This is a genomic window from Xanthomonas sacchari, assembly GCF_040529065.1.
Classification (GTDB): domain Bacteria; phylum Pseudomonadota; class Gammaproteobacteria; order Xanthomonadales; family Xanthomonadaceae; genus Xanthomonas_A; species Xanthomonas_A sacchari.
Genome location: NZ_CP132343.1, coordinates 1,309,389 through 1,365,482, shown reverse-complemented (window position 1 = coordinate 1,365,482; position 56,094 = coordinate 1,309,389). Strand labels below are relative to the sequence as shown.

51 protein-coding genes and 1 other RNA gene (1 of these 52 cut by a window edge) are annotated in these 56,094 nt (G+C 70.4%); 28 read left to right on the top strand and 24 right to left on the bottom strand.

Going from position 1 to position 56,094, the window contains the following annotated elements:
• Nucleotides 1-11 precede the first annotated feature (11 nt).
• From rpoZ to RAB71_RS05830, 3 genes are all read right to left on the bottom strand, one after another.
• Nucleotides 12-311: a DNA-directed RNA polymerase subunit omega gene (rpoZ, locus tag RAB71_RS05840; protein WP_010343101.1), complete on the bottom strand. Its 300-nt coding sequence runs from the start codon at nt 309-311 to the stop codon at nt 12-14.
• 112 nt (nt 312-423) lie between these two features.
• Nucleotides 424-1,050 carry a guanylate kinase gene (gene gmk, locus RAB71_RS05835; protein WP_010343100.1) on the bottom strand — a complete coding sequence of 209 codons (627 nt, stop codon included), beginning with the start codon at nt 1,048-1,050 and terminating at the stop codon, nt 424-426.
• 110 nt (nt 1,051-1,160) lie between these two features.
• Nucleotides 1,161-2,021 (bottom strand): YicC/YloC family endoribonuclease, encoded by an 861-nt coding sequence (locus tag RAB71_RS05830; protein ID WP_010343099.1) that lies wholly within the window; start codon nt 2,019-2,021, stop codon nt 1,161-1,163.
• A 107-nt stretch (nt 2,022-2,128) separates the two neighbouring features.
• On the opposite strand from RAB71_RS05830, the gene rph reads away from it, so the two are divergent.
• The 7 genes from rph to pepQ all read left to right on the top strand — a co-directional run bounded on the left by rph (nt 2,129) and on the right by pepQ (nt 9,595).
• Nucleotides 2,129-2,854, top strand: coding sequence for a ribonuclease PH (rph, locus tag RAB71_RS05825; protein WP_010343098.1), 726 nt, complete (start codon nt 2,129-2,131; stop codon nt 2,852-2,854).
• The gene (locus RAB71_RS05820) at nt 2,851-3,240 is read left to right on the top strand and encodes a VOC family protein (protein ID WP_010343097.1); all 390 of its coding nucleotides are present in this window, start codon (nt 2,851-2,853) and stop codon (nt 3,238-3,240) included. The genes rph and RAB71_RS05820 overlap by 4 nt, the downstream gene beginning before the upstream one ends.
• On the top strand, nt 3,237-3,848 hold the full coding sequence (gene rdgB, locus RAB71_RS05815) for an RdgB/HAM1 family non-canonical purine NTP pyrophosphatase (protein WP_010343096.1): 612 nt from the start codon (nt 3,237-3,239) through the stop codon (nt 3,846-3,848). The genes RAB71_RS05820 and rdgB overlap by 4 nt, the downstream gene beginning before the upstream one ends.
• A 132-nt stretch (nt 3,849-3,980) precedes the next feature.
• Entirely contained in the window at nt 3,981-5,210 is a 1,230-nt protein-coding gene (gene hemW, locus RAB71_RS05810; RefSeq protein WP_010343095.1) for a radical SAM family heme chaperone HemW, read from the top strand.
• A gap of 75 nt (nt 5,211-5,285) precedes the next feature.
• Nucleotides 5,286-7,670 (top strand): DUF1631 domain-containing protein, encoded by a 2,385-nt coding sequence (locus RAB71_RS05805; protein ID WP_104609505.1) that lies wholly within the window; start codon nt 5,286-5,288, stop codon nt 7,668-7,670.
• Nucleotides 7,667-8,008, top strand: a complete 342-nt coding sequence (locus RAB71_RS05800; protein ID WP_010342812.1) for a PilZ domain-containing protein — start codon at nt 7,667-7,669, stop codon at nt 8,006-8,008. The genes RAB71_RS05805 and RAB71_RS05800 overlap by 4 nt, the downstream gene beginning before the upstream one ends.
• Nucleotides 8,009-8,272: 264 nt before the next feature.
• On the top strand, nt 8,273-9,595 hold the full coding sequence (gene pepQ / locus RAB71_RS05795; protein WP_010342811.1) for a Xaa-Pro dipeptidase: 1,323 nt from the start codon (nt 8,273-8,275) through the stop codon (nt 9,593-9,595).
• A gap of 67 nt (nt 9,596-9,662) precedes the next feature.
• Here pepQ and RAB71_RS05790 read toward each other — a convergent pair whose 3' ends face one another.
• Both RAB71_RS05790 and RAB71_RS05785 read right to left on the bottom strand, forming a co-directional pair.
• Entirely contained in the window at nt 9,663-11,045 is a 1,383-nt protein-coding gene (locus RAB71_RS05790) for an aminopeptidase P N-terminal domain-containing protein (protein ID WP_010342810.1), read from the bottom strand.
• The gene (locus RAB71_RS05785) at nt 11,045-11,590 is read right to left on the bottom strand and encodes a YecA family protein (RefSeq protein ID WP_010342809.1); all 546 of its coding nucleotides are present in this window, start codon (nt 11,588-11,590) and stop codon (nt 11,045-11,047) included. The genes RAB71_RS05790 and RAB71_RS05785 overlap by 1 nt, the downstream gene beginning before the upstream one ends.
• A 210-nt stretch (nt 11,591-11,800) precedes the next feature.
• On the opposite strand from RAB71_RS05785, the gene RAB71_RS05780 reads away from it, so the two are divergent.
• The 10 genes from RAB71_RS05780 (at nt 11,801) to RAB71_RS05735 (ending at nt 19,245) form a co-directional block, all read left to right on the top strand.
• Nucleotides 11,801-13,984: a bifunctional diguanylate cyclase/phosphodiesterase gene (locus RAB71_RS05780; protein WP_010342808.1), complete on the top strand. Its 2,184-nt coding sequence runs from the start codon at nt 11,801-11,803 to the stop codon at nt 13,982-13,984.
• Nucleotides 13,985-14,051: 67 nt separating this feature from the next.
• Entirely contained in the window at nt 14,052-14,273 is a 222-nt protein-coding gene (locus RAB71_RS05775; RefSeq protein WP_010342807.1) for a TIGR02449 family protein, read from the top strand.
• Entirely contained in the window at nt 14,270-14,563 is a 294-nt protein-coding gene (locus RAB71_RS05770) for a cell division protein ZapA (protein WP_010342806.1), read from the top strand. The genes RAB71_RS05775 and RAB71_RS05770 overlap by 4 nt, the downstream gene beginning before the upstream one ends.
• 98 nt (nt 14,564-14,661) lie before the next feature.
• A non-coding RNA gene (ssrS, locus tag RAB71_RS05765) (6S RNA) lies at nt 14,662-14,846 on the top strand.
• A gap of 160 nt (nt 14,847-15,006) precedes the next feature.
• Complete coding sequence (locus RAB71_RS05760; RefSeq protein WP_010342805.1) at nt 15,007-15,786, top strand: thioesterase family protein; 780 nt, start codon at nt 15,007-15,009, stop codon at nt 15,784-15,786.
• Between the two features lie 73 nt (nt 15,787-15,859).
• A complete protein-coding gene (locus RAB71_RS05755; protein WP_010342804.1) occupies nt 15,860-16,453 on the top strand; it encodes a 5-formyltetrahydrofolate cyclo-ligase in 594 nt (197 codons plus the stop codon).
• Nucleotides 16,450-16,920, top strand: a complete 471-nt coding sequence (locus RAB71_RS05750) for an EVE domain-containing protein (protein ID WP_010342803.1) — start codon at nt 16,450-16,452, stop codon at nt 16,918-16,920. Before RAB71_RS05755 ends, RAB71_RS05750 begins: the two co-directional genes overlap by 4 nt.
• Before the next feature lie 92 nt (nt 16,921-17,012).
• Nucleotides 17,013-17,660 (top strand): ribose-5-phosphate isomerase RpiA, encoded by a 648-nt coding sequence (gene rpiA, locus RAB71_RS05745; protein ID WP_010342802.1) that lies wholly within the window; start codon nt 17,013-17,015, stop codon nt 17,658-17,660.
• A 168-nt stretch (nt 17,661-17,828) separates the two neighbouring features.
• Nucleotides 17,829-18,281: a DUF192 domain-containing protein gene (locus tag RAB71_RS05740; RefSeq protein ID WP_029562067.1), complete on the top strand. Its 453-nt coding sequence runs from the start codon at nt 17,829-17,831 to the stop codon at nt 18,279-18,281.
• 118 nt (nt 18,282-18,399) lie between these two features.
• Nucleotides 18,400-19,245 (top strand): SirB1 family protein, encoded by an 846-nt coding sequence (locus RAB71_RS05735; protein WP_010342800.1) that lies wholly within the window; start codon nt 18,400-18,402, stop codon nt 19,243-19,245.
• Nucleotides 19,246-19,512: 267 nt separating this feature from the next.
• Here the strand turns inward: RAB71_RS05735 and RAB71_RS05730 are convergent, their stop codons facing one another.
• Entirely contained in the window at nt 19,513-19,704 is a 192-nt protein-coding gene (locus RAB71_RS05730) for a rubredoxin (protein ID WP_040901878.1), read from the bottom strand.
• Between the two features lie 72 nt (nt 19,705-19,776).
• Here RAB71_RS05730 and thiE point away from each other — a divergent pair, with 72 nt between their 5' ends.
• Nucleotides 19,777-20,400, top strand: a complete 624-nt coding sequence (gene thiE, locus RAB71_RS05725; RefSeq protein ID WP_010342798.1) for a thiamine phosphate synthase — start codon at nt 19,777-19,779, stop codon at nt 20,398-20,400.
• Between the two features lie 385 nt (nt 20,401-20,785).
• On the opposite strand, the gene RAB71_RS05720 is transcribed toward thiE, so the two are convergent.
• Nucleotides 20,786-23,947 (bottom strand): TonB-dependent receptor domain-containing protein, encoded by a 3,162-nt coding sequence (locus tag RAB71_RS05720; protein WP_029562065.1) that lies wholly within the window; start codon nt 23,945-23,947, stop codon nt 20,786-20,788.
• Nucleotides 23,948-24,256: 309 nt separating this feature from the next.
• On the opposite strand from RAB71_RS05720, the gene hemL reads away from it, so the two are divergent.
• On the top strand, nt 24,257-25,549 hold the full coding sequence (gene hemL / locus RAB71_RS05715; protein ID WP_010342796.1) for a glutamate-1-semialdehyde 2,1-aminomutase: 1,293 nt from the start codon (nt 24,257-24,259) through the stop codon (nt 25,547-25,549).
• 223 nt (nt 25,550-25,772) lie between these two features.
• Nucleotides 25,773-28,544, top strand: a complete 2,772-nt coding sequence (locus RAB71_RS05710) for a LuxR C-terminal-related transcriptional regulator (RefSeq protein WP_010342795.1) — start codon at nt 25,773-25,775, stop codon at nt 28,542-28,544.
• A 136-nt stretch (nt 28,545-28,680) separates the two neighbouring features.
• Here the strand turns inward: RAB71_RS05710 and azu are convergent, their stop codons facing one another.
• The 6 genes from azu to RAB71_RS05680 all read right to left on the bottom strand — a co-directional run bounded on the left by azu (nt 28,681) and on the right by RAB71_RS05680 (nt 35,973).
• Nucleotides 28,681-29,121 (bottom strand): azurin, encoded by a 441-nt coding sequence (gene azu, locus RAB71_RS05705; RefSeq protein WP_050946571.1) that lies wholly within the window; start codon nt 29,119-29,121, stop codon nt 28,681-28,683.
• A 166-nt stretch (nt 29,122-29,287) separates the two neighbouring features.
• Nucleotides 29,288-30,475: a pyridoxal phosphate-dependent aminotransferase gene (locus tag RAB71_RS05700; RefSeq protein ID WP_010342793.1), complete on the bottom strand. Its 1,188-nt coding sequence runs from the start codon at nt 30,473-30,475 to the stop codon at nt 29,288-29,290.
• A 32-nt stretch (nt 30,476-30,507) separates the two neighbouring features.
• Entirely contained in the window at nt 30,508-31,017 is a 510-nt protein-coding gene (locus RAB71_RS05695; RefSeq protein ID WP_010342792.1) for a RidA family protein, read from the bottom strand.
• Nucleotides 31,018-31,065: 48 nt separating this feature from the next.
• Nucleotides 31,066-31,473 (bottom strand): cytochrome c, encoded by a 408-nt coding sequence (locus tag RAB71_RS05690; protein WP_029562063.1) that lies wholly within the window; start codon nt 31,471-31,473, stop codon nt 31,066-31,068.
• Between the two features lie 17 nt (nt 31,474-31,490).
• Nucleotides 31,491-33,065 carry an NAD(P)/FAD-dependent oxidoreductase gene (locus RAB71_RS05685; RefSeq protein ID WP_010342789.1) on the bottom strand — a complete coding sequence of 525 codons (1,575 nt, stop codon included), beginning with the start codon at nt 33,063-33,065 and terminating at the stop codon, nt 31,491-31,493.
• 211 nt (nt 33,066-33,276) lie between these two features.
• Nucleotides 33,277-35,973 (bottom strand): TonB-dependent siderophore receptor, encoded by a 2,697-nt coding sequence (locus RAB71_RS05680; RefSeq protein WP_100224020.1) that lies wholly within the window; start codon nt 35,971-35,973, stop codon nt 33,277-33,279.
• Nucleotides 35,974-36,260: 287 nt separating this feature from the next.
• On the opposite strand from RAB71_RS05680, the gene RAB71_RS05675 reads away from it, so the two are divergent.
• Entirely contained in the window at nt 36,261-36,878 is a 618-nt protein-coding gene (locus RAB71_RS05675; protein ID WP_041500745.1) for an HAD-IA family hydrolase, read from the top strand.
• Nucleotides 36,879-37,386: 508 nt separating this feature from the next.
• Here the strand turns inward: RAB71_RS05675 and RAB71_RS05670 are convergent.
• A complete protein-coding gene (locus RAB71_RS05670) occupies nt 37,387-38,619 on the bottom strand; it encodes an acetylornithine transaminase (RefSeq protein ID WP_010343360.1) in 1,233 nt (410 codons plus the stop codon).
• A 152-nt stretch (nt 38,620-38,771) separates the two neighbouring features.
• Between RAB71_RS05670 and RAB71_RS05665 the strand changes: the two genes are divergently transcribed.
• Complete coding sequence (locus RAB71_RS05665; RefSeq protein ID WP_010343361.1) at nt 38,772-39,641, top strand: ion transporter; 870 nt, start codon at nt 38,772-38,774, stop codon at nt 39,639-39,641.
• Nucleotides 39,642-39,645: 4 nt separating this feature from the next.
• Here RAB71_RS05665 and RAB71_RS05660 read toward each other — a convergent pair whose 3' ends face one another.
• The 4 genes from RAB71_RS05660 to RAB71_RS05645 all read right to left on the bottom strand — a co-directional run bounded on the left by RAB71_RS05660 (nt 39,646) and on the right by RAB71_RS05645 (nt 43,134).
• Nucleotides 39,646-40,068, bottom strand: a complete 423-nt coding sequence (locus tag RAB71_RS05660) for a VOC family protein (RefSeq protein WP_010343362.1) — start codon at nt 40,066-40,068, stop codon at nt 39,646-39,648.
• Between the two features lie 115 nt (nt 40,069-40,183).
• Nucleotides 40,184-41,344, bottom strand: coding sequence for an ROK family transcriptional regulator (locus RAB71_RS05655; protein WP_029562141.1), 1,161 nt, complete (start codon nt 41,342-41,344; stop codon nt 40,184-40,186).
• Nucleotides 41,345-41,530: 186 nt separating this feature from the next.
• Nucleotides 41,531-42,346: an NAD(P)-dependent oxidoreductase gene (locus RAB71_RS05650; RefSeq protein ID WP_010343364.1), complete on the bottom strand. Its 816-nt coding sequence runs from the start codon at nt 42,344-42,346 to the stop codon at nt 41,531-41,533.
• 125 nt (nt 42,347-42,471) lie between these two features.
• A complete protein-coding gene (locus tag RAB71_RS05645; RefSeq protein WP_010343365.1) occupies nt 42,472-43,134 on the bottom strand; it encodes a serine/threonine-protein kinase in 663 nt (220 codons plus the stop codon).
• A 332-nt stretch (nt 43,135-43,466) separates the two neighbouring features.
• Between RAB71_RS05645 and RAB71_RS05640 the strand changes: the two genes are divergently transcribed.
• Nucleotides 43,467-45,479 carry a bifunctional DedA family/phosphatase PAP2 family protein gene (locus tag RAB71_RS05640; RefSeq protein WP_010343366.1) on the top strand — a complete coding sequence of 671 codons (2,013 nt, stop codon included), beginning with the start codon at nt 43,467-43,469 and terminating at the stop codon, nt 45,477-45,479.
• A gap of 72 nt (nt 45,480-45,551) precedes the next feature.
• Here RAB71_RS05640 and RAB71_RS05635 read toward each other — a convergent pair whose 3' ends face one another.
• From RAB71_RS05635 to RAB71_RS05620, 4 genes are all read right to left on the bottom strand, one after another.
• Nucleotides 45,552-46,028: a protease inhibitor I42 family protein gene (locus tag RAB71_RS05635; protein ID WP_010343367.1), complete on the bottom strand. Its 477-nt coding sequence runs from the start codon at nt 46,026-46,028 to the stop codon at nt 45,552-45,554.
• 275 nt (nt 46,029-46,303) lie between these two features.
• Nucleotides 46,304-46,885 (bottom strand): LON peptidase substrate-binding domain-containing protein, encoded by a 582-nt coding sequence (locus RAB71_RS05630; protein WP_010343368.1) that lies wholly within the window; start codon nt 46,883-46,885, stop codon nt 46,304-46,306.
• A 28-nt stretch (nt 46,886-46,913) separates the two neighbouring features.
• Complete coding sequence (mpl, locus tag RAB71_RS05625; protein ID WP_010343369.1) at nt 46,914-48,353, bottom strand: UDP-N-acetylmuramate:L-alanyl-gamma-D-glutamyl-meso-diaminopimelate ligase; 1,440 nt, start codon at nt 48,351-48,353, stop codon at nt 46,914-46,916.
• A gap of 535 nt (nt 48,354-48,888) precedes the next feature.
• Complete coding sequence (locus RAB71_RS05620; RefSeq protein ID WP_010343370.1) at nt 48,889-49,452, bottom strand: adenylate kinase; 564 nt, start codon at nt 49,450-49,452, stop codon at nt 48,889-48,891.
• A 145-nt stretch (nt 49,453-49,597) separates the two neighbouring features.
• Between RAB71_RS05620 and RAB71_RS05615 the strand changes: the two genes are divergently transcribed.
• Both RAB71_RS05615 and RAB71_RS05610 read left to right on the top strand, forming a co-directional pair.
• Nucleotides 49,598-50,854: a 6-phosphofructokinase gene (locus RAB71_RS05615; RefSeq protein ID WP_010343371.1), complete on the top strand. Its 1,257-nt coding sequence runs from the start codon at nt 49,598-49,600 to the stop codon at nt 50,852-50,854.
• Between the two features lie 187 nt (nt 50,855-51,041).
• Entirely contained in the window at nt 51,042-51,359 is a 318-nt protein-coding gene (locus RAB71_RS05610) for a DUF6434 domain-containing protein (protein WP_010343372.1), read from the top strand.
• 174 nt (nt 51,360-51,533) lie between these two features.
• On the opposite strand, the gene RAB71_RS05605 is transcribed toward RAB71_RS05610, so the two are convergent.
• Complete coding sequence (locus RAB71_RS05605) at nt 51,534-51,974, bottom strand: hypothetical protein (RefSeq protein WP_175300605.1); 441 nt, start codon at nt 51,972-51,974, stop codon at nt 51,534-51,536.
• 356 nt (nt 51,975-52,330) lie between these two features.
• Between RAB71_RS05605 and RAB71_RS05600 the strand changes: the two genes are divergently transcribed.
• The gene (locus RAB71_RS05600; RefSeq protein ID WP_010343374.1) at nt 52,331-54,358 is read left to right on the top strand and encodes a sodium-translocating pyrophosphatase; all 2,028 of its coding nucleotides are present in this window, start codon (nt 52,331-52,333) and stop codon (nt 54,356-54,358) included.
• Between the two features lie 58 nt (nt 54,359-54,416).
• Here the strand turns inward: RAB71_RS05600 and RAB71_RS05595 are convergent, their stop codons facing one another.
• Entirely contained in the window at nt 54,417-54,905 is a 489-nt protein-coding gene (locus RAB71_RS05595; RefSeq protein WP_029562143.1) for a hypothetical protein, read from the bottom strand.
• A gap of 198 nt (nt 54,906-55,103) precedes the next feature.
• Between RAB71_RS05595 and ppa the strand changes: the two genes are divergently transcribed.
• Together ppa and RAB71_RS05585 are read left to right on the top strand one after the other, a co-directional pair.
• Complete coding sequence (ppa, locus tag RAB71_RS05590; protein WP_010343376.1) at nt 55,104-55,637, top strand: inorganic diphosphatase; 534 nt, start codon at nt 55,104-55,106, stop codon at nt 55,635-55,637.
• A gap of 158 nt (nt 55,638-55,795) precedes the next feature.
• On the top strand, nt 55,796-56,094 hold the beginning of the coding sequence (locus tag RAB71_RS05585) for an HDOD domain-containing protein (protein ID WP_010343377.1). It continues 817 nt past the right edge of the window; 299 of the gene's 1,116 nt are visible here — the first part of the coding sequence; its start codon is at nt 55,796-55,798; the stop codon falls past the right edge of the window.

Below are 56,094 nucleotides of genomic sequence, written 5' to 3'. Positions count from 1 at the left end.
GCGGGACGCGATCAGTCGTCGTTCTTGGACATGTCCTCGTCGGCCACCACTTCGGCCGCGGCCCACTCCAGGGCTTCGCGCTCGGCGCGCTCGCGCTCGGCCTTCTCGACCTCGTCGATCAGCGCGTTGTCGATCTTGCGCGCGGCGATCTCGCGCAGCGCCAGCACGGTCGGCTTGTCGGCGGACTCGGTGTTGTCGAGGGTGGCCTGCACGCCGTTGGCGAGCTGGCGGGCGCGCTTGGACGCCATCATGACCAGTTCGAAACGGTTGTTAACGACTTCCAGGCAATCTTCTACGGTGATGCGGGCCATGCGGGCTCCCGGCGGGCCGGCGGCGGCCACGCGTTCGAATGAGGGAAAGGGCGGGGATTGTAGGGCGACAGCCGCCCAAGATCAACCCCACCCCATTCCGTTCCCTTTGGAATCAGCCAGTTGGCTGTTCCTGCAGGAGGGTGGCGATCAGCCCGGCGTGGCGCTGCTGCTGCGGCAGCCGGCGCAGGCGGCTGGCGACGAAGATCGCGCACATCTCGTCCACCGCGGTGTCGAAATGCTCGTTGACGATCACGTAGTCGAAGTCGGCGTAGTGCGACATCTCCTCGCGCGCGGCGGCCAGCCGCTGCGCGATCACCGCCTCGCTGTCCTGGCCGCGCTTGCGCATGCGCTGCTCCAGCGCCTCGCGCGACGGCGGCAGGATGAACACGCTGACCGCGTCCGGCACCTTGGCCCGGACCTGACGCGCGCCCTGCCAGTCGATCTCCAGCAGCACGTCGTGGCCGGCGGCCAGCTGCGGCTCCACCGACTGCCGCGCGGTGCCCTTCCAGTCGCCGTGCACGCGGGCGTACTCGAAGAAATCGCCGGCATCGATCATCCGCTGGAACTCGTCGGCGGAGACGAAATGGTAGTGCTCGGCGTGGCGTTCGCCTGGCCGCGGCGCGCGCGAGGTGAACGAGATCGACAGCGCGATCTGCGGGTCGCGCGCCAGGGTCGCGTTGACGATGCTGCTCTTGCCGGCGCCGGAGGGGGCCGCCACGATGTAGAGAGTGCCGCGCATGTTCTTGGGAATGGGGAGTCGGGAATGGGGAATGGGAACAGCGCCGAGCCGGGCTGGGGGTGCATCGTACCCGCTTTGACGATTCCCCATTCCCGATCGCCCATTCCCGGCTATTCGAGGTTCTGCACCTGCTCGCGGATCTGGTCGATCAGCACCTTCAGTTCCACCGCGGCGTTGGAGGTGCGGCTGTCCACCGACTTCGAGCCCAGCGTATTGGCCTCGCGGTTGAACTCCTGCAGCAGGAAGTCCAGGCGCCGGCCTGCCGGTTCCGGCTGGCGCAGCACCCGGCGCAGTTCCTTGATGTGGCTGCCGAGCCGGTCCAGTTCCTCGTCCACGTCCAGCTTCTGCAGCCACAGCACCAGTTCCTGCTCGGCGCGGCCGGGGTCGACCGGATGCGGCAGGTCGGCCAGGCGTGCCGCCAGCTTGGCGCGCTGGCCGTCGCGGATGGCCGGGATCAGCGTGCGCACCTCGCCGGCGATACGTTCCACCGCATCGACCCGCTCGACGATGGCCGCGGCCAGCTTGCCGCCCTCGCGCTCGCGCGCGGCGACGAACTCGGCCAGCACCTCATCCAGCAGTTCCAGCGCCTGCGCCTGCAGCGCCGCCGGATCGGCGGCCTGCCCCTGCAGCACGCCCGGCAACTGCAGCAGGTCGACGAACTGCACCTGCATCTGCGGGAAACGCACCCCCAGCCGCTGCGCGAGCACGCCCAACTGTTCGACCAGCGCCTCGTTCACCGCCAGCGTCTGCGCCGCTTCCGGCGCGCGCAGGCGCAGCATCAGGTCGAGCTTGCCGCGGCTGATCCGCGCGGCCACGCGTTCGCGCAGTTGCGGCTCCAGCGCGCGCAGTTCCTCCGGCAGGCGCACGCCCACTTCCAGGAAACGGTGGTTCACCGAGCGCAGCTCGCACCCCAGCGTGCCCCAGGGAGTGATGCGCTCGGCGCCGGCGTAGGCGGTCATGCTGCGGATCATGCGGTGTTCCAATGCGGGCAAGGGGCGGATGTTAACCTAGCGCCCTTCCCTGCCTTGCCGAACGCGGTCACATGCCGCGCACGGCCCCGCCCTTCCCGGAATCCTGCATGTCCTTCTCCCGTCCCAGCGGCCGCACGGCCGATCAGTTGCGCCCGGTCCGCATCGAACGCGCCTTCACCCGCCATGCCGAAGGCTCGGTCCTGGTCAGTTTCGGCGACACCCGCGTGCTGTGCAACGCCAGCGTCGAGAACCGCGTGCCGGGCTTCTTGCGCGGCAAGGGCGAAGGCTGGGTGACCGCCGAATACGGCATGCTGCCGCGCGCCACCCACTCGCGCTCCGATCGCGAGGCCGCACGCGGCAAGCAGGGCGGACGCACGCTGGAGATCCAGCGCCTGATCGGCCGCGCGCTGCGCGCCTGCGTCGACCGCACCGCCCTGGGCGAACGCACCATCACTCTGGACTGCGACGTGCTGCAGGCCGACGGCGGCACCCGCACCGCCGCCATCACCGGCGCCTACGTGGCCCTAGTGGATGCGGTGAACTGGCTGCAGAAGCGCGGCGACCTGAAGAAGCCGGTGGTGCTGGGCGCGGTCGCCGCGGTCTCGGTGGGCGTGTACCGTGGCGTGCCGGTGCTGGACCTGGACTACGCCGAGGACAGCGACTGCGATACCGACATGAACGTGGTGATGAACGACGGCGGCGGTTTCATCGAATTGCAGGGCACCGCTGAGGGCCACGCCTTCCGCCGTGACGAACTGGACGCGCTGCTCGGCCTGGCCGAGCGCGGCATCGGCGAGTTGCTGGCGGCCCAGCGCGCGGCCCTGGCGCAATGAAGCAGCACCTGGCCCTGGTCACCCTGGTGGTGGCCGACTACGACGAGGCCATCACCTGGTACACCGGCAAGCTGGGATTCCAGTTGCTGGAAGACGTGGACCAGGGCCACAAACGCTGGGTCGTGGTCGGGCCTGGCGATGCGCGCGGCGCGGCGCTGCTGCTGGCGCGCGCCAGCAACGACGCGCAGCGCAGCCGCATCGGTAATCAGACCGGCGGCCGCGTCGGCTTCTTCCTGCACACCGACGACTTCCAGCGCGACCATGCGGCGATGCTCGCCGCCGGCGTGGAATTCCTGGAAGCCCCGCGTCACGAACCCTACGCCACGGTCGCGGTGTTCCGCGATCTGTACGGCAACACCTGGGATCTGCTGGAGCCCACCGCATGAAACTGGTCCTGGCCAGCAGCAACGCCGGCAAACTCGAAGAACTGCATGCCCTGCTCGACGACGTCGGGGTCGAACTGATCGCGCAATCCACGCTCGGCGTCAGCGATGCCGACGAAACCGGCCTGACCTTCGTCGAGAACGCGCTGCTCAAGGCGCGCCACGCCGCCCGCGTCACCGGCCTGCCGGCGCTGGCCGACGACTCCGGCATCTGCGTGGACGCGCTGCACGGTGCGCCGGGGTTGTACTCGGCGCGCTACGCCGGCGAACACGGCAATGCGCAGGCCAACATCGACAAGCTGCTGGACGCGCTGCGCGATGTTCCCGATGCGCAGCGCGGCGCGCATTTCTACTGCGTGCTGGTGCTGCTGCGGCATGCCGAGGATCCGCAACCGCTGCTGGTGGAAGGCCGCTGGCGCGGCCGCATCGCGCAGGCGCGTGCCGGCACGGGCGGGCATGGTTACGACCCGGTATTCCTGGACCCGGACCACGGCCAGACCGCGGCCGAGATGCCGCTGGCGCTGAAGAACCGCATCAGCCATCGCGCCCTCGCCCTGCAGCAGCTCAAGCAACGCCTGGCCGACCTGCTGGCGGCGCAACCCGCCGAATGAACGCGCTGCGCGCAGGTGCCTGGCCAGTCCAGGCACCGCGGCGCGCGCAGACTGCGTTGCGGCCCTGCGCCAAGCCCTGAGCCCTCCGGCGCCCGCACCGCCCGCATCTCCGTTTCCAGATTCCTGCCCGCCATGCCGCACGCCCACGACCATTGCCAGCACCCGCCCGGCACCGCCTGCCCGGACCCGTCCGCGCACGCCGACAGCCCGTCGCTGGTACCGCCGCCGCTGTCGCTCTACGTGCACCTGCCCTGGTGCGTGCGCAAATGCCCGTACTGCGACTTCAACTCGCACGCGGCCAAGGGCGCGCTGCCGTTCGACGCCTACGTGGATGCGCTGATCCGCGACCTGGACCAGGACCTGCCGCTGGTCTGGGGCCGGGTGGTCAACAGCGTGTTCTTCGGCGGCGGCACGCCCAGCCTGTTCCCGCCCGAGGCGATCGACCGCTTCCTGCAGGCCGCCAGCGCCCGGCTGCGCTTCGCGCCAGGCCTGGAGATCACCCTGGAGACCAATCCCGGCACGGCCGAGCACGGCCGCTTCGACCGCTACCTGGCGGCCGGGGTGAATCGCCTCAGCTTCGGCATCCAGAGCTTCGACGACGCGGCCCTGCAGCGGCTGGGCCGCATCCACGACGGCGCCGAGGCCGAGCGCGCGGTGAAGCTGGCGCAGGACGCCGGCTACGCCAATTTCAACCTGGACCTGATGTACGCGCTGCCGCAGCAGACCCTGGCCGAGGCCGAGCGCGACATCGCGCAGGCGCTGGCGCTGCAGCCGACCCACCTCAGCCACTACCAGCTCACCCTGGAGCCGAACACCGTGTTCGCCGCGCGGCCGCCGCAGGGCATCCCCGAGGACGACGACGCCTGGGACATGCAGGAGCGCTGCCAGGCGCTGCTGGCCGAGGCCGGCTACGCGCAGTACGAGGTCAGCGCCTACGCGCGCGCCGGCTACCGCTGCGCGCACAACCTCAACTACTGGACCTTTGGCGACTATCTCGGCATCGGTGCCGGCGCGCACGGCAAGATCAGCTCCGGCGCCGAGCAGAACATCCTGCGGCGCTGGAAGCACAAGCATCCGCAGGCGTTCCTGGACGCGGCGGGAACGCCGGCGGCGATCGGCGGCGACGAGTGGATCGCGCCGGAGCGGCGCCCGTTCGAGTACATGCTCAACGCCCTGCGCCTCAACGACGGCTTCGCGCTGCGCGACTTCAGCGCCCGCACCGGCCTGCCGCTGCAGGCGATCGCCCCGGCCCTGGCCACCGCGCAGGCCCGCGACTGGCTGCGGGTGGACGCCGGGCACGCCGTCCCGACCGAGCTGGGACGGCGTTTCACCAACGACGTCATCGCCCTGTTCCTGCCCTGAGCCGCGCCGTCCGCCTTGGTTGCGGCGGCGGATCGTGCTACATACCGCGCAGAAAAGTACAACGGCGATCACAGGATGCCCGTGTCTGCGACCCTCCAGGCCCCGACGGCGACGCTTGCCAGCGCCGCCCTGCCGGCGCGCGTGCGCGACATCCTGCAGACCCTGAACAGCCTGCTGTGGCAGGCCCTGGACATGCCGCTGCAGGCGACCCTGGACGAACTTGAGCAGGACCTGCTCGAGCAGGCCGGGCGCGCCCGCAACGGCCAGGTGCAGCAGGACCTGTTCCAGGAAGCGCAGCGCCTGCGCGCGCAGCGCGGGCGCTTTGCGCCGCACTACCAGGCGCACCTGGAAGCCGGGCTGGCCGGCATCCGCAGCCCGGCCGCCGCGGCCGCCACGCCGCGCACGGCCAGGCCGGTCGCGGCGGCGCAGATGCTGACCCTGGTCGACGACGTGGATATCGACCGCGACATCGTGCTGCACGAGATCGCCCGCCGCGAGGCGACCCGCTGCAACATCCCGCTGCAGTTGCTCGGCCAGCGCTTCGGCGTGCTGGCGGCGCGGCCCGCCTTCGAGATCGAGCAGTTGCCGCTGGGGCCGCACGCGCTGTGCCGGCTGCTGCGCGCCGCCGGCGAAACGCTGGGCCTGGGGCTGGACACGCAGTTGTCGCTGTACCGCGCCTTCGAACGCCAGGCGCTGGCGCGCTATGGCGAGATCGTGGAACGGGCCAATGTGCTGCTGACCCACGCCGGGGTACTCCCGGGCCTGATCTACCTACCCTACGTGGCGCGCAGCACCAACGTGGAGCCGGGCGCGCGCCGCACCGCGCGCATGGCCGCGGGCACCGCGCCGGCTCCTGCCGACAGCGCCACCCGCGGCGGCGGCGCTGCCCCCGTCCAGGCCGCACCCGCCATGGGCATGCCGCCGGGGCCTGCCGCCACCACTCCGCTGCCACCAGCGGGTGTAGCGGCGGCCGCCGCGGAACCGGCCGCCAGCGGCCCCGACCTGGCCACCCTGCGCCAGTTGTTGACCGCAGCGCGCGCCAAGGCCGCACCGGCCGCGACGGCGCCCACGACCGCGACCGCCGGTGCCGCCACGCTCCCGGCGCGGCCGGCGAGCGCCACCGGTGCGATCCCGGTCCCGACCGCCAGCCTGCTGCAGGCCCTGGGCGAACTGCAGGCGCAACCGCCGGCCCACAGCACCCTGGGCGGGCTGCGCGGACGCCGCCACCTGCGCGACGTGCAGACCGCCCTGCTGCAGGCGCTGCGCGCCAGCCACGGCGCGCAGGCGACCCTTGCACCGCAACAGGCCGACACCTTCGACCTGCTCGGCCTGCTGTACGGCGAGATCGAGCGCGAGGTGCGCGCCGACGCGCCGGCCGCGGCGCTGCTGGAACGCCTGCAGGTGCCGCTGGTGCGCGCCGCGCTGCAGGACCCGGCGTTCTTCGCGCGCAGCCGCCACCCGGCGCGGGAACTGCTCAACGCCGTCGCCGAATCGGGCGCGACCTGGCTGGGCGAAGACGACAGCGATCCGACCCTGCTGCTCAAGCTCAACCAGGCCGTGGACCGCGTGGTCGAGGAATACGAAGGCGACGAAACCGTCTTCGAGCAGGCCCACCAGGACATCCAGGCGCAGCAGCGCAGCCTGGCGCACAAGGCGGAGATCGCCGAACGCCGGCACGTGGAGGCCGCGCGCGGCAAGGAACGGCTGGAACTGGCCAAGCAGACCGCCACCGCCACCCTGGAAGCGCTGTGCAACGCCCGGCAACCGCCCGGTTTCGTGCAGACCCTGTTGCAGCAGGCTTGGTCCGACGTGCTGGTGCTGACCCTGCTGCGCCAGGGCGAGGATTCGGAGATTTGGCGCGAGCGCATCGGCCTGGCCGAGCGCATCGCCGAGGTCACCTGCCGCAGCGAGGGCGCCTCCGATGCCGGCCTGGCCGAACGCGTGGGCCAGGCGTTGCTGCAGGTGGGCTACCACCAGCAGGAGGCCGAGGCCATCGCCCGCCGCCTGTCCACGCCCGGCGGCACCGACGCCACCACCTCGCGCACCGAGCTCAGCGTGCGGCTGAAGGCACGCACCCGTCTGGGCGAGCAGGGCGAGGACGGCGAGCGCCCGTCGCTGCCGCCGCGCAACGAGGCCGAACAGGCGGCGTATGCGCGGCTGCGCACGCTGCCGTTCGGCACCTGGTTCGAATTCGTGGTCAACCAGCAAGGCGACCTGAAGCGGCAACGCCTGTCCTGGTACAGCCCGATCACCGAACGCGCGCTGTTCGTGAACCAGCGCGGGCAGAAGACCGCCGAACACACGCTCGACGGATTGGCGCGGCTGCTGGCGCAGGGCCAGGCCCGCATCGTCAGCGAAGACCGCGCACGCCTGATCGACCGCGCCTGGCAGGCCGCGGTGCGCGCGTTGCGCACCCTGGCCGGCGTTCCCGCCGCCGACGACGCCTTGGAGGGTGCATGAGCAGCGACGCCCGCCGTTCGCCACGTCGCCAGGTCCCGGACATGGTGCCGGTGCTGGACCTGATGGAAGACGCCGTGGTCGGCCGCCTCGGCAACGTCTCCGAACACGGCATGCTGCTGCTGGCCTCGGCGCCGCTGTACGAGGACGCGCTGTACCAATTGCGCTTCGCGATGCCGCAGGCCGACCGCGACGCGCAGATCGACGTCGGCGCGCATTTGTTGTGGAGCGAACCCTCGCACGCACCGGGCCAGGCCTGGGCCGGCTTCCGTTTTCTGACCATTTCCCCCGCGCACCGCGACCTGCTGCGGCAGTGGATCAACTCGGCCCCCGGCGGCTAGCGTTACCAACCCGTAGGAGCGGCTTCAGCCGAGACCGGCCTTCCAGGGAACGCCTCGTTCACGGCTGAAGCCGCTCCTACGACGGCCATCCGGGTCCGGTTCGCTTCGACGCAAAGAAGATCCGGCGGATCGACAACGCCCCGCGTCGCGGCGCAGCTTCGGCAACGCACGCCATGCGCACGCCGTCCACCCACGTCCGCACGCCTGCAACGTTTCCGGCACACTGGCGCCCCTGTTTCCGCATCGCCGAACGAGTCCGCCGCCATGCCCCAGCACGACCCAAGCGCCCTGTATCCCGACCACCTGCGCACGCTGACCCAACGCGCCGACGAGGCGCTGGCGCGCGGCGGCTTCGACCACCTGGTGGTCCCCAGCGGCACCCTGCACTACCAGGTGTTCGACGATCGCGACTATCCGTTCGCGGTGAATCCGCAGTTCAAGGCCTGGCTGCCGCTGACGCGAGTGCCGAACAGCTGGCTGGTGTACACGCCCGGGCGCCGCCCGCAGGTGATCTTCCACCAGCCGCGCGACTACTGGCACGTGGTGCCGGACGCGCCCAGTGGCTGGTGGGTGGAGCACTGCGACATCCACCTGATCCGCACCCCGGACGAGGCGCTGGCGCTGCTGCCGGATGCCGCGCGCAGCGCGATCCTCGGCGAGCCGCAGAGCGCGCTGGGCGCCTACGTGCCGAACAACCCGGCGGAGGTGCTGCACTACCTGGAATACCACCGCGCCTACAAGACGCCCTACGAGCTGGCGCTGATGCGCCAGGCGCAGCAGGCGGCAGTGCGCGGCCATCGTGCCGCCGAGGCAGCGTTCCGCGACGGCCGCAGCGAGTTCGAGATCCACATGGCCTACTGCGCCGCGGTCGGCCAGGACGCGAACGAACTGCCGTACGGCAACATCGTGGCGTTGAACGAACACGGCGCCGTGCTGCACTACACCGAACTGCAGCGGCAGGCGCCGACGCCGCTGCGCAGCTTCCTGATCGACGCCGGCGCCTCCGCGCACGGCTATGCCAGCGACATCACCCGCACCTACGCCGCCGATCGCGGCAGCGACTTCCAGGCGCTGATCGACGCGGTGGACGCCGCGCAGCAGCGCATGGGCCAGCACGTGCGCGCCGGCGTCGACTACCGGCAACTGCACCTGGATGCGCATCTGGCGCTGATGGGCGTACTCCGGGATGCCGGGGTGCTGAAGGTGTCGCCGGAAACCGCGGTGGCCACCGGCGTCAGCGCCGCGTTCTTCCCGCATGGCCTGGGCCATCCGATCGGCCTGCAGGTGCACGACGTCGCCGGCTTCGCCGCCAGCGACCGCGGCGGCCGCATCGAACGCCCCGACGGCCACCCCTACCTGCGCATGACCCGCACCCTGGAGCCGGGCATGGTGATGACGATCGAGCCGGGCCTGTACTTCATCGACATGCTGCTCGACGACCTCAAGCAGGCCGGCCACGGCGATAGCGTCGACTGGGCGCGGGTGGCGCAGTTCAAGCCCTACGGCGGCATCCGCATCGAGGACGAAGTGGTGTGCACCGCGGACGCGCCCGAGAACCTGACGCGGCCGGTGTTTGCGGCGGCCTGATGGCCGCCGCCGGGAATGGAGAATCGGGAATGGGGAATCGCAACAGCAAAAGCACAAAGGCCGCTAACTAACCTTTCCGCGCACGGTCACCGCTTTCCCATTCCCGTTTCCCTATTCCCCATTCCCCATTCCCAGCCATAAACCCCTCGATCTCCTCGGCGCTGCGCGCCAAGGCATCGGTGAGCACGCGGTGGCCGTCGTCGGTGATCAGCACGTCGTCCTCGGTGCGGATGCCGATGCCGCGCCACTTCGGGTCCACGTCCTTGTCGTCCGGCGACACGTACAGGCCGGGTTCGATGGTGAACACCATGCCCGGCTCGAGCAGGCGCGATTCGCCGGCCAGCCGGTAGTCGCCGACGTCGTGCACGTCCAGGCCCAGCCAGTGCCCGGTCTTGTGGCGATAGAAACGTCGGTAGTCGCCGCTGGCCAGGTTCTGCTCGACGCTGCCCTTGAGCAGCCCCAGCCGCAGCAGGCCTTCGGTCAGGGTCTGCACCGCGGCCAGGTGTCCGGCCTCGTAGGCCACGCCCGGGCGCGCCTGCGCCAGCGCGGCGGCATGCGCGGCGCCGACCAGGTCGTGCAGCGCGCGCTGTTCGGCGCTGAAGCGGCCGCTGACCGGAAACGTGCGGGTGATGTCGGCGGCATAGCCGCGGTACTCCGCGCCGGCATCGACCAGCACCAGGTCGCCGTCGCGCAGGCGCGCGGCATTGGCACGGTAGTGCAGCACGCAGGCGTTGTGGCCGCTGCCGACGATGCTGCCGTAGGCCGGCCAGGCGTCGCCGGCGCGGAATTCGCGCTCGATCTCGGCCTGCACCTGGTACTCGTGCACGCCGGGCTTCGCCAGCCGCATCGCCGCGCGGTGCCCGGCCACGCTCAGGTCGGCAGCGACCTGCATCAGCGCGATCTCGTCGCGCGACTTGAACAGGCGCTGCTCGTGCAGCAGATGCCCGAGCTCCAGGAACTCGTGCGGCGGCTGCGCGCCGTGCCGCACCTGCTCGCGCACGCGCTTGACCCAGCCGATCAGCTTCAGGTCGAAATCGACGTCGCGGCCGAAGTGGTAGTACACCCGCGAGCGGCCTTCCAGCAGCCCGGGCAGGATCTCGTCGAGGTCGTCGATCGGATAGGCATCGTCCATGCCGTAGCGTTCGACCGCGCCTTCCTGGCCCGCCCGCGGACCATCCCACGCTTCGCGTTCGGGGTCGCGTTCGCGGCAGAACAGCAGCGCTTCGCCGTGGCGGCGCCCGGGCACCAGCACCAGCACCGCGTCCGGCTCGGGAAAGCCGCACAGGTACCAGAAATCCGAATCCTGCCGGTATGGGTAATGGGTGTCGTGGCTGCGCACCCGCTCCGGCGCGCTGGGCAGCACCAGGATGGCCTGCTCGCCGGCCATGTCCATCAGTTGTCGACGGCGGCGCGCGTACTCGCCGGAGGAGATCCCGGTGAGCCGCTTCATCAGTTCAGGCGCTGCCGGTGGCGCGGGCCGAGCACGCAGTCGCTGTGCAGCAGCAGCACCGCCACGCGCACGAACTCCTCGATCTCGGCCAGCGCGTCCTCGTCCTCGTCGCCACTGTCGAAATCGTCGGCGCTGGCCTGGGCCAGCCGCGCCAGGTCCTGCAGCGCCTCCTGCCCTTCCTCGGAAAGCGGCGGTGCGGCGCCCGCAGCCAGGCCGAAGCCGCCAAGGAAGCCGCGGCACCAGTCGAACAGCGCGTCGGCGCGCTCGGGCAGCGACGCGCCGGCATCGGCCAGCACCAGGTCAAAACCGAAATCGCGGTCGTTCAGTTGCGCAGCGGTGGCCTCGCGCAGGCGGTCCAGGGCGTCGCCGCTGCGCGGCGCGGCGATGCTGGCGTCGGCCAGCACCGCGGCCGGCCAGGCCGGCAGATCGGCGCCGCCGCCGGCCAGCCAGCCGCACAGGGCGCCGTGCAATTCGGCCGCCGACGCAGCCAGGCCAAGCGTCCGGCTGGCATCGGCGATCTGGTCGGCAGTGGGAAGTTCGGTCATGGAGCGAAGCCTGTCGGGCGCTGGCCACGGGCCTGTGGCGGCCTGCGGCGGAATCGGGACTGCGCAGTGTAGCAATCGCGTGTGCGCCGCCGCTTGTGGTGGCTTCCGGCACGCGCCTACACTCCACCACCCGTTCTTTGACAGAAGTCACTTTCCGCCATGCCATTGGAGCACGTCGCTGCAGGAGCTGCGGAAAGGACCGGCCTGGCCTTGTTCGGCCAGACCCTGCTGGCCGCGTGGCCGCTGGTGGCGCTCGCGGCGCTGGCCGCCGGCGGGCTGGCGGCGCTGTTCGCGCTGCGCTCGCGTCGGCGCCTGCGCGAGCAGTTGCAACGGCATGCGCAGCTGCAGCAGCGCGACCAGCACCTGAAGCTGGCGCTGTGGGCCTCGGGCGAACACTTCTGGGATTACGACCTGCAAGCGCGCACGCTGCGGCTGATGCGCGCCGACGAGGCCACGCCGCACGCGCAGGACATCGGCCTGGTGATCCGCGAGAACGAGCCGCTGCGCATCCATCCCGACGACATGGCGCAGGCGCGGCAGGTGCTGCAGGAACACCTGCAGGGCCTCACCGCGATCTACACCGCCGAATACCGCGTGGACCTGACCGGCGATGGGATCTGGCACTGGGCGCGGGTGCGCGGCCGCGTGGTGGACTACGACGCCAGCGGCGCACCGCGCCGGCTCGCCGGCACCGCCCGCGACATCACCTCGCACCGCCAGGCCGACCTGGAACGGCGCATCGCCGCCGAAGTGCTGCGCAGCATGGGCGAAGCGGTCGCCGTGCTCGACGAGGACCGCCGCTTCATCTCGGTCAACCCGGCCTTCACCCGCATCACCGGCTACAGCGAGCGCGAGGTGCTGGGCCAGCCGATGGCGCTGATCGACCACACCCCGGAAACGCCGGCCGCGCCGGCGGCCGACCACGGCCGGCACTGGCGCGGCGAAGCCTGGAAGCGGCGCAAGGACGGCCAGGAGATCCTCTGCCACCTGCGCCGCAACACCGTGGTCGACGCCGACGGCCGCCAGAGCTTCCAGGTGGTGGTGCTGGAAGACATCACCGAACAGAAGCGCGCCGAGCAGGAACTGCGCTACCTGGCCAACTACGACACGCTGACCAGCCTGCCCAACCGTGCGCTGCTGTCCGAGCGCCTGGCGCGGGCGATCGTGCGGGCGCGGCGCCAGGCCGGCTCGGTCGCGGTGCTGTTCCTGGACCTGGACCGCTTCAAGGACATCAACGACTCGCTCGGCCACGCCGTCGGCGACCGCGTGCTGCGCGCGGTCGCCGAACGCCTGCAGCAGGCGGTGGGGCCGCAGCACACGGTGGCGCGCCTGGCCGGCGACGAATTCACCGTGGTGGTCGAGGACATCGTCAGCCAGGGCGAGGCCGAGGCGGTGGCCGCCCGCGTGCTGGCCGCGTTCGAGGCGCCGCTGCGGCTGGACGAACGCCGCGAGGTCGCGGTGTCCACCTCCATCGGCATCTCCCTGTTCCCGCAGCACGCGCTGCTGCCGAGCGAACTGCTCAAGCACGCCGACACCGCGATGTACCAGGCCAAGGCCGCCGGGCGCCGCAACGCCCAGGTGTACTCGGCGCGCATGGACGAGGCCACCCGCCACCGCGCCACCCTGGCCAGCACGCTGCGCAAGATCCCGCTGGACCAGGAACTGAAGCTGGTCTACCAGCCGCGCTACTCGCTGCGCACGCAGCGGGTGGTGGGCGTGGAAGCGCTACTGCGCTGGCACAGCGCCGACTTCGGCCCGGTCTCGCCCAGCCAGTTCATCCCGCTGGCCGAGGAGACCGGGCTGATCCTGGAGATCGGCGAGTGGGTGCTGCGCCAGGCCTGCAGTGCGTTGCGCGACTGGCGGCGGATGGGGCTGACCGATCTGTGCATGTCGGTGAACGTCTCGGCGATCCAGCTCGAGCGCGGCAACCTGCCGGAGCTGATGGCCGGGATCCTCGCCGAAACCGGCGTGCCGGCGGCCAACATCGAACTGGAACTGACCGAGAGCGTGGTGATGTCGCAGGTCGGCAAGAACGCCGCGCTGCTGCGCGCCTGCCGCGAGCTGGGGCTGACCCTGGCCATCGACGATTTCGGCACCGGCTATTCGTCGCTGGCCTACCTGAAGCGGCTGCCGATCAACACCCTGAAGATCGACCAGGAATTCATCGGCGATCTCACCCGCGACCCGGACGACGAAGCGATCACCAGCACCATCATCGCGATGGGCCACTCGCTGGCGCTGAAGGTGGTGGCCGAGGGGGTCGAGGACGCCGGGCAACTGGCGTTCCTGCGCGCGCACGGCTGCGACGAGATCCAGGGCCATCTGGTAGCGCCGGCGCTGGAACCGGACGCCTGCCTGCGCCTGTTGCAGCAACCGCTGCGGCTGCCTGCCTGAGCGCCGGCCATGGTGCCGCCGCGCGGCGTCTTGACCGCCCCTCCGGCGCATGCCTATCGTGAGCGCCATGGACAGCCTTGACGCCCTCGCCGAGCTTCGCGCCCTTGCCGCACGCGTGGAAACGCTGGTCGAGCGCTGCCAGCGCCTGTCCGACGAGAACCGCAGCCTGCGCCAGCAGCAGGAACACCTGATCGGCGAGCGCTCGCAGTTGCTGACCAAGAACGAACAGGCGCGTTCGCGCGTGGAAGCGATGATCGCCCGACTGAAGTCCATGGAGCAGCACACGTGAGCGAGCCGGTCAGCGTCCGCATCCTCGACCGCGAGTACACCGTCGGCGTCGAGGCCGAGGAGCGCGACGGCCTGCTCGCCGCCGCGCGCCTGCTCGATGCGAAGATGCGCGAAGTGCGCGGCAGCAACCGCATGGCCGCGGTGGATCGCGTCGCCGTGCTCGCGGCATTGAACCTGGCGCACGAACTGCAGCAACTGCGCGACGAACAGGCGCAGCGCGAGCGCGAGATGGCGCGCACACTCGCCGATCTCAATCGCCGCCTGGACAGCGTGGTCGATACGACGCGCTGATCCGCTCGTGGCGCGGCGATCATCAACGTGAATTGCAACGCACCGAAGCACCGACGAACGGACTAGCCAAGCGCGACGACGGCGCTATACTCCACTTGCGTTCTCTGCTGTGAACGACAGCGTGTGCAAACATTCGCCTTGTCCCTTAATGACGACCACGGGGTGGCGACGGAATCGGGAGTGCAGGTCCGCCTCGTAGCGGGAAGCCCGATGATTCTCCAGCCATCCCACTTGAACCCCGGGTTCAAGGTCGTTTCGCACGCATCGTCACGGCGGAGAATGCAATTCTTCCAGGAAGCGGCGCCGCAAGGCGCCGTTTCCTTTTTGTGCGTCCGCAACCTGCGCGTCCACCACGTCGTCGTCGCCGCTGCAGCGCATGTGCGACGCGTTTTCGCGCCGACCGAAACCCGGGATACTGGTGCCCCCACCACGGAGATCCCGGATTGCCGACGCTCGCCCAGATCCTCGACCGCTTCGACCCCGCCGCGGGATTCGATGTCCCCGCCAGCTGGCGACAAGGCCGCACCGCCTTCGGCGGCCTGTCCGCGGCGCTCGCCCTGCAGGCCGCGCTGCGCACCGCACCGTCCGCGTTGCCGCCGTTGAAGTCGGCGCACATCGGCTTCGTCGGCCCGGCCGACGGCCGCTTGCGCTTCGATGCGCAGGTGTTGCGCCAGGGCAAGTCCGCCACCTCCGTGGGCGTCGATTGCCTGGCCGACGGGCAGGTCGCCCTGCGTGCGGCCTTGCTGTTCGCACAGCCGCGCGCCAGCCGCATCGCCCACGACTTCCTGCCGGCACGGCCGGCGGTGGTCGGCCCCGATGACGCGACGCCGATCGCCGACAGCCCGGTGACGCCGGCCTTCGTCGCCAATTTCGACATGCGCCTGGCCGGCGGCGCGCTGCCGATCTCCGGCGCCGCCACCCCGGAGTTGCTGGTCTGGGCGCGCCATCGCGACGCCGCCGGCGTGGACCCGGGCGTGGCCCTGGTGGCACTGGGCGACTGCCTGCCGCCAGCCGCGATGACCTGCTTCACCGCACCCGCACCGGTCAGTTCGATGACCTGGACCCTGGACTTCCCGCAGCCGGCCAGCGCCGGCGACTGGTTCCTGCTGCGCTCGGCCAGCCTGCATGCCGAGGACGGCTACTCGCTGCAGGACATGCAGATCTGGGACAGCGCCGGGCGCCTGGTGCTGTGGGGCCGGCAGACGGTGGCGCTCTACGCGTGATCGGCGCGGCGGCGCCCTGGTCAGTGCGCGCGCCGGCACCGACAATAGCGCCCTCCCTCGCCACGCCCGCCCGATGGCCGCCGACGACCGCGACTCCCTGCGCCAGGACCTGCGCGCGCGCCGCCGCGCGCTCACCGCGCCCGTACGCCTGGCCGCCGCCGATGCCTTGGCGCAGCGACTGCTGGACCTGCCGTTCGCGCCGCAGCACGGCCATGTCGGCGGCTACTGGGCGATGGACGGGGAGATCGCCCTGCACCGCTGGCAACTGTCGCTGCCGGAGGCGGTGCAGTACTGCCTGCCGGTGCTCAGCGGCGATACCCTGCGCTTTGCGCCGTGGCGCCCCGGGCAGCCGCTGCGCGCCAACCGCTACGGCATCCCCGAGCCCGACGTCGACCCGGCCACGACCCTGGCGCCGGCGCAGATGGCGCTGGTGGTGACGCCGCTGGTCGGCTTCGACACCGCCGGCGGCCGCCTGGGCATGGGAGGCGGCTGGTATGATCGCAGCTTCGCTTTCCGCCAGCGGCAGGCTCCGCCGCCCTGGCTGGTCGGGGCCGCCTTCGACGCGCAACAGGTCGCGGCCTTGCCGCTGGCGGCCTGGGACGTGGCGCTGGACGCGGTCTGCACCGAATCCCTCACTCTGTCGACCGCGCCCGATCTGCCCGCATGACCGCACGCACCCGCTATTGGCTGATGAAGTCCGAACCGGACGCCTTCTCGATCGACGACCTGCAGCGGGTCGGCACCGAACCCTGGAACGGCGTGCGCAACTACCAGGCGCGCAACTTCATGCGCGACGGCATGAAGGTCGGCGACGGCATCCTGTTCTACCACTCCAACTGCAAGGTGCCGGGCATCGTCGGCGTGGCGCGCGTGGCCAGCCAGGCCTATCCCGACGCCACCCAGTTCGACTCGTCCTCCGACTACCACGACCCCAAGGCCACCCCGGAGCAGCCGCGCTGGTACCTGGTGGACGTGGCGTTCGAGCGCAAGCTGGCGCGCACCATCGCCCTGGACGAGATCAAGCAGCACGCCGACGCGCTGGGCGAGGGCTTCCCGCTGGTCGCCCGCGGCAACCGCCTGTCGGTGTTCCCGGTCAGCGCCGCGCAGTGGAAGTTGCTGCTTTCGCTCGAGTAGCCGGGATTCGGGATTGGGGATTCGCCCGGTCCCATCCGCCGAACCGCTTTCACGAATCCCCAATCCCGAATCCCCACTCCCGAGCTCTTCCAATGTCAGAAGCCAAACGCCTTGCCGCCGAGAAAGCCATCGACTACGTCCAGGACGGGATGATCGTCGGCGTCGGCACCGGTTCCACCGTCGCCTATTTCATCGACGCGCTGGGCCGTATCGGCCACCGTATCAAGGGCGCGGTGTCCAGTTCCGAGCAGAGCACCGCGCGCCTGCGCCAGCACGGCATCGAGGTGCTGGACCTGAACCACACCGGCAACCTGTCGCTGTACGTGGACGGCGCCGACGAGTGCGATCCGAACAAGTGCCTGATCAAGGGCGGCGGCGCCGCGCTGACCCGCGAGAAGATCATCGCCGAGGCCAGCGAGCGCTTCATCTGCATCGTCGACCCGAGCAAGCAGGTGCAGACCCTGGGCAAGTTCCCGCTGCCGATCGAGGTGATCCCGATGGCGCGCAGCCTGGTCGCCCGCGAGATCCTGGCGCGCACCGGCGGCCAGCCGGTGTGGCGCGACGGCGTGGTCACCGACAACGGCAACGTGGTACTGGACGTGCACCACCTGTCGATCACCGACCCGGTGGCACTGGAGCGCGAACTGAACCAGATCCCCGGCGTGGTCTGCGTCGGCCTGTTCGCCCGCCGCCCCGCCGACGTGGTGATCGTCGGTGGCGAGCCGCCGCGCGTCTTTTGACGCGCGCTGGCACGCGCGCGGGATTGGGGATTCGGGATTGGGGATTCGTGAAAGCCGAGATCCTTGCCTTTGCGAATCCCCAATCCTGAATCCCCAATCCCCGCTCTTGACGCCACACGCACCATGCAACAAGGTGCGCGCTGTCCTCCTCTTGCCCTGGCCCCGCCCATGTCCCTCTTCCGCGCGCTTGGCGTCCTTCTCCTGCTTGCCCTCAGCGGTTGCGCCAGCGCCGGCGGCGACCATTGGGTGGAATTGGGCGGACATCGCTACGAAGTGGAACTGGCGCAGAACGATGCGACGCGCGCGCGCGGGCTGATGTTCCGCGACCAGATGGAAACCGACCACGGCATGCTGTTCATCCACGACCGCGAGGAACCGCAGGCGTACTGGATGAAGAACACCAAGATCCCGCTGGACATCCTGTACTTCGACAACCAGCGCAAGCTGGTGGCGCAGCAGCGCGACGTGCCGCCGTGCTCGGCCGGCGATGCTTGCCCGCCCTACCCGAGCAACGCGCCGGCGCGCTACGTGCTCGAACTCAACGCCGGCCAGGCCGAGCAGTTGAAGCTGCAGGACGGCACCGAACTGCGTTTCGGCCCGGGAATTCCGCAGGGCCACTGACCCGTCAACGGTGCCGGCGGCGTCGGGAAAAGGTCCCGCGACCACGGCGCTGAACCCGACACCGCTGTCGGGAACGGCCGGACTTGATCGGGCCCGGCTTTGCCGCCAGTCTTGGGCCATGGCCGCCCCATTGACATTGCCGAGCTGGAATACCCTGGCCGCTCTGGATGACGATGCCCTGCCGCTGCTGGCGACCGCACTGCTGATCGCCCGCGACGAGTATCCGGAGCTGGATGCCGCCCATTACGACACCCTGGCGCAGAGCCACGCCGACCACCTGCGGCACGAGGTGGCGACGATCGAGCAGTGGCCGCTGAAGATGGCGGCGATCAATCGCCACCTGTTCGAAGAGCTGGGCTATACCGGCAACCACGACGAGTATTACGACCCGCGCAACAGCTACATGAACCAGGTGTTCGAGCGGCGCCTGGGCAACCCGATCTCGCTGGCGCTGGTGCAGATGGAAGTGGCGCGGCGCCTGGACATCCCGCTCGACGGCGTGTCCTTCCCCGGGCATTTCCTGGTGCGCCTGCCGGTGGACGACGGCCTGCTGGTGATGGACCCGTTCAACGGCGGTCGCCCGCTGGCGGTGGAGGAACTGCGCGAGCGCGCGCGGCCGCACATGGGCGGCGAAAGCCCGGACGACCGCGCCCTGCTGCAGATCCTGGACCCGGCGCCGCACCGCGCGATCCTCGCCCGGGTCCTGCGCAACCTGCACGGCCTGTATGCCGAACGCGACGAGTGGGACCGCGCCGCACGCAGCGCCGACCGCGTCCTCAAGCTGATGCCGGACCAGCCCGAAGCCCTGCGCGACCGCGGCATGGCCTATCTGCAGATGGATTACGTGCCCGGCGCGCGCCGCGACCTGGGCCGCTACCTGCAACTGAACCCCGAGGCCACCGACGCCCTGCCGATCCGCGAACGCCTGGTGGAACTGAGCGCGCGCGCGCAGCGGATGCATTGAAGCTGGGAATGGGGAGAGGGGAATCGGGAATGGGGAAAGCGCACCCTGAGGCTCAGAGGTTGCTGATCTGATCAAGCCGTCCTAGATAACCGACCGGGTTGATCATCGAACGTCGGCGGACAGGCTCTCCCGAGTATTGGCCTTGCGATGCGACCGCCCGGCCTCGCGATGTCTGCCTGCCAGCCCTGAAACTGGCCGCCGCGTGAAGCCTGCAAGGCACGGGAGTCTCTGTCCCATTCCCGATTCCCCACTTCCCATTCCCAGCGCTCAATCCATCTCCACCATCTCGAAATCGTCCTTGGTCACGCCGCAGTCCGGGCAGGTCCAGGTGTCGGGCACGTCGTTCCAGCGGGTGCCGGGGGCGATGCCTTCTTCCGGCAGGCCGTCGGCCTCGTTGTAGATGAACCCGCAGACGACGCACATCCAGGTGCGATAAGTGGTGGCGGTGGCGTCGCTCATTGGATAATCGCAGGTCACAGTCGGACGGAACGGCATTGTCCCATCGCCGTCGACGCATCGGAAGGCTTGGCCATGAACGCATCCCCGGCGCCGCGCGGCGTGTACCTGATCACTCCCGACGACGCCGACGGCGCGCGTCTGCTGGCGCGGGTGGCGCCGCTGCTGGACCAGGGCGTGACCTGGCTGCAGTACCGCAACAAGCGCGCCGACGCGGCGCAGCGGCGCGACCAGGCCGTGGCGCTGCAGACGCTGTGCGCCCAGGCCGGCGTGCCGCTGATCGTCAACGACGACGTGGCCCTGGCGCAGGCGGTGGGCGCCGCCGGCGTGCATCTGGGCGAGGACGACGGCGACCTCGCTGCCGCGCGCGCCATGCTCGGACCGCAGGCGCTGATCGGCGCCTCCTGTTACGACGACCTGGCCCTAGCCCGCAGCGCCGCGGCGGCCGGCGCCAGCTACGTCGCCTTCGGCGCGTTCTTCCCCACCCGCAGCAAGGTCACCACGCGCCGCGCCGCGCCCGACCTGTTGCAAAAGGCTGCAGCGCTGGGCCTGCCGCGCGTGGCGATCGGCGGCCTCACCCCGGACAACGCGCGACCGCTGGTCGCGGCCGGCGCCGACCTGCTGGCGGTGATCAGCGGCGTGTTCGATGCGCCCGATCCACGCGAGGCGCTGGCTGCGTACCGTGCCTGTTTCGACTAAGGCGATAGCGCCTTTCCTTCTCCCTGCGGGACCATGGCCCCCTTCTCGGGGGAAGGCGCTCCGTAGGGGCGGATGAGAGTCCGGGCGCAGCCTCGTGCACCCAAACACCGCGCGTCGCTGCGCGCCGGACCCTCACCCCAACCCCTCTCCCGGTGGGAGAGGGGCTCAGCGCTTCCCTTCTCCCCTCGGGAGAAGGTGCCCCGCAGGGGCGGATGAGGGTACGGGCGCAGCCTCGTGCACCCAAACACCGCGCGTCGCTGCGCGCCGGACCCTCACCCCAACCCCTCTCCCGGTGGGAGAGGGGCTCAGCGCCTTCCCTTCTCCCACCGGGAGAAGGTGCCCCGCAGGGGCGGATGAGGGTACGGCGCAACCGCGTGCACCCCGCTCAGAAGTCGTAGCTCAGCGTCACCCGTGCCGAGCGCGGCGCCTGGTACGCCACCGCCTGGTTCCATAGCGGGTTGACTTCGCCTGGGTTCAACTCGGAGAACGGATAGACGTTGACCGCCGTCTGCCGGTTGGTGACGTTGAACACGTCCAGGCTCAGCGCCAGCCTGCCGGCGGCGAACTTCGGTTTGTAGCTCACGCCCAGGTCGAGTTGCGCCACCCAGCCCAGGGTGCCGTGCGAGCCCGGCGGCGACGGCTCGCCGGTGCCGGTGCTGGGGTTGTAGCAGAAGTGGTAGGGGCCGCCGGTGACGCTGGGATTGGCGTAGCCGGCCGGATCGCGGTCGCCGGCGTCGTAGTTGTCGCCGTAGTAATAGCCCAGGCAGGGGCGCGGCGCGCCGGAAATCAGGCTCAGGTTGGCCGAGGTGCCCCACTCCTCGGTCAGCTGGTAGAACCCATAGGCCTTCAACTGGTGGCGGCGGTCGTTGGACTGGTTGCCGTTGAAGTGCTCCATCAGCGCCGCATGGTCCCAGCTCTGCGTGGTCGAGGTCGCCGCCTGGCCCTGGTAGCTGCCCAGCGCGCCGCCGGTCCGCCACAGGTCCGAGCGCAGCTGGCCCTCGGTGGTGCCATAGCTGTGCGACCACACGTAGCTCATCTTGGTATACCAGCGGCCGTCGAACGGACGTTCCAGGTTGAACTCCAGCGCCGAATAGCGGCGCTTGAACTCGGGATAGCCGCCCTGCTCGCGGGTCACGGTCAGGGCGTGGATCTGGCCGTCCGTGCCGATCACCCGGTAGGTGTTGGTCTTGCCCGGGTTGACCAGCGCCGCGCTGGCGTTCTTGGTCCAGTCGATGTCCACGCCCGCCGCCGCGGCCGCGGCCAGCAGGCCGGCATTGGAGTTGTCGAGGTTGGTGTCGTCGATGCCGTCGTTGAGCCGGCGATGCACACCGCGCACGCCGAGCACCCAGTCGTGGGGCAGCAGCTTGCTGAAGCCGAGGATGAGTTCGTCCTGGTTCTCGCCCTTGATGTCCTCGACGACCGCCGTGCGCACGTCGGCGAGCCGGCCAAAACGCGAGTTGGCCGAGACCGGCGGGGCCAGTTGCCGGGCCAGGATCGGCGTGCCGTCGGCATTGATACCGCTGTAGGTGTAGTAGGTGCTGGTGGACACCGCCGGGGTGAACAGGCCGGCCGGCGACAGCGGCAGGCCGAGGTAGTAGCGGCCGAGGTTGCCGTAGACCTTGAGGCTGGAATCGCCGTTGACGTCCCAGCTGAAGCCCAGCCGCGGCGCCCACTGGTTCTTCAGCGCGATGTAGGCCTGGCCGAATGGGGTGTAGTTGGTGAAGCTGTCGTTGCGCACGCCCAGCGAGAGCAAGAGCGTGTCGGTCGCCTGCCAGTGGTCTTCGATGTAGTAGGCGGTCTGCTTGGCGTCGTAGGAATACAGGTTGGTGGCGATGTCCTTGGTGACGTAGTAGCCGGTGCTGCCGTAGGTGGGATCGGCCAGGCCGGGGCTGGGTACGCCGATGCTGCCGTCCTCGGCGACCGAGCCGCTGACCAGGCCGCCGCTGTTGCGCCCGAACGGATCCGGGGTGTAGCCGTAGGTCCAGGCATAGCCGGGGCCGGAACTGTACGAGCCGATGTTGATCGCCTCGCTCTTCTGGTTGTCGATGCCGACGTCGACGCTGTGTTCGCCGAGGCGCCAGTTGATGTTCAGGCGCAGGTTGTCCTTCTTGTATTCGCGGCCCGGATCGGTGATCGAGCTGACCGTCTGCGCGTTGCCGATCGGAGTGCCGCCGGTGTAGGCCGGATTCTGGTTGGAGACGCTGTTGAGGAACGGGCCGTTGCCGGCGTCGTAGCCGATGGCGGTGAGCTTGTTGGGCAGGCGCTCCTTGCCGTACAGCGCGGTCAGGGTGACGTTGTCGCCGAAGTAGCCGGTGTACTTGCCCAGCAACAGGGTCGGGCCGAAAGTGTTCTTGGCTTCGCGGCCCTTGTAGCTGCCCACCTCGCGATCGACGTAGTCGTAGCGGTAGATGCTGCCGTTGGTGCGCGCCTTGTCCTCCGCGCCGGTGAATTCCAGCAGGTGGTTGTCGCTGATCTGCCAGTCGATCTTGGCGTAGGCACGGGTCTGCTTGTAGTCGTAGCGGGTCCACGGCGAACCGGAGATGCCGCCGGAGGTGACCCGCGCGTCGGCGACGCGGGTGCCGCTGGAATCGACCTGCTCCAGGGCCAGGAAGAAGAACAGGCGATCGCGGACCAGCGGGCCGCCGAGATAGGCGCTGTAGGTGGTCTGGTCGGCGCTGGTCTCGCTCAGCGGCTGGTAGTTGCCGGCGGTGTACTTGGCGTTGCGCGGATCCCAGTAGACGCTGTCCTTGCGGAAGTACAGGTCGCGCTGCCTGGCGCTGAGGCTGTCCGGCTGCCAGATCACCGCCGCGCCGAAGTGCCAGTCGTTGCTGCCGCGCTTGCCGACCTGGCTGATCACGCCGCCGTTGGAGCGGCCGTACTGCGCGCCATAGCCGCCGGTGAAGATTTCCTGCTGGTCGATCGCGCCGTACGGCAGGGTCAGCCCGCCGAGGCTGCTGGCCGGGTCGGTGGTGTTGAAGCCGTTGAGGTAATAGGCGTTCTCGCTGGCCGCCGAGCCGCCGAAGCTGGCCAGCGAACCGCCGAGGGGGCCGTTGTCGTAGCCGCCGCTGTTGTTGACCACGCCCGGCGCCAGCAAGGCGATGGCCTCGGCGCTGCGGCCCAGCGGCAGCACCGCCAGCTGCTCGGCGGTGATCACGGTGCGGCTGTCGACGCTGGCCACGTCGATCCGGGCCACGTTGCCGGCCACCACGTTGACCGCGTCCAGCGTCTGCGCCGGGCCGCCGAAGCCGACCTCGGTGCCGGCGCCGACCACCAGGCTGATGTTCTCGCGCGTCTCCACCACCTTGCCGTCGCGCTTGAGCGAGACCGTGTAGGTGCCCAGCGGCAGGTTGCCCTGCGCGTAGCGGCCGCGTTCGTCCACCTTCACCTCGCGGCTGAAGCCGCTGGTGTTGGTGATCAACACGCTGCTCTCGCCCGGCCCCGGCGGCACGCTGCCGACGATGCTGCCGGTGGTGGACTGCGCTTGGACATGGCCGCCGGCAAGCGCCAGCGCGAGCGCCAAGGCGCTCCTGCGGATCGTACGATGCATGCTCTCTCCCGAAGACGAACAGCGTTGGCACGCCAACGCCACTGCAGACGCACCGCCGGATGGCGATCCCCACGCCTGCGCTGGACACTCCGCCCATTGCATGCCCCGATGCCCATCGGCAATCGGGTCATGCGCCCCTGGACGTTCCGATCCTAGGCAGCGGATCGCAGCGCGGCGCCGGCCGCGACGGGTAGGTGGCGCCTGGCCGGGTAGGCGACATGGCGCAGGCCGGCGGCAGCCGCGACAATAGACGGCCTCGCTCCGCGCCCGGCCGGTCGGCCCGGCCAGCATCGCCAAGGATTTCCGCTCATGACCCATTCCCGCTCGCACGCCCTGTTCGCCCAAGCGCAATCGCTGATTCCCGGTGGCGTCAATTCGCCGGTGCGCGCCTTCAAGTCGGTCGGCGGCGAGCCGTTCTTCGTGCAGCGCGCCGATGGCCCGTACCTGTACGACGTCGACGGCAACCGCTACATCGACTACGTCGGCTCGTGGGGGCCGATGATCGCCGGGCACAACCACCCGGCGGTGCGCGAGGCGGTGCAGCGCGCGATCGGCGATGGGCTGTCCTTCGGCGCGCCCTGCCCGGCCGAGGTCACGATGGCGCAGACCATCACCCGGCTGGTGCCGTCCTGCGAGATGGTGCGCATGGTCAACTCCGGCACCGAGGCCACGCTGTCGGCGGTGCGGCTGGCGCGCGGCGCCACCGGGCGCAACCGCATCGTCAAGTTCGAGGGCTGCTACCACGGCCACGGCGATTCGTTCCTGGTCAAGGCCGGGAGCGGCATGCTGACCCTGGGCGTGCCGACCTCGCCGGGCGTACCGGCAGGCCTGAGCGAACTCACCGCCACCCTGGCCTACAACGATGCCGAGGGCGCCACTGCGCTGTTCGAGGAGATCGGCCACGAGATCGCCGCGGTCATCATCGAGCCGGTGGTCGGCAACGCCAACTGCATTCCGCCGCGCCCGGGCTATCTGCAGCACCTGCGCGACCTGTGCACGCAGCACGGTGCGCTGCTGATCTTCGACGAGGTGATGACCGGCTTCCGCGTCGCCCTGGGCGGCGCGCAGGCGCACTACGGGGTGACGCCCGACCTGACCACCTTCGGCAAGATCATCGGCGGCGGCATGCCGGTGGGCGCCTATGGCGGGCGCGCCGAGCTGATGCGGCAGGTGGCGCCGTCCGGGCCGATCTACCAGGCCGGCACGCTCAGCGGCAATCCGGTGGCGATGGCCGCGGGGCTGGCGATGCTGGAGCTGATCCAGGCACCGGGCTTCCACCAGCGCCTGGACGCGGCCACCGCGCAGCTGTGCGCCGGCCTGGAAGCCGCTGCGGCGGCGGCCGGCGTGGCGGTCACCACCAACCAGGTCGGGGCGATGTTCGGGCTGTTCTTCACCACCGAGAAGGTGGAGACCTATGCGCAGGCCACCGCCTGCGACACCGCCGCGTTCAACCGCTTCTTCCACGCGATGCTGGAGCGCGGCGTGTTCCTGGCGCCCTCGGCGTACGAGGCCGGTTTCGTGTCCAGCGCCCACGACGATGCCGTGCTGGAGGCCACCCTGGCCGCGGCGCGGGAGGCGTTCGCGGTGGTCGCCGCCGGCTGAACGCACGCCGCGCCGCGGTGCGCGGCTTTGCTTTTGTGGCGTCGCTGGCATAAGTTCACCAGACAACGCCAGCGGACGGCGCCAGGGTGGGGACCCGTGGAACCTACGCGGCGAAGACCGTTCCGCGCTCCGCGCGGCACGGTGGCGCGCGTGCGGTTCCGTCCCGTCGACCGAACCGCCGGAGGGCGCAAGGGCGACCGCTGCAGACGACACCACTGGCGACATGCTCAAGCCCGTGACGCTGTTGAACCCGCGCCCTCCCGCGTCCTCGCACGACGGCGCTGCCGTGCCCGACTGGGTGCTGGCCGACAAGCTCGCGCCACCGCGCGCACGCGTGGCCACGGTGCCGCGCGAGGCCTTGCTGCAGCACCTGGACCGCGCCGCCGAACTGCCGCTGACCGTGTTGCTGGCGCCGCCCGGATTCGGCAAGACCACCCTGCTCGGGCAATGGCACCAACGCCTGCGCGAGCGCGGCGATGCCGCGGTGGCGTGGCTGTCGCTGGACGAGGACGATGCCGACCCGGGGCGCTTCCTCGCCTACCTGGCGTTGGCCGCGCGCGAGGCCGGGATCGAACTCGGCGCGCCGCTGCAGGCCGCGCTGCAGCAGCAGGGCCAGGACCTGGACGTGGCCGCCACCGTGCCGGGCCTGATCCGTGCGATCCGCGCCGCGCCGCGGCGCCTGCGGGTCATCCTCGACGACTACGACCGCAGCCAGGCCGGCGCGCTCGACGAGGTGGTGACGCGACTGGTCGAACATGCCGGCGGCCAGTTGCACCTGCTGCTGGCGACGCGGCGCGCGCCGGCGCTGCCGCTGGCGCGCTGGGCGCTGCAAGGGCAGTTGGAACGCATCGGCGCGCGCGAGCTGGCCCTGGACGAGGCGGAGACGGCGGCGCTGCTGGGGCCGCAGGTGCCGATGACGATGGCCTGCCAGTTGCGCCGCCAGACCGAGGGCTGGGCGGTTGCGCTGCAGCTGGCCGGGCTATGGCTGGGCGGCGACGAGCGCCGCCGCGACGACCTGGGCCGTTTCTCCGGACGCACCGCCGAGCTGGCGGCGTACCTGGCCGAGCAGGTGCTCAACGACCTGGATCCGGCATTGCGCGCGCTGTTGCTGCAGCTCTCGCCGCTGGAACGGTTCAATGCCGCGCTCGCCGACGCGGTGCGCGAGCGCGACGACAGCGGCCGCCTGCTGGAACGGCTGGCGCACTTCCAGGGCCTACTGGTGGCGCTGGACGGCGAGCACGAATGGTTCCGCTTCCATCCGCTGTTCGCCGACTACCTGTCCCAGCAGCTGGAGCGCGAGACGCCCGGGCTGGCGCCGCAGCTGCACCGGCGCGCCGCGCAGTGGTTCGACGCGCACGGGCAGTTGCCCGAGGCGGTGCGCCACGCCGTGCGCGGCGGCGCGATCGACAGCGCCGCCGACTGCATCGCCCGCGCCGGCACCTGGCAGTTGCTGCTGCGCCACGGCACCGCACCAGTGCGCGCGCTGCTGCGCCGCTTCCCGCGCCAGTGCATCGGTGAGCGACCGGCGCTGGCCCTGACCCAGGCCTACCTGCACATGAAGCTGGGCGAGTTCGCGCATGCGCAGACCCTGCTGGAACGGTTCCGCGATTTCCCCGAGCAGGCGCGCGCGCCGTTCGAGCGCGACTACACGGTGGTGGTGGCGTTGCTGCGCGACCTGCTCGACCAGGTCTGCGCCAACCGGCGCGGATTGGCGCAGATCGCCGCACAGGCCGCCGCGCTGGACGAGGACGACAGCCTGGGCCGCGGCACCCTGTGGTGCATCTGCGCCACCACCGCGCTGGGCCGCGCCGATTTCGCCGGCGCCGAACGCTATGCGCAGTTGGCCGGCACGGCGATGCACGCCAGCGGCAGCGAGGTCGGCGTCAGCTACGCGCTGACCCACCTGGCGCAAAGCCACTTCTACCGCGGCCAACTGGACCGAGCCGAGGCCACCTGCCGCCAGGCGCTGGCCATCGCCCAGCGCCAGCAGCAGTTCGATCCGACCCTGCAGGCGGTCGGCCAGTGCCTGCTGGCGCAGTTGCAATGCGAACACGGCCGCTACGATGCGGCTGCCGACTGCCTGCAGCCGGCGCTGGAGTTCCTCGAGCAGCACGACGGCTGGCTGGACGTGTACGCCGCCGGCTACGAGACCGCGCTGGTGCTGGCGCGGCAGCACGACCGCAGCGGCCGCGCCGCACTGGACCTGCTCGACCACGTCGACCGGATCGCGCACGCCCGGCACCTGGGCCGGCTCGCCGACCTGGCGCTGGCCTGGCGGCTGCACGTGCTGCTCGACCAGCCGCCGTCGCCGGCGCTCGACCTGCTGATCGCGCGCGCCAGCGGCGAGGCGCGCTTCACGCACGCGCTGGCTCAGCCGCAGGATTGGCGCTTCCTGACCGCGCTGGGATTCGCCCTGGCCCGCTGGCATCGCCTGGGCGGCCGCACCCGCGCCGCGCTGGCGGTGCTGCAGGGCGTCGAAGCGCGCTGCGTGGCCGCCGACAATCAGACGCACCTGGCCCGCGCCCGCGCACGCATCGCACTGGTGCTGCACGACCGCGGCGAGTCCGACGCCGCCCTGCCCTACCTGCGCCACGCGCTGCAGCACGTGGCCAGCACCCAGGCCTGGCAGTGCCTGCTGGAGCTGGGCGTGCCGGGCAAGGCGCTGCTGCGCATGGCGCGCCAGCAGGACCCGCAGGCAGCGCCCAACACCACGCTGGCGATGACCATCCAGGCCTTGCTCGACAAACTGCGGCACGACCAGGACAACGGCGCCGAACTGTTCAGCGAGCGCGAACTGGAGGTGCTGGCGCTGCTCGCGCAGGGCGCCGCGAACAAGCAGATCGCGCGGCGCCTGGCGCTATCGGAGAACACAGTCAAGTTCCACCTGAAGAACCTGTACCGCAAACTGGACGCCGGCACCCGCGAAGCCGCGCTGGCCAGCGCGCTGCAACGCGGCCTGCTGCAGCGCATGACGCCGGATGCCGTATCGGAGTGACTGCCGCGGTGCGATCCGCACCGTCGGCGTCTTCGTGGATGCCGTCGGCGCTTCCGCAGGCCGCCGCCTGCGGAACCCGCATGCCGGCACGACGCCGCAGCGGGATCGCTGGGCGCAGACCGACGCGCGGCGCCGCTCAGCCGAACACGAACTTGCCCTTCATCACCGCCCAGTGCCCCGGGAACGAACAGAAGAAGGTGTAATCGCCGCCCTTGCTGAGCTTGGCGGTGGAGAACTTCACCGTATCCGACTGCCCCGCGCCGATCACCTTGGTGTGGGCGATGATCCGCGGATCGTTCTTCGGCAGGTAATTGTCGGCCAGGCTGGAACTGGTGCCGGCATTGGCCACCGCCTGGAAGTCCGCGGTCTTGGTCAGCACCCAGTTGTGGCCCATCACCGCGGCGGCGAGCTTGCCGCTGTGCTTGAGCGTCACCGCCACTTCGGTGCAGTCGGCGGCCACCTTGATCTGCTGCTGGTCGAAGGACATCTGGTCGGTGCCGGTGATGGTCACCGCGCAGGTCTTGGCCCAGGCCGCCGGCGCGAACGCGAGCGTGGCGAGGACCAGCAAGAGAGACAACGGTTTCGCTTTCAAGACGGACTCCTTGGCAATGGGAACGGCACCAGCGCACGCACGTCGCCAGCATGCGCTGCGCGCGCGGCGGCGCCGCCACGACTGTCTGCCTTTGCGCAAATGGTTGTCAACGACAAGCCCTCGTGCACTGCAACATCCGGCGCAAGCAACGCTAGGCGTTGCGGAAGAATCCATGCAACGGATCGTGCGCCGCCAGCGGCGGCGGCACCGGCAGCGGTCCGCGCTTGCCCGCGGCCACCTGCGCGAACGCCTGCTTGAACCGCGCCATCTCCGCGACGGTGCCGACGGTGATGCGCGAGCGCTCCGGCCACAGCGTCCAACTGCGTCCGACGAAGACGCCATAGGTCGCCATCGCGTCCATGAACTCTTTCGCCGGGCGCTTCACGTCGACCATGAAGCAGTTGCTTTCCGAGGCGGTGCAGGCGTAGCCCTGCGCGTCGAGCCAGCGCACCACGTCGCCGCGGATGGCGCTGTTGAGCGCGCGCCGCTGCGGCACCAGCGCCGGATCGCGCAGGCTGGCCAGGCCGGCGGCGACCGCGGTCACCGGCAGGCTGTTGACGCTGTAGAACTTGAGCCTGGCCAGCAGTTCCGGGCGCGCCACCGCATAGCCCAGGCGGATGCCGGCCATGCCATAGAGCTTGGAGAAGGTCCGCAGCACGATCACATCGTCGCCGGCGGCGACGCGGTCGACCATGCTGCTGGCGCTGTCGGAGAAATGCAGGTACGCCTCGTCGACCACCAGCACGCTGCCCTTGGGCTTGTGCGCCAGCGCGTAGTCCAGATCCTTGCGTGGGGTGACCGAGCCGGTGGGATTGTTGGGATTGCAGAGGTAGATCACCCCGGCATGGGCGTCGGCGGCGCACATCGCCTGCACGTCGTGCGCATCGTCCTTGCGCAGCGGCACCTTGATCACCTTGGCGCCGTTGCGTGCGGCGGCGCGCCAGCCGGATTCGTAGGTGGGATCGGCGGTGACCAGCGACGCGCCGGGCGAGGTGAACGCCAGCATGGCGTAGTCCAGCGGCTCGGTGGAACCGGCGTAGGCCATCAGGTGGTCCATCCCCACCCCGAGCTGGGTGGCGAGGGTCTGCAGCAACTCCAGTTGCAGTTCGCCCAGGTAGCGGCCGCCGCTGGACGCGATCGCGGCGATCGCGCGCTGCGCTGCCGGCGAGGGACCGCCGGGGTACTCGTTGGCGTTGATCAGTACCGGCGCCAGCTCGGTGCCGGCCGCCAGCGCCGCGGCGGGCGCGGCCTGCGCCAGCCACGGCGTGCCGAGACCGGCCGCGGCGACCAGCGCCGATTGCTGGAGGAACCTGCGGCGCGAGGGCGACGACTGCTGCATGAGGAACTCCTAGCAGGAAGGTGGCGAAGGCACTACGGACGCACCGCGACCACTTCGATCTCGATGCGATACAGCGGATTGCCCAGCGCGGCGATCTGGAACGCCGAGCGCGCCGGCAGGTTGGGCTGCTCGGGGGTGCCGAAGAACTGCCGGTAGCCCTCCATGAAACCGGCGAAATCCATCTTCCCGCCCAATGCCGGGTCGCCGACCAGGAACGCCTGCATCTTGACCACGTCGCGCATGCCCAGGCCCATGCCTTCCAGCTGCGCCTTGATCTGCGACAGCACGCTGACCGTCTGCGCCTTGGTGTCGCCATAGGTGGCGGGCGTGTCCTTGGGCGCGTCCGGAGCGATCGGCCGCGGCACCGCGCCGCTGAGATAGACCGTGGTCTTGCCGGCCGGGATCTCCACCGCCGCGGAGATCGGGAAATCGCTGTTGGGAATCTTGTGCCGCACGACCTCGGCGGCGCCGGCCAGCGTGGGCAGCCACAGCGCGGCGCACAGGCCGGCACGGAGCGAACGGGAAACGACACGATGGCGCATGCGGAACTCCTTGCGATCGGAACGGAACGGAAAGGGAAGCGAGGCGGCTCAGTGCCGCAGCGCGTGCACGTCCTCGGCGCTGAGGCGGCCGGGATAGTCGTTGCCGAACTGGCTGCGCACGTAGTGCACTACCTCGGCGACCTGCCGGTCGTTGAGCGTGTCGGCGAAGCCGGGCATGCCGCCGCGGCCGTCGAGCACCATCATCGCCACGTAGGGCGCGGCGGCCACCTTGGGATTGCCGGCCAGCGCCGGATACTCGCCGCCACCGCGCGCGCCCTGCCCGCCCGGCATGTGGCAGCTCTGGCAGATCGCCGCGTACACGGTGGCGCCCGAGGTGGTGGTGAACTCGGCCTGCGGGTACAGCGGGGTGGCATCGGAACTCTGCGCCACGGCCGGGCCGATCCCCGGCGGCAGCATCAGCGCGACGAGCGCGACGGCGATCGCCGCGGCGAGCATCCAGGAACGATCCGGTTTCATGCGCGGGCTCCGTTGACGACGCGCCGATGCAGGCGCTCGATCGCGTCCAGCGCCGAGGTGATGGCGCCTTCCTGCCAGGCCGGGATGTAGGAGGCGTGCTCGCCGGCGAGGGCGATGCGGCCGTCGATCTGGCACAGGTTCTCGTAGTGCTCGGCGCGCGCGGCATCGCTCCACACGCCGAAGCAGCCGTGGGTGAACGGTACCCGGTGCCAGCCCACGGCGATGCCGTTGTCGAATTCGCGCGGGTATTGCGGATGCAGCTGCGTGCCGTACTCCACCGCCTTGGCCACGCGCTGCGGCGGCGTCATCGAGGTGAACTCGAATGCCTCCAGCCCCCACACGTAGGCGCCCAGCAACACGCCCTTGCCGGCGCTCTGGAAGCCGGTGCTCGGATAGCTGATCAGGGTGATCGGCAGGTCGGTGTAGCTGATGCCGCCATAGATCGCCTCGTCCTCTTCCCAGAAGCGGCGCTTGAACTGCAGCCCGACCTTGACCGAGGCCGCGTACGGCACCTGGCCGATCGCCGCGGCCATCTTCTCGCCCACCGCGATCGGGATGCGGCTGAGGATCGACAGCGGGATCGTGCACACGCACCAATCGGCCTTGGCCAGCTGTTCGCTGCCGTCCGCTTCCTGGTAAGCGACGCTGACCCCGTGCGCGTCCTGGTCGATGCGGGTCACCCGCGCGTTGTAGCGGATCGCATCGCCCAACTGGCGCGCGAAGGCCTTGCCGATCTGGTCCATGCCGCCGACCGGCTGGAACATCGCGGTCTGCATCTCGTAGTTGTTGCCTGCCGCCAGCGTGGTCCACAGCCGCGAGCGCAGGATGTCCTGGGCGGTGAACGGTGCGGAGAACTGCGGCTTGCCGGACAGGCCGCCGCCGGGATACTTGGCGAAGCCGCGGCGCTCGCTGCTCTCGCGGCCCTCGACGTAGCCGAAGTCCTTGTCCAGCGCGCCCCAGTTGCGCAGCGACTCGAGCAGGATATCCTGGTCCTCGCGCTGCAGTTGCGCATCCAGCGCGCCCTGCCTGGTGCTCTTGGCCAGCAGTTCGGCCACGTGCCCCTTGTAGTCGGCGTCGATGTCGCGGAAGCGCTGCGGCCTGCCGCCGAAACCGGTGCGGCTGTGCAGCAGCGCGTTGAAGTTGACCTGCACGAACGGCTCCAGCGCCACCCCGAACTGCTTGCAGTAGGACAGCACCGCCTTGTGGTGGTGCGGGATGCGCCACGGCCCGGGATTGAGGTACATGCCTTCGTCGAACCCGCACTGCTGGGTGAAGCCCCCCAGTTCGGTGTAGCGGTCGCCGCCGCGCAGCGTCCAGTTGCGGCCGCCCGGGCGTGCGTTGTACTCGAGCACCTGCACGCGGTAGCCGGCCTTGCGCAGTTCGAACGCCGCGGTCAGGCCGGCCAGGCCGGCACCGAGCACCAGCACCGAGGCGCCGCGGGCGTCGCCGTCCAGCCGCGGCACGCCGGTGAAGCGCGATTCGGCGGCCAGTCCCAGGCTGTGCATCGCCTGGTACATCATCGCGCCGCCGCCGGCCAGGCCGATCCTGGCGAGCAACTGGCGGCGGGTCATGGCTCCCTTGGGGGCTGCGTGCATCGTGGACATCGCCTCGCGGATGGCGGGTCGACCATAGCCGTCGCGGCGACGGCGCAGGCCGGATGCGGCGGGTAGGCCGCGATGGGGTGGGTAGGTGGGGTGGGTGTGGGTGCTTGGCGGGGATTGCGGCCGCCTTACCCTCACCCCAACCCCTCTCCCGGGGGGAGAGGGGCTTCAGCGCCGGCGCTCAGAAGCGGTAGGTGAGCTTGGCGTAGTAGCGCGCGCCGAAGTAGCCGATCGGGCTGCCGGTCAGGTACGGCGAGTTGTAGTAGCTCAGGTAGTTCTTCTCGAGGTAGTCGTAGGCCGCCGCCGGGATCTTGTCCGGATACGTGTTGAACACGTTGTCGCCGCCGACGCTGACCGTGAGCCGTTCGGTGGGCCGGTAGGTCAGTTCGACGTTGGTCAGCGCCAGCGTGCCGATCTCCTGCTTGTAGTACGGCGCGCCGTTGACGTCGACCACGTCGAGCTTGCTCAGTACGCTGGCGGGGAAGATCTCGCCGTTCCAGTCGTCGTACGGCGTGACCAACTGGTATTGCGACCCGTAGATCGCCTCGGTCACGCGCAGGCTGAACTTGCCGATGTTGAGGGTGGCGCCCAGGTTGACCCGGTACTTGGGCGCGTTGTTCTCCAGGTTGATCAGGGTCGCCGCGCTGTACATGGTGGCGCCGCCGAGCACCTGCGGCGCCGGCTTGGCGTCGAGCACCTCGGTCTTGTTGTAGTTGGCCGCCAGGATCCAGTCGATCGAGCCCCAGTCGAACGCGCTGATGTAGTTGGTCACCCAGTCCACGCCGCTGCTGCGGGTCTTGAGCGCGTTGTTGAAGATCGCCACGGAAATGTTCTGGCGTGCGGTGGCGTCGAGCGAGCCGCCCGGCGCGGACGGGTCGATGCCGCCCAGGTAGCCGAAATCGACCAGGGCCTGGCCGAGCGCGGCATTGTAGGTCGCGTCGGGGACGCCGTCGCCGTTGGTGTCGCCCGGCTCGCCGGCGCGGGAGTATTCGAAGGTCCCGACGCCGATGCGGTCGGAGATGGTGATGCGGTAGAAATCCAGCGTGCTGTCGAGGTTGGACATCGGCCGGAACACGAAGCCCAGGCTGTAGTTGGTGCTGGTCTCCGGTTTCAGGCTGCCGAAGCCCAGCGCGGCGGCGGCGGCGCTGTTGGGCTGCAGCGTCGGCGTGGCGCTGGTCGGGCCGACCTGCACCGCCGAGTAGTAGCCTTCCTGCAGCGTCGGCGCACGGAAGCCGGTGCTGGCGGTGGCGCGCACCGCGAACGTGTCGCTGAGGTCGAAGCGGGTGGTCAGCTTGCCGACCACCTTGCTGCCGAAGTCGCTGTAGTTCTCGTAGCGCCCGGCCACGTCCAGCAGCCATTTCTCGGTCGGGTTGAACACCGCGTCGGCGTAGGCGGCATAGCTATGGCGGCTGTAGGCACCGGTGTTGAACAGCGGGTTGTAGCCGGGGAAGGACGACGCACCGGCGCCGTAGTACGAAGCGGGGTCGCCCGCGTCGATGCCGTAGCGGTCGCGGCGGTACTCGATGCCGGCATTGAAGGTCAGCGGCTGCGACAGGCCGACGTCGAAATCGTGGGTGGCATTGAGGTTGGTGGTCCACTGGCTGGCCCAGAAGCTGCCGTCGTAGAAATCCTCGGGCGAATAGCCGTCCTCCTGCCACAGGCTGAAGTTCATCGAGTTCAGCGTGTACACGTCCATCGTGTTCTTGCCGTAGCTGCTGGAGACATCCCAGGACCAGTCGGCGAGTACCCCTTTCAGGCCGGCGGTGAGTTCGTAGTCGACCTCATCGGACGCCTCGGACGGATTGAAGCCCAGCGGATACTTGTGGCTGACCGCGCCGGTCGTCGGATCGACATAGCCGCCATCCTGGCTGGGACGCCGGTAGTTCTCCTCCGACTGCGCGGTCTTCTTGCCGAAGCTGCCGAACGCGTAGAACTCCAACGCGTCGCCGAGCACCACGCCGGAGTTGAAGAACAGCGCCTTGCGGTGCACTTCCGGCGGATTGAGCCAGGCGTTGACGTTGGGAAAGCGCGGGTTGAGGGTCATGCCGCGCACGTCGTCGGCGAGGAAGTCGGCCATGCTCGGATTGACCGCCGCGCAGTCGGCGTAGTTGGCCACGCAGTCGGCGTAGCTGTAGGAGCCGAGCCGGTACACGGTCTTGCGGTTCTCCACCTCGGCGCTGAGGCTGAAGTACGCCGCGTCGCTGCCGAAGCCGATGTTGGCGCCCCAGGAATCGGTGCCGCCGCCCCCGTCCTTGTAGCCGGCGTAACCGGCATCCACCTCGCCGCCGTCGTGGTTCTTCTTCAGGATGATGTTGATGACGCCGGCAATCGCGTCCGAGCCGTACAGCGCCGCGGCACCGTCGGTGAGCACTTCGACGTGGTCGATCGCCGCGGCGGGGATGAACGACAGATCCGCCGACGCCGCGCCGGTGGTGGTGTTGACGTTGGAGGTGATGTGGCGGCGCTTGCCGTTGACCAGCACCAGCGTGTGGTTGGGCGAGAGGTTGCGCAGACTGGCGGTGAGGGTCTGGCTGGCCATATCGTTGCCGGTCTGGTTGGCGTTGTAGGACGGCACCTGGTTGGCGATGGCGTTGATCAGGTCCGGCGCGGCCGACTGCTTGAGCATCTCCGCGCTGACCAGTTGAATCGGCGCGGGGCTGTCGGTCACCGCCATGTTGGCCTTGCGCGTGCCGGTCGAGATGACCGTGATCGCGTCCAGCGTCTTGGCCTCGCCGTCGGCGTCCTCGGCCAGCGCCGGCAGCGCCTGCGCGGCAGCCAGCAACAGCGCCAGCGTGGCCGGCCCATGGCGATGGCCCGCGCGCTCCAGTCCCCTGCGCACCGATTCCGCCAGACGCTGCGTCTTCAATCGTTTGCTCATGCCCAAGACCCCCTGGATGACGTGGATGTCGCGTGGAAACGCACCGATCCCCTACCGGCGGCGCCGTGACGCGGCGCGGAGGAACCATAGCCAGCGCGCTGCGGCGAGCGGCCGCACGCGGCGGGTAGGTGGGCCGCGGGCGGGTGGGCGGGGGACCACCGGCAGCGCCGCGCGGGTAGCGGCGTTCGTCGCTGCCGGGGACCTGGGTTACGCTCGGGCGCCCCACCCCGGCCTCCTCGCATGTCCCAGCCCCGCCCTCGCCTGCCTTCGCCCGCGCCATGGCCGTACTGACCCAGCCGCGCCCGCGTCTGCTGCTGCTCGATTTCGACGGCGTGCTGGCCGGCTACACCCGCGCAGTGCGCATCGCAGTCCTGGCCGCGCAGTGCGGCTGCGATCCGGCGCGGGTGCGGCAGGTGCTGTTCGCGTCCGGCCTGGAGACCGCCTACGACGGCGGCGAGCTCGCCACCGCCGACTACCTGGCGCGGCTGGGTGCGGGCCTGGGCAAGCCGGTGCGCGAAGCCGACTGGATCGCCGCGCGCGTCGCCGCCAGCCGCGGCGATCCCGGCGTGGTCGCGCGGGTGCTGGCACTGGCCGACCGCGTCGACATCGGCGTGCTGACCAACAACGGCGCGCTGATGGCCCAGGCGATCGCGCAGATCGTGCCGGCGCTGTTTCCGTTGCTGCAGGGCCGCGTGCTGTGCAGCGGCACGCTGGGCGGGCGCAAGCCGCAGGCCGAGGTCTATCGGCGTGCGCTCGACCACTTCGGCGTCGCCCCGCGGCACGCCCTGTTTCTCGACGACCTGTTCGTCAACGTGCGCGGCGCCCGTGCCATCGGCATGCGCGCGGAAACCGCCAGCGGCGCGCGTGCGGTGCGCCGCGCGCTGGCGCGGCACGGCCTGGCGTAGGCATCGCGCCTACGCACGCGGCAGAAGTGCCCTGCCGCAGCGACAAGGATGGAGTAAAGCGGCTTCAGCCGCGACGCGCGATGCGATGGCCTCGCGGACCCCAGAGGCCATCGCCCCCGTATGCGGCAGCCACCGGTCATCGCGTCGGGACTGAAGTCCCTCCCACAGGCGCTTGCCTGCAGGTGACGAGTCCGCTGGCGCGATGCGATGGCCTCGTAGGCCCCAGAGGCCATCGCCACCCGCAGTGCGGCAGTCACCGATCATCGCGTCGGGACTGAAGTCCCTCCCACAGGTGATCGCCTGCACGTGACCGGTCCGCTGGCGCGATGCCCACCTGTGGGAGCGGCTTAAGCCGCGACGCGCGATGCGATGGCCTCGCGGGCCCCAGAGGCCATCGCCCCCGCAGTGCGGCAGTCATCGGTCATCGCGTCGGGACTGAAGTCCCTCCCACAGGCGCTTGCCTGCACGTGACGTCCGCCGGCGCGATGCCTACCTATCGGGGCAACTGTCAACGCGTGCCGACGTACTCCCGCAGCGCCGTGCGCAACCGCTGCAGGCCCTCGGCCAGTTCCTGATCAGTGATGTTCAGCGCAGGCACGAAGCGCAACACGTCCGGCCCGGCCTGCAAGGTCAGCACCCCGTGTGCGGCGGCGTGATCGAGGATCGTCCCGGCCTGCCCGGCATGCGCCGGGTTCAACACCGCACCGAGCATCAAGCCGCGTCCGCGCACCTGCGAGAACAGCCTGAATTCCTCGTCGAGCGCCGTCAGGCCCTTGCGCAGCGCCGCCGACTGCCGCGACACGTTGGCGGCGATCGCCGTCGAGGCCAGCTTGCGCAGCGCCACCCGCGCCACCGCCGCGGCCAGCGGGTTGCCGCCGAAGGTGGTGCCGTGCGCACCGAACTGCATGGTCTCGGCCACCTTCGGCCCGGCCAGCAGCGCGCCGATCGGAAAGCCGCCGCCCAGCGCCTTGGCCAGGGTCACGATGTCGGGGACGATCTGGTCCTGCCAGTGCGCGAACAGGGTGCCGGTGCGGCCCATGCCGCACTGGATCTCGTCCAGCACCAGCAGCGCGCCGTGGTGGTCGCACAGCGCCCGCACCTGCGCCAGGAAGCCCGGCGCCGCCGGCATCACCCCGCCCTCGCCCTGCACCGGCTCCAGCATCACCGCGGCCACGTCGCCGGCGGCCATCGCCGTTTCCAGCTGCACGATGTCGTTGAAGTCGACGTAGCGGAAGCCGCCGGGCAGCGGCTCGTAGCCTTCCTGGTACTTGGGCTGCGCGGTGGCGGTCACCGCGGCCAGGGTGCGGCCGTGGAAGCTGCCGCGGAAGGTGACGATCACCCGCCGCTGCGGCGGACGGCCCTGGGCGGTGGCCCACTTGCGCACCAGCTTGATCGCCGCCTCGTTGGCCTCGGCGCCGGAATTGCACAGGTAGGCCTTCTCCGCGAAGCGCGAGGCCAGCACCAGTTCCTCGACCAGCCGCAGCGGCGGCTCGCTGTAGAACACGTTGCTGGTGTGCCACAGCTTGCCGGCCTGTTCGAGCAGCGCCGCCTGCAGGTCCGGATCGTTGTGGCCGAGCCCGCACACGGCGATGCCGGCCGACAGGTCGATGTAGTCGCGCCCCTCGCTGTCCCAGACCCGGGCGCCCTGGCCGCGCTCCAGCACCAGCTGGCGCGGGCGGTAGATCGGCAGGCTGTAGCGTTGACCGAGGGCGATCAGCTCCGCGGCGGAAGAAGCGGTCATCGAGGCAGTCCTGCGGGGAAAGCGCCGATTATAGAGACCACCGGCAGCGCGTGCCCGGGACCGCGGGCGGGCGCCTGGCACCATGGGCTGGCACGCCGTCCGCTGCGGCAGCGCGCGCCGGGCGGCACTGCCGCTCGGGTAGCATGGGGCGCATGCGATTTTTCCTCGATTCCCCGCTCGCCCCGGCGACCGAACACGGCTGGCGGCGCCGCTGGTTCGACATCATCTACCGGCACGACACCACGCCGTCGCGCAACTTCGACCTGCTGCTGGTGGCGGCGATCGTGGCCAGCGTCGCGGTGATCCTGGTCGACAGCGTGCCGGCGCTGCACAGCCGTTACGCCGGCGCCCTGTACGTGCTGGAGTGGGGCTTCACCGTGCTGTTCACCGCCGAGTACGTCTTGCGCCTGGCCACGGTGCAGCGGCCGCTGCGCTACGCGCTGAGCTTTTGGGGCGTGATCGACCTGTTGTCGATCCTGCCCACCTACATCTCGTTTCTGCTGCCCGGCGCGCAGACGCTGCTGGTGGTGCGCGTGCTGCGGGTGCTGCGGCTGTTCCGCATCCTCAAGCTGACCCGCTACGTCGAGGAAAGCAGCCTGCTGGTCGATGCGTTGTGGCGCAGCCGGCGCAAGGTGTTCGTGTTCCTGTTCACGGTGATCACCCTGGTGGTGATCTTCGGCGCGCTGATGTACGTGGTCGAAGGCCCGGCCAACGGCTTCACCAGCATCCCCACCGCGATGTACTGGGCGGTGGTGACGATGGCCACGGTCGGCTTCGGCGACATCGCCCCGCTCACCCCGCTGGGCCGCGCCATCACCTCGGTGCTGATCCTGATCGGCTACAGCATCATCGCCGTGCCCACCGGCATCTACACCGCCGAACTGGCCAACAGCCTGCGCGACGCCGACCGCCTTCGCGCGCCGGATCGACGCACCTGCGCACGCTGCGGCCTGCACGGCCACGACCGCAACGCCGGCTATTGCCGGGGCTGCGGCCAGGCGTTGCCCGAGACCGCGCCCTGAGCCCTCACCACACGCCGGTATTGGGCATCGACGCCCACGGCTCGGCCGGGGCCAGCGCATCACCCTTCTGCAGCAGTTCGATCGAGATCAGGTCGGGCGTGCGCACGAAGGCCATGCGCCCGTCGCGCGGCGGACGGTTGATGGTCACGCCGAGCGACTGCAGGTGCGCGCACAGGGCGTAGATGTCGTCGACCTCGAAGGCCAGATGGCCGAAGTTGCGGGCGCTGCCGTAATCCTCGTCCGAGCCCCAGTTGTAGGTCAGCTCGACCTCGGCCTCCGGGTTCTCCGGCGCGCCGAAGTACACCAGGGTGAACTTGCCGGCTTCGTTCTCGATGCGGCGGGTTTCGTGCAGGCCCAGGCCTTCGGTGAAGAACTTGCTGGTCTTCTCCAGGTCGTGGACGCGGATCATGGCGTGCAGGTATTTCATCGTGACAGCTCCGAGGGTGGGGGATGGGACGCGCCGTACCGCGATGGCGCGCGGAAACGGCGCATAGGGTAGCGCCGGCGGCGTGCAGGCATGGCGACGCCGCGGAGGAATGGGTTCAACGGAAATAGCAGGCCTTCAGCGGCAGCGCCGCCGCGCCCACCGCACTGGCGTCGGCGGTGGCGGCGGCCGGCAGCAACAGCGGCAACGGCCGCGCCTGGCCGCGGCGTGGCTGGTTGTCGATGCGCACGTGCGGAATCAGCCGCGTGGCCAGTTCGCGCGGCATGCGCCCGCCGAACACCACCGCCTGCGGATCGAAGATCGCCACGATCGCCGAGACGATCAGCGACAGGCCCGGCGCCACCCGCGCGATCCAGCGCTCGATCGCCGGCCACGCCGGATCGTAGGCCGCCAGCAGCGCGCGGATGTCGGGCAGCGCGATGCCGTCCTCGGCCAGCAACTGCCGCAACAGCTCCAGCGTACCGCGCTCCAGACCTTGTTGCGGCAGCATGCCGGCGAACTCGCCGGCATTGCCGTGCGCGCCGCGCAGGCAGGTGCCGTCGATCACCACGCCGCCGCCCAGGCCGTAGTTGAAATGCAGATAGGCGAAATCGCGGTACTGGCGGCCGATGCCGAGCAGGCTCTCGCCCGCCGCCGCCACCGTGCCGTCGTTGTCCACCCACACCGGCAGGCCCAGCGCCTCGGCCAGCCAGTCGCCGATCGACAGCTCGCCCAGCGCGCGCAGCGGCTCGGGCGGATTCATGTGCACGCCGTCCTCGACGAAGAAGCCGGTCATCGCCACCCCCGCGCCGAGGCGCGGGCCGAGCCCGGCACCAGCAGCCGCGGTCAGCGCCGCATCGGCCTCGCGCAGTTGCGCCAGCAGCGCGGCCGGCTCGGTCGAGCGCAGCGCATGTTCGGCAGTGGCGCGGATCTGCCCGCTGAAATCCAGCAGCGCCAGCGACAGCGCATCGGTGGCGATGGCGTAGCCGACGGTATGGCCGTAACCGGGATTGAGCGCGATGCCCGCGCCCGGCTTGCCGCGGCCGGCATGCGCCAGCGAGGCGCCGATCGCGACCAGGCCGCGCTCGGCGAGCGCATCGACCAGGCGCACCGCCGACTGCACAGTCAGCCCGGTGCTGCGGCTGAGATCGGCGCGGGTGGCGGTGCCGGCCAAACGCAGGCGGTCGAGCATGTGCCGCTCGTTGTCGCTGAGATCGGCATGGATGGCGTGGCGGGACTCGGGAAGGCGCGGCAGGGCGACGGCGACTGGAGCGGGCATGGGCGGCGGTGGCATCAAGACCCCGGCAGCATAGCCGCGCCGGGTCGTTGCGGCACCGGCCGCGCTCGGATGGAACAGAGCGTTTGCGCAGCGCGCCGCCGCCCGCACACGGTGCGTTTGCGGTCGCGGCCCCTGCCGCCCAAATCGCGGCGCCGCATCGCCTCCGGTGCGCCGGCGCCTGGGGTCTCAGTCCAGGAACAGATCCGGCAGCAGCGGCTGCGAGGGATCCAAGGCATAGCCGGACAGGTCGTGCACCCCGGACTCGGCCAGCACCGCGTCGTCGATCAGGAACTGGCCGTAGAAGCCGGCCGCTGGCCGGGTCAGCACGGCATGCGCGGCGTCGGCCATGATCTCCGGGCGGCGGCCGTTGCCGGCCTCGACGCCCGGGATCATGTTCAGCGCCTCGGTGGCGATCAGCGTGCGTGGCCACAGCGCATTGACCGCAACGCCCTGCGGGCCGAACTCGCCGGCCAGGCCCAGGGTGACGAAGCTCATGCCCATCTTCGCCAGGGTGTAGCCGGTATGCGGCGCCCACCACTTGGGGTCCAGCGACGGCGGCGGCGCCAGGGTCAGGATGTGCGGGTTGGCGCTGCGCAGCAGATGCGGCAGGCAGGCCTGCGCGCACAGGAAGCTGCCGCGCGCATTGACCTGCTGCATCAGGTCGAAGCGCTTCATCGGCGTGTCCAGCGCCCCGCGGAGCCAGATCGCGCTGGCGTTGTTGACCAGGATGTCGATGCCGCCAAACGCCTCCACCGTCGCCGCCACCGCCGCACGTACCTGCGCCTCTTCGCGGATGTCGCACTTCAGCGCCAGCGCACGCCCACCGGCCGCCTCCACCGCCGCCGCCGCGCTGTGGATGGTGCCGGGCAGCTTCGGATTGGGCACCGCCGACTTCGCCGCGATCGCCACATTGGCGCCATCGCGCGCGGCCCGCAGCGCGATCGCCAGCCCGATACCGCGCGAGGCGCCGGTGATTAAGAGGGTTTTACCTTGTAAGGTCACGGGATTAGGGATTCGGGATTGGAGATTCGCCAAAGCTTAGCGCCTTGCTGTCCCCACCAGGGGAGGGTCAGGCGCCGCCATGCGCCGTTGCCAATCCCCAATCCCGAATCCCCAATCCCGGCCTTTCAGGGCTTCGGCCCCTGCCCCTCGTTGTCTTCCCACTTGAGCAGGCGCCGGGTGACGAAGCGATAGACCGGCTTGCCGCTGGCGAACCACAGTTCGCGCACCCAGGAATGGCGCTTGAGCAGGCGCCGCTCGATCGGGGTGAGCGCATGCGCGCAGTACATGCGCTTGTGCTTGAGCAGGTGGCGCAGGTCCTCGCGCGCCAGCAGGCGCATCCAGCGCGAGCGGGGTGCGCCGCGCACGGCGAGCTGGAAGTCGATCAGCGCCGGGCTGCCGTCCGCCAGCACCAGCCAGTTCGCTTCCTTGGCCAGGTCGTTGTGCGCCACGCCGCGCCGGTGCACCTGCTGCAGCAGGCGCCGCGCGGCGCGGAAATACGCCAGGTCGCCGCGCGGCGGCCGCTGGTACATCGCCGCGCCGTCCAGGTAGCTGCGATCCAGGAAGGTGCCGTCCCAGCCGCGCAGGTGCGGCGTCGCCGCCATGCCGTCCAACTGGCGCAGGGCGAGCGCCTCGCGCCGCGCCAGCCACCACGCCGGCAGCCGCAGCCACCACGGCGAGGCGGTGAGGTCGCGGCGGACGAAGCGCGCGTCGCCCTCGCCCAGCAGCAGGATGCGACCGAAGCTGTCGGCCTTGAGGATCTGGACGGTGCGGGGAGCGGGGGCAGGCATCCAGTCAGTGTAGAGCGTGCGACGCGGTTTGACCGGTCCGCACACACCGCCCCCGCCAGGCAGGCGCCTGCTCCGGCGCTGGTCAGCTGCGCGTCGCGCCCCACGCCACGGCAGGCCGCACCGCCGGTTCGGTGCGTCGCGCCGGACTGCGGCGGATCCACGCACGGCCCCGCGCTCCGCGGCGCGGATTGGACCGGCGCAGTCCGGGATCGCGCCCACAATGCGCCCGCAGCAAACCAGGCGCCGGGCAGCCCGGTGCTGCAAGGGCGCTCGCCCGACTCGGCATCGCCAGCGCTAACGGACCGTCATCACGCTCCCTCTATACTTGCCCGATGAATGCCTCATGGACCGATGCCACGCTGGAGTGGATCGCAGCACACCCCATCCTGGCCGGCGCGGTCATCTTCGCCATCGCGTTCTGCGATGCGGTCATCATCCTCGGCACGCTGGTGCCGGCGCTGCCGCTGCTGTTCGCGATCGGCGTGCTGATCGGCCTGGGCCAGATCTCCGGCCCGTATGCGGTGATCAGCGCCGCGCTCGGCGCACTGATCGGCGATGCGGTCAGCTACTGGGTCGGCTACCGCTGGGGCCATCAGTTGCGCAACTACTGGCCGTTCAAGCGCTACCCGCAGCTGCTTGACCGCGGCGAGGCGATGTTCCGCCGCAACGCCTTCAAGAGCATCCTGGTGGCGCGCTACGTCGGCGCCATCCGGCCGTTCGTGCCGGCGGTGGCGGGCATGATGAAGATGCCGCTGCGGCGCTACCTGCTGCCCAGCAGCGTGGCCGCGGTGACCTGGGCGCTGCTGTTCCTCGGGCCGGGCTGGCTGTTGGGCCAGGCCTACGACGCGGTGGCCGCGGTCGCCGGCCGTCTGTTCCTGGTGGTGGGCCTGCTGGCGCTGGCGCTGGGCCTGGTGTGGGCGATCGTGCTGTATGGCTACCGCTGGTCGGCTGGGCACATGGACGCACTGCTGGCGCGCGGCCTGGACTGGTCGCGCCGGCATCCGGTGCTGGGCCGCTACTCGATCGCGGTGTTCGACCCGCAGCGGCGCGAGTCGGTGCCGCTGGCAATGCTGGCGGTGATGCTGCTGGCACTGGGCTGGGGCTGGTTCGCGCTGCTGATGGTGGTGGTGGCGCACGGCGAGCCGTTGCGCCTGGACCTGGCGGTGCACGACCTGATGCTGGCCCTGCGCAACCCGCTGGCCGACTACCCGATGACCGCGCTGGCCTCGCTGGGCGACTGGCAGGTGCTGCTGCCGCCGACCGCATTGGGCCTGCTTTATCTGGCCTGGCGCCGGCGCTGGATGGCCGCGGCGCACTGGCTGGCGGCGCTGGCGTTCGGCCTGGCCCTGACCAAGCTGCTCGGCACCACGGTGCACGTGGTGCGGCCGCCGGCGGCCAGCAGCGGTTTCGGTTTCCCGTCGGTGGCGGTGACCATGGCCACGATCAGCTTCGGTTTCTTCGCGGTGCTGATCGCGCGCGAACTGCCGGGGCGCTCGCGGGTGTGGCCGTACCTGTTGTCGGGTGCGGTGGTGACCCTGATCGGCTTCGCCCGCCTGTACCTGGGCGCGCACTGGCTCAGCGACGTGGTCGGCGGCATGCTGTTCGGCATCTTCTGGCTGCTGGTGCTGGGCATCGCCTACCGCCGCCGTTTCAACCGCGGGTTCTGGATGAAGCCGCTGGCCTGGCTGTTCTATGGCGGCTTCGCGATCGCCGCGCTGTGGTACGCGCCGCGCCAGCTGGAACGCAAGCTGGCCAAGTTCGAACCGCCGCCGCCGCAGGTCACGCAACTGGCGGATGCGGCCTGGTGGCAGCGCGACTGGCGGCAATTGCCGTCGCGGCGCAACGAGTTCGACGACGACCAGCGCTGGCCGCTGGACATCCAGGTGGCCGGACCGCTGGCGCCGCTGCAGCGCCAGCTCGAAGCGGCCGGCTGGCGGGTGCAGCCGCAAGCCGGCTGGCAGCAGGCGCTGCAGTTGCTCGACTACAAGGCCACGCCGGCACAGGTGCCGGTGCTGCCGGCGACGCTGGACACGCGCGTCGAGTCGCTGCTGATGCTGCGCCCCGGCCCGAATCCGGACGAGCTGTATGCGCTGCGCCTGTGGCCGGCGCCGGCGCGCCTGCAGCCGGGCAACGTGCCGCTGTGGCTGGGCAGCGCGCAGAGCCTGCGCTACGAGCGCCACTTCAACCTGATCGGCCTGTGGCGCCCGCTGCGCGGCGCCGATCCGGCGCTCAATGCGGTGACCGAGGCGCTGCAAGCGCTGCCCACCCGCAAGGACATGCACCGTCGCAGCCAGATCCCGGTGCTGCTGGTGCGCAGCGACGGCGAGGCGCCGCCGTCGCCCTGAGCGGCGGCGACGGGCTTCGCGCTTCTGAACGATCAGCGCCGTCCTGCCTGCGACTGCAGGCAGTGGTGGCGGCTACTTCACCTCGACCCGGATCGAACGCGAGTCGGTGGCGCGATCTTCCCAGTGGCGGGAGTAGATGAGATCGATCGTGCCGCTGCCGTGATCGGTGGCCTTGAAGGTGTAGGTGACAGTGCTGGGGCAGCCCATGCGGCCCGTGGCGCAGGCCGTGCCCGGTGCATGCTCGACGTCGAGCAGCGACAGCGGCGCGGGCAGGCTGCGCAAGGCCCAGGCGCTGCCGGTCGAGCCGTTCTCGGTGAGGGTGATGGCGAACAGTTGCCCGCGCTGCAGCGCGAATGGCTTCATCGAGGGCGTCAGGCAGGTCTTCGGCGACACCTGATCGGCATTGCCGGTGACCAGGGCGATGGCGCCGCGCGGACAGTCGGCCTGGCCGGCTGCAGCAACGGGCGCGGGGGAAGTCTCGGCGGCGATGGCGGGCAGGCTCAGGCCGCCGCCGGCGGACAGCAACAACAGCAGGAAGGAACGCTTCATACGAAGTCCTCGATCGTGCGTGGACAGGACGTCAGGCCGCCAGGGCGGGATGCCGTTGCCGGCAGCCGGGCGCGGCCGCCGATCGCTGCCAAGCGTGGCCTGCGCCTGCTAGCGGCGCGCTGAATGCCATATGCAGGGCGCGGGTCGGCGCCCTGGCCGCCGCGCGAGTGCAGCGCGCGGCGATCGTGGTTGCTGGCGGCACTCGGCCGCGCCGATGCCGGCCGCCGCGTTCCGCATGCCGACCGGGACGGCGCAGCCGCCCTCGCCTGCCTCGCTCAGGGAATCCAGGCCAGCAATTGATCCAGCCGCGCGTGCGGGTCGTCTTCCTGCAGCAGCGACAGGCGCTGGCGTTCGTCCAGCGGCAGCAGTTCGGCCATGCGCCAGCCGACCCAGGCGGCCTGATCGAGCTGGCGCGGACCGGCCAGCGGATACACCGCGGCAGCCTGGTCGAGGATGCTGTCGAGTACCGTCGCCAACAGCGCGTGCTGCGGACGCAGTTCGTCGTCGCCATCGGCCTCGCGCCATTCCACGTCGCCGACCACCAGGCCGTTGTCGCGAACCCGGCTGCGCAGCACGTGGAAGCGCCGCGCGCCACGCAGGCTCAGCACCAGCACGCCATCGGCGCCGACATCGAAATCGACGATGCGCGCCTCGGTGCCGAACGCCGCCGGCACCGCCGGGGCGCCGGTCTCGCTGCCGTCCAGGATCAGGCACACGCCGAAGCCGCTATCGGTGCGCCCGCACTCGCGGACCAGGTCCAGATAGCGGCGCTCGAACACCCGCAGCTTGATCGAGGCGCCGGGCAGCAGCACCGCGTGCAGCGGGAACAGCGGCAGCGTGGTCCGCTGCGGGCTCACGCGCCGGCTCCGCCGTGCCCGGCCGCGCTCATTGCAGCGCGGCCAGGAAGCGGCGCGGCGCGCCGTCGAAGCCGCCGTTGGACATGAACACCACGTGGTCGCCGGCGCGCGCCTGCGCCTGCAGCGCGGCCAGCAAGCCGTCCACGTCGGCCGCCGCGCAGGCCTCGCCGCGCACCGCGGCGATCACCTTGCCCGCATCCCAGGCCAACTCCGGCCGCTGCAGGAACACCACCGCGTCGGCGGCGTCCAGCGCCGGCGCCAGCGCGTCGGCATGCGCGCCCAGCCGCATCGAATTGCTGCGCGGCTCCATCGCCACCACGATGCGCGCGGCGCCGACCTTGGCGCGCAGGCCTTCCAGGGTGGTGCGGATGGCGGTGGGATGATGGGCGAAGTCGTCGTACACGGTGATGCCCTGCGCCTGGCCGAGCACTTCCAGGCGCCGCTTGACGCTGCGGAAGCGCGCCAGCGCCGGCATCACCTGCGCCGGCGCCACGCCCACCGCATGGGCGGCGGCCAGCGCGGCCAGCGCGTTCATCACGTTGTGGCGGCCGAGCAGCGGCCAATCCACCTCGCCCAGTTCGCGGCCTTGGTGCAGCACCGCGAAGCGGCTGCCATCGGCGGCGATCAAGCGAGCGCTCCACTCGAACGCCGGATCGAAGCCGAAGCGCTCCACCGCGGTCCAGCAGCCCATCGCCAGCACCTCGCGCAGGTGCGCGTCCTCGCCATTGACGATCAGCCGCCCGCGGCGCGGCACGGTCCGCACCAGATGGTGGAATTGGCGCTGGATCGCGGCGACGTCGGGAAAGATGTCGGCGTGGTCGTATTCGAGATTGTTGAGGATCGCCACCAGCGGCCGGTAGTGCACGAACTTGCTGCGCTTGTCGAAGAACGCGGTGTCGTACTCGTCGGCCTCCACGACGAACAGCGGCCGGTCCGCCAGGGCCGGCCCCTGATGCCCTTCTCCCCCCGGGAGAAGGTGGCGCGCAGCGCCGGATGAGGGTTCGGTAGTTGCACGCCCCAGCCGCGCGGACACGCCGAAGTCCTCGGCCACGCCGCCGATCAGAAAGCCCGGCTCGCGCCCGGCCGCCTGCAGCAGCCAGGTCAGGATGCTGGTGGTGGTGGTCTTGCCGTGGGTGCCGGCCACCGCCAGGGTGTCGCGCCCCGGCAGCACCTGCTCGCTCAGCCATTGCGCGCCGGAGGTGTAGGCGCGCCCGGCGTCGAGCACCGCCTCCACCGCGGCGTTGCCGCGCGACAGCGCGTTGCCGACGATCACCTGGTCGCAGTCCGCGGCGATGTGCTCGGGCAGGTAGCCCTGCTTCAGCGCGATGCCCAGGTGTTCCAACTGCGTGGACATCGGCGGGTAGATCGCCTGGTCGCTGCCCTCGACCGCATGGCCGAGTTCGCGCGCCAGCGCGGCGACACCGCCCATGAACGTACCGGCGATGCCGAGAATATGGATCTTGCTCATGGTCCGATTGTCGCCGATCCCCCGACGCACGCAAACCGGCGCAGGCGCGGCGGTTGGCCGCGGCAGACGGGCCGCGGGGCCGATCCGGGGCAATCGTGGCGCGACGCCGTCAAGTAGGGAATCCCCCACATCCGCTGAGGAAAGTCCCCGATAGGCAAGTCGGGAGCCGACGCCGAGAATGAACGGGCCAGCCTCGACACCCTGTGGTTCTACTCCCCAAGAGACCATCCCCAAGGGAGCTCATGTCGTGGGGCCCTGAGCAAGCCCGTTCGCTGGCACCCTACTTTTACCAAGCCCGGCCTGATGGCAAGCGGCATGCGCGCCCACGGCCGATCACTCGCTGCGCCGCGGCGGGAGACAACCTTACCTTCGTAGGAGCGGCTTCAGCCGCGATGCGCATTCCCGGTAAAGCCCGTCGCGGCTGAAGCCGCTCCTACGGGCGTTGCGCGTCGTGACCGGGAGACGCGCAATCGTCGGGATCCCGCGCCATCTGCACGTCCGGCGCCCGCTGCGGGCGCCGGCGTGCCGGGCCGCCTCAGCGGCCGATCGCCGCCAGGATGCGGGCGAGCACCTCGTCCAGCGAGCCGACGCCATCCACTCGCGCCAGCGTGCCGCGCTTGTCGTAGAAGCCGATCACCGGCGCGGTCGAATCGGTATAGACCTGCAGGCGCTTGCGCACCGACTCGGGGTTGTCGTCCTCGCGGCCTTCGGCCTTGGCGCGGCCGGCGATGCGCTCGACCAGCAGTTCGTTGGCCACGTCCAGCTGCACCACCGCGTCCAGCGGCTGGCCGAGCTTGGCCAGCAGTTCGTCCAGCGCGCCGGCCTGAGCCAGGTTGCGCGGGTAGCCATCGAGGATGAAACCGTTGCGCACGTCGTCGCGGCCGAGGCGCGATTCGAGCATGCCCAACAGGATGTCGTCGGAGACCAGGTCGCCGCGCGCCATCACTTCCTTGGCCTGCACGCCCAGCGGAGTGCCGGCGGCGACTTCGGCGCGCAGCAGATCGCCGGTGGAGATGTGCGGAATCTGCAGCTTGTCCTTCAGGCGGGCCGCCTGCGTGCCCTTGCCCGATCCGGGCGGTCCCAACAGCACCAATCGCATCAACCTGACTCCTCGAGGAAAGTACCGTGCGCGGCCGGCGGCGTTAGACTCGGGGGCCACGCCTGCGCTGCACCGCAAGATCCCCAGCTTACCGCATCCAGGCAATGTCCCGGCAATGTCCCCACCCCAGGAGCGAACCCCGACCATGGCCCAAGGCACCCTGCTGTACGCCCAGTCCGGCGGCGTCACCGCCGTCATCAACGCCAGCGCCGCCGCCGTCATCGGCGAAGCGCGGGCGCGCAAGGTCAAGGTGCTGGCCGCGCGCAACGGCATCCTCGGCGCGCTGCGCGAGGACCTGATCGACACCTCCAAGGAGTCGGCGGCGGCCATCGCCGCGCTGGCCCACACCCCCGGCGGCGCGTTCGGCTCGTGCCGCTACAAGCTCAAGTCGCTGGAGGCCGACCGCGCGAAGTACGAGCGCCTGCTGCAGGTGCTGCAGGCGCACGACGTGCGCTACTTCCTCTACAACGGCGGCAACGATTCGGCCGACACCGCGTGGAAGGTGTCGCAGCTGGCGCAGGCGTTCGGCTACCCGCTGCACTGCATCGGCGTGCCCAAGACCATCGACAACGACCTGGCGGTCACCGACACCTGCCCGGGCTTCGGCTCGGCGGCCAAGTACACCGCGGTGTCGGTGCGCGAGGCGGCGCTGGACGTGGCGGCGATGGCCGAGACCTCGACCAAGGTATTTGTCTACGAAGCCATGGGCCGCCATGCCGGCTGGCTGGCCGCCGCCGCCGGACTGGCCGCGCAATCGCCGGACGACGCGCCGCAGATCATCCTGTTTCCCGAACGCGCCTACGACGAGGCCGCGTTCCTGGCGCAGGTGCGCAAGGTGGTGGACAGGGTCGGCTGGTGCGTGGTGGTGGCCAGCGAGGGCATCCAGACCGCCGACGGGCGCTTCGTCGCCGATGCCGGCGGCGGCACCGATGCGTTCGGGCACAGCCAGCTCGGCGGCGTCGCGTCTTACCTGGCCGGCAAGGTCAAGGCCGAACTCGGCTACAAGGTGCATTGGACCCTGCCCGACTACCTGCAGCGTTCGGCCCGCCACCTCGCCTCCCGTACCGACTGGGAGCAGGCGCAGGCCGTCGGCAAGGCCGCGGTGCAGTTCGCGCTGAAGGGCATGAACGCGGTGATGCCGGCGATCGCGCGCGGCAGCGATGCGCCGTACCGCTGGAAGATCGAGGCGGCGCCACTGCACAAGGTCGCCAACCACGAGAAGAAGATGCCCGCTGGGTTCCTGCGCAAGGACGGCTTCGGCATCACCGAGAAGGCGCGCCGTTACCTGCAGCCGCTGATCCGCGGCGAGGCGCCGCTGCCCTACGGCACGGACGGCCTGCCCAAGTACGTGGCGCTGAAGAACGTGGCGGTGAAGAAGAAGCTGCCGGCCTGGGAGGGCTGACAGCGCGGCGCAGATCGTCATGGCGTCATCGGCGCATGCCGTCGCGCGCGGCATGACGCCATGCGCGCCGGCGTCCGCAGGCGCTGCGCGTCACGCTCGAGGGACGCGACAAGAGGGTGCACAGCGCCGGCGCCTCCGGCGCCGATGCCGGAGTGTCCGGAGCTTCCGAGAAGACGGGACAACCAGGATGCGCGACACGCACGAAGATACGACCAGCGCGTCCAAGCGTATGCACTTCGATTGGCACAGCGACACCATCACGCGCGCGACGCCGGTGGATGGACGCTACCGCAACACGCAGAACGTGCGTCGTTTTCTCGTTGCGGCATGCGGCGACCGCTTCGTCTTCGATCGCGCGTTCATGGCCTGGATCCGCAATGGCGTCGCCAAGACCATGGTCGATGTCGCCGACGAATGGCGGCGGCAGCATACCGGCGCAGCTGCGCCTGATGTGACGTCGCCTGTCGCGCACGCCGCAGGCGATGGGTCGGCGACGGCCAAGTAGCGCGAGACAGCCGCGCGCACGTCCCTGGCTACCGGTTTACGCAGGCGCCGATGGCGCCCATGTGCCATGTGCCATGTGCGTGCGTGACACGGCAGGTCCGCCACCGTCATGCAAACCTGCGGCCCGTGCCGCGCGGCAGGCGACACGGGCGAGGCTGTCATCCAAGCCGCACGCTCAGCGGCAGGCCTTGCCCTCCATGGTCATCTGCGCGGTGAACTGCGGCACCTGTGGGACCTTGCCGGCGGCCGCCTGCTGCTTGGCCTCTTCGAGATAGATGCGCGACTGGCCCTGACCATCGCGCTCGGTATTCAGCGCGACCGGCTTGCGCCACACCCGCACCACCGCCTGCTGCGAGGGACAGGCGGCGCTGGGCACGCGGATCAGGTCGTTGAACTTCCAGCCGGTGGCCTCGCTGGGCTTGGCCTGGTCGAACTCGACCAGCTTCGCGCGCGGCTGGCAGGTGGGGCTGCTGCGCACCGCGGAGAACCGGTAGGGCTGCGCCGCATCGCCGGTGTATTCGCCCTCGAAGCGCACGCAGGCCTCGGGGATCTGGCGAATGGTGTGCACCACGCCCACCGCCTGCGGCGCGCTGGCCGGGCGCTGCAGTTCCGGCATGGGATCGGCGGCCACGGCGGCCAGCGGCGCCAGCGCGCACAGGCCGAGTGCCAGGATCGAAGCGCGTGCGCGCAGCCTTGGGGAAAGCGTCGTGTGCATCGGAAGGCTCCTCGGAAGCGATGCGCCACGCTGCCATGCGCAGACTGAACCGGACGCCAAAACTGCGATGCCCTGCCGGGTCGCTGGCGGCATCACCAAGCCAGGCGCATACTCGTCCACGTCCAGGCCAGATGACATTGCGATACGCACCAGCGGCGCGCGTTGTGGCCGCGGAGTCGTTGCATGCTTCAGCTCCTACGGTGTGATCCCGCGGTACGTCCAACGCTTGGGCGCCATCCACATCCTTGGGAGGGGTCATGCTGGAACGATATGCGGTCACCGTGGCACTGGCGTGCGCGGCTCTGGCGGTGCTCTACGGCATCGTCTCCACGCGCTGGATCCTGGCGCAACCCGCCGGCAACGAACGCATGCGGCAGATCGCCGATGCGATCCAGGAAGGCGCCCGCGCCTACCTCAACCGACAGTACCTGACCATCGCCATCGCCGGCGCGGTGCTGCTGGTGCTGGTCGGCGTGTTCCTGAGTTGGTACACCGCCGGGGGCTTCGCGATCGGCGCGGTGCTGTCCGGGGTCGCCGGCTACATCGGCATGAACCTGTCGGTGCGGGCCAACGTGCGCACCGCCGAGGCGGCGCGGCGCGGGCTGGCGCCGGCGATGGCGGTGGCGTTCCGCGGCGGCGCGATCACCGGCATGCTGGTGGTGGGCCTGGGCCTGATCGGCGTGGCCGGCTACTACGGCCTGCTACAGTGGCTGGGCCACAGCGTCGGCGACAGCCTGCATGCGCTGGTCGGCCTGGCCTTCGGCAGTTCGCTGATCTCGATCTTCGCGCGCCTGGGCGGCGGCATCTTCACCAAGGGCGCCGACGTCGGCGCGGACCTGGTCGGCAAGGTCGAGGCAGGCATTCCCGAGGACGACCCGCGCAACCCGGCGGTGATCGCCGACAACGTCGGCGACAACGTCGGCGACTGCGCCGGCATGGCCGCCGACCTGTTCGAGACCTATGCGGTCACGGTGATCGCGACGATGCTGCTGGGCGGGCTGATGGCCGCCGAGGCCGGGCGCAACGCGGTGCTGTATCCGCTGGTGCTGGGCGGGGTGTCGATCGTCGCCTCCATCGTCGGCACCTTCTTCGTGCGCGTGCGCCCCGGCGGCTCGATCATGGGCGCGCTGTACAAGGGCGTGGTGGTCTCGGCGGTGCTGGCAGCGCTGGCGTTCTGGCCGGTGACCCAGCAACTGATGGGCGACACCGCCGCCGGTGCCGGCAAGCTCTACGGCTGCGCGCTGATCGGCCTGGCGCTGACCGGGCTGATCGTGTGGATCACCGAGTACTACACCGGCACCCAGTACAAGCCGGTGCAGCATGTGGCGCAGGCCTCGACCACCGGCCACGGCACCAACATCATCGCCGGGCTTGGCATCTCGATGAAATCCACTGCGCTGCCGGTGATCGCGGTGTGCGCGGCGATCTGGGGCGCGTTCGCGCTGTCGGGCCTGTACGGCATCGCCATCGCCGCCACCGCGATGCTGTCGATGGCCGGCATGATCGTGGCGCTGGACGCCTACGGCCCGATCACCGACAACGCCGGCGGCATCGCCGAGATGGCGGAACTGCCGCCGGAGGTGCGCGCGGTCACCGACCCGCTGGATGCGGTCGGCAACACGACCAAGGCGGTGACCAAGGGCTATGCGATCGGCTCGGCGGCCCTGGCAGCGCTGGTGCTGTTCGCCGACTACACCCACAACCTGCGCGCCGCGCACCCGACCGAGACCTTCGCCTTCGACCTCTCCGACCACACGGTGATCATCGGCCTGCTGATCGGCGGCCTGATCCCCTACCTGTTCGGCGCGATGGCGATGGAAGCGGTGGGCCGTGCCGCCGGTGCGGTGGTGGAGGAAGTGCGGCGGCAGTTCCGCGAGATCGCCGGCATCATGCAGGGCACCGCCAAGCCGCAGTACGACCGCGCGGTGGACATGCTGACCCGCTCGGCGATCCGCGAAATGATCGTGCCCTCGCTGCTGCCGGTGGCGGTGCCGATCGTGGTCGGCCTGCTGCTGGGCCCACGCGCGCTCGGCGGCCTGCTGATCGGCACCATCGTCACCGGCCTGTTCGTGGCGATCTCGATGACCACCGGCGGCGGTGCCTGGGACAACGCCAAGAAGTACATCGAGGACGGCCATTTCGGCGGCAAGGGCAGCGAGGCGCACAAGGCCGCGGTGACCGGCGACACCGTCGGCGACCCGTACAAGGACACCGCCGGGCCGGCGATCAATCCGCTGATCAAGATCATCAACATCGTGGCGCTGCTGCTGGTGCCGTTGCTGTAGCTGCAGAGACAGCGGGCGCCGGCGACATGCCGACGCCCGCTGCGCATGCGCGTCGTGGCTACAGGCAGTCGATCAGGCCGTCGTTGATGCTGCGCTCGCTGTGCGGCAGCGGCGCGAACAGCGGTCGCTCGCCCGACAGCGCCGCGTACAGCGCGTGCACTCGGGTCTGCGGCTGCAGCGGCGTGCGGCAGTGCCACAGCCGCGCATCGACCACCACCTGGCCGGTGTCCGGGTCGACGCTGGCCTCGCTGGCAGCGAAGCTCCACAGGCACTCGCCGATCACCCCGTCGCGCTGGCGCACCGAGCAGCGATAGCGCAGCGGCCGGTAGTCGCTGTAGTCGCCTTCGCAGAAGGTGTCGCCGCACAGCTGGTCGAAGTCGTATGCCAGCCGTCGCTCCAGGTCGGCGAACGCCTCCCAGCCTTCGCCGGGCGCCGGATAGTCCATCGCATCCACATACCTCGGCGCGGCCTGCTGCGCCTGCGCAGCGCCGCAGGCCAGGAGCAGCACCGCCAGCAGCGGCCACATCGATCGCCGGATTCCGTTCATCGTCTTGCTCCTTGATGGGGGACAGTGGCCACAGGGTCGCCGCCCCCGAGGACCCGCACCATCGGAATGCGCCCCATGCGGGCCGGTATGGAGTCCGAAACCGCTGTAGGAATCCTCCGAACCGCTGTGCGCTGCATTGCAACAGCCAACCGACTAGAATGCCTGCCTCTTTAGAAGCCACTCCACTGGAGCTAGCGCATGGGTCTGGAACTGGTCACCTCCGGCAAGAACCTGCCGGAAGAAATCAACGTCGTCATCGAAATCCCCAAGGATTCCGAGCCGGTCAAGTACGAAGTGGACAAGGCCAGCGGCGCGATCTTCGTCGACCGCATCCTCTCCACCCCGATGCGCTACCCCTGCAACTACGGCTACGTGCCCAATACCCTGTGCGGCGACGGCGACCCGGCCGACGTGCTGGTGGTGCTGCCGCTGCCGCTGGTGCCCGGCTGCGTGGTGCGCTGCCGCCCGGTCGGCGTGCTGAAGATGAGCGACGAGGCCGGCAGCGACGAGAAGATCCTGGCGGTGCCGGTGGCCAAGGTGTTCCAGGGCTACGCGCACATCGAGGACATCACCCAGGTGTCCGGCCACTGGATGGAGCGCATCGGCCACTTCTTCGAGCACTACAAGGATCTGGAGAAGGGCAAGTGGGTCAAGCTCGACGGCTGGGGCAATGCCGAAGAGGCCAAGCGCATCCTGCGCGAGTCCGTGACCCGTTACGAAGCCGGCGCCTGAGCCGCGCGGCCGAGGCGGGGCGCCTGCCCCGCCACGGCTGATCCGTTTCACGTCTTGCCGTTGCCGGGGCGCCGCGCTCCGGGGTTTGCGGTACATTGCGTCATGGCATCAGCGAGCCCGGTCCGTCCGCGATCCGGCTCTTCTTGGGGGACAGTCTCTTGCGCATCCTGTTCGTCGGCGACGAAGCCAGCCTTCCGTCCGAAGTCACTGAATACATTCGCGATCTGGGCGACGACTGGCAGGTCCAGAGCGTCGCCGACGGCAATGCCGCGATCGCCGCGGCAGCCACGGTGCGCCTGGATGCGGTGATCGCCGCGCCGACGCTGCCGGACCTGACCACTGCCACCCTGCTCGGCCAGATCCGCACACTGAGTCCGGAAACCATCCGCATCGCGCTGATCGAGGCCGAACAGAGCAATCGCGCGCCGCCGGCGCGGATCATCGGCGTGGCGCACCG

What these genes read in the sequence shown, in the direction of transcription:
- RAB71_RS05600 (WP_010343374.1), top strand. Translation starts at nt 52,331, where the DNA reads ATGCTGGAACGATATGCGGTCACCGTGGCACTGGCGTGCGCGGCTCTG.
- RAB71_RS05635 (WP_010343367.1), bottom strand. Translation starts at nt 46,028, where the DNA reads ATGAAGCGTTCCTTCCTGCTGTTGTTGCTGTCCGCCGGCGGCGGCCTG.
- RAB71_RS05640 (WP_010343366.1), top strand. Translation starts at nt 43,467, where the DNA reads ATGAATGCCTCATGGACCGATGCCACGCTGGAGTGGATCGCAGCACAC.
- RAB71_RS05605 (WP_175300605.1), bottom strand. Translation starts at nt 51,974, where the DNA reads ATGCCGGAACTGCAGCGCCCGGCCAGCGCGCCGCAGGCGGTGGGCGTG.
- RAB71_RS05800 (WP_010342812.1), top strand. Translation starts at nt 7,667, where the DNA reads ATGAGCAGCGACGCCCGCCGTTCGCCACGTCGCCAGGTCCCGGACATG.
- RAB71_RS05730 (WP_040901878.1), bottom strand. Translation starts at nt 19,704, where the DNA reads ATGAGCGACGCCACCGCCACCACTTATCGCACCTGGATGTGCGTCGTC.
- RAB71_RS05750 (WP_010342803.1), top strand. Translation starts at nt 16,450, where the DNA reads ATGACCGCACGCACCCGCTATTGGCTGATGAAGTCCGAACCGGACGCC.
- RAB71_RS05660 (WP_010343362.1), bottom strand. Translation starts at nt 40,068, where the DNA reads ATGAAATACCTGCACGCCATGATCCGCGTCCACGACCTGGAGAAGACC.
- RAB71_RS05690 (WP_029562063.1), bottom strand. Translation starts at nt 31,473, where the DNA reads ATGCTCGCCGCGGCGATCGCCGTCGCGCTCGTCGCGCTGATGCTGCCG.
- mpl (WP_010343369.1), bottom strand. Translation starts at nt 48,353, where the DNA reads ATGAGCAAGATCCATATTCTCGGCATCGCCGGTACGTTCATGGGCGGT.
- RAB71_RS05790 (WP_010342810.1), bottom strand. Translation starts at nt 11,045, where the DNA reads ATGAAGCGGCTCACCGGGATCTCCTCCGGCGAGTACGCGCGCCGCCGT.
- RAB71_RS05785 (WP_010342809.1), bottom strand. Translation starts at nt 11,590, where the DNA reads ATGACCGAACTTCCCACTGCCGACCAGATCGCCGATGCCAGCCGGACG.
- rdgB (WP_010343096.1), top strand. Translation starts at nt 3,237, where the DNA reads ATGAAACTGGTCCTGGCCAGCAGCAACGCCGGCAAACTCGAAGAACTG.
- hemL (WP_010342796.1), top strand. Translation starts at nt 24,257, where the DNA reads ATGACCCATTCCCGCTCGCACGCCCTGTTCGCCCAAGCGCAATCGCTG.
- RAB71_RS05620 (WP_010343370.1), bottom strand. Translation starts at nt 49,452, where the DNA reads ATGCGATTGGTGCTGTTGGGACCGCCCGGATCGGGCAAGGGCACGCAG.
- RAB71_RS05700 (WP_010342793.1), bottom strand. Translation starts at nt 30,475, where the DNA reads ATGCAGCAGTCGTCGCCCTCGCGCCGCAGGTTCCTCCAGCAATCGGCG.
- rpoZ (WP_010343101.1), bottom strand. Translation starts at nt 311, where the DNA reads ATGGCCCGCATCACCGTAGAAGATTGCCTGGAAGTCGTTAACAACCGT.
- RAB71_RS05695 (WP_010342792.1), bottom strand. Translation starts at nt 31,017, where the DNA reads ATGCGCCATCGTGTCGTTTCCCGTTCGCTCCGTGCCGGCCTGTGCGCC.
- RAB71_RS05740 (WP_029562067.1), top strand. Translation starts at nt 17,829, where the DNA reads ATGTCCCTCTTCCGCGCGCTTGGCGTCCTTCTCCTGCTTGCCCTCAGC.
- ppa (WP_010343376.1), top strand. Translation starts at nt 55,104, where the DNA reads ATGGGTCTGGAACTGGTCACCTCCGGCAAGAACCTGCCGGAAGAAATC.
- RAB71_RS05685 (WP_010342789.1), bottom strand. Translation starts at nt 33,065, where the DNA reads ATGACCCGCCGCCAGTTGCTCGCCAGGATCGGCCTGGCCGGCGGCGGC.
- RAB71_RS05655 (WP_029562141.1), bottom strand. Translation starts at nt 41,344, where the DNA reads ATGCCCGCTCCAGTCGCCGTCGCCCTGCCGCGCCTTCCCGAGTCCCGC.
- RAB71_RS05595 (WP_029562143.1), bottom strand. Translation starts at nt 54,905, where the DNA reads ATGAACGGAATCCGGCGATCGATGTGGCCGCTGCTGGCGGTGCTGCTC.
- RAB71_RS05820 (WP_010343097.1), top strand. Translation starts at nt 2,851, where the DNA reads ATGAAGCAGCACCTGGCCCTGGTCACCCTGGTGGTGGCCGACTACGAC.
- hemW (WP_010343095.1), top strand. Translation starts at nt 3,981, where the DNA reads ATGCCGCACGCCCACGACCATTGCCAGCACCCGCCCGGCACCGCCTGC.
- RAB71_RS05755 (WP_010342804.1), top strand. Translation starts at nt 15,860, where the DNA reads ATGGCCGCCGACGACCGCGACTCCCTGCGCCAGGACCTGCGCGCGCGC.
- RAB71_RS05665 (WP_010343361.1), top strand. Translation starts at nt 38,772, where the DNA reads ATGCGATTTTTCCTCGATTCCCCGCTCGCCCCGGCGACCGAACACGGC.
- gmk (WP_010343100.1), bottom strand. Translation starts at nt 1,050, where the DNA reads ATGCGCGGCACTCTCTACATCGTGGCGGCCCCCTCCGGCGCCGGCAAG.
- RAB71_RS05645 (WP_010343365.1), bottom strand. Translation starts at nt 43,134, where the DNA reads ATGCCTGCCCCCGCTCCCCGCACCGTCCAGATCCTCAAGGCCGACAGC.
- pepQ (WP_010342811.1), top strand. Translation starts at nt 8,273, where the DNA reads ATGCCCCAGCACGACCCAAGCGCCCTGTATCCCGACCACCTGCGCACG.
- RAB71_RS05830 (WP_010343099.1), bottom strand. Translation starts at nt 2,021, where the DNA reads ATGATCCGCAGCATGACCGCCTACGCCGGCGCCGAGCGCATCACTCCC.
- RAB71_RS05735 (WP_010342800.1), top strand. Translation starts at nt 18,400, where the DNA reads ATGGCCGCCCCATTGACATTGCCGAGCTGGAATACCCTGGCCGCTCTG.
- rph (WP_010343098.1), top strand. Translation starts at nt 2,129, where the DNA reads ATGTCCTTCTCCCGTCCCAGCGGCCGCACGGCCGATCAGTTGCGCCCG.
- rpiA (WP_010342802.1), top strand. Translation starts at nt 17,013, where the DNA reads ATGTCAGAAGCCAAACGCCTTGCCGCCGAGAAAGCCATCGACTACGTC.
- RAB71_RS05805 (WP_104609505.1), top strand. Translation starts at nt 5,286, where the DNA reads ATGCCCGTGTCTGCGACCCTCCAGGCCCCGACGGCGACGCTTGCCAGC.
- RAB71_RS05775 (WP_010342807.1), top strand. Translation starts at nt 14,052, where the DNA reads ATGGACAGCCTTGACGCCCTCGCCGAGCTTCGCGCCCTTGCCGCACGC.
- RAB71_RS05720 (WP_029562065.1), bottom strand. Translation starts at nt 23,947, where the DNA reads ATGCATCGTACGATCCGCAGGAGCGCCTTGGCGCTCGCGCTGGCGCTT.
- thiE (WP_010342798.1), top strand. Translation starts at nt 19,777, where the DNA reads ATGAACGCATCCCCGGCGCCGCGCGGCGTGTACCTGATCACTCCCGAC.
- RAB71_RS05710 (WP_010342795.1), top strand. Translation starts at nt 25,773, where the DNA reads ATGCTCAAGCCCGTGACGCTGTTGAACCCGCGCCCTCCCGCGTCCTCG.
- RAB71_RS05615 (WP_010343371.1), top strand. Translation starts at nt 49,598, where the DNA reads ATGGCCCAAGGCACCCTGCTGTACGCCCAGTCCGGCGGCGTCACCGCC.
- RAB71_RS05670 (WP_010343360.1), bottom strand. Translation starts at nt 38,619, where the DNA reads ATGACCGCTTCTTCCGCCGCGGAGCTGATCGCCCTCGGTCAACGCTAC.
- RAB71_RS05680 (WP_100224020.1), bottom strand. Translation starts at nt 35,973, where the DNA reads ATGAGCAAACGATTGAAGACGCAGCGTCTGGCGGAATCGGTGCGCAGG.
- RAB71_RS05610 (WP_010343372.1), top strand. Translation starts at nt 51,042, where the DNA reads ATGCGCGACACGCACGAAGATACGACCAGCGCGTCCAAGCGTATGCAC.